At 73.6% G+C, this 56,547-nt stretch carries 54 protein-coding genes and 1 pseudogene (2 of these 55 cut by a window edge); 36 read left to right on the forward strand and 19 right to left on the reverse strand.

Translation table 11 applies throughout. The features are described 5' to 3' along the window. Window positions 1-368: the end of an aldo/keto reductase gene (locus tag ABZ923_RS00645; RefSeq protein ID WP_361464836.1), read on the forward strand. Its footprint begins 544 nt before the window's first position; 368 of the gene's 912 nt are visible here — the last part of the coding sequence; its start codon lies off the left edge, out of view; its stop codon occupies window positions 366-368. Window positions 369-513: 145 nt separating this feature from the next. Here the strand turns inward: ABZ923_RS00645 and ABZ923_RS00650 are convergent, their stop codons facing one another. After that, complete coding sequence (locus tag ABZ923_RS00650) at window positions 514-651, reverse strand: hypothetical protein (protein WP_361465251.1); 138 nt, start codon at window positions 649-651, stop codon at window positions 514-516. A gap of 11 nt (window positions 652-662) precedes the next feature. On the opposite strand from ABZ923_RS00650, the gene ABZ923_RS00655 reads away from it, so the two are divergent. Continuing rightward, a complete protein-coding gene (locus ABZ923_RS00655; protein WP_361464839.1) occupies window positions 663-1,565 on the forward strand; it encodes a LysR family transcriptional regulator in 903 nt (300 codons plus the stop codon). A gap of 65 nt (window positions 1,566-1,630) precedes the next feature. On the opposite strand, the gene ABZ923_RS00660 is transcribed toward ABZ923_RS00655, so the two are convergent. Further along, the gene (locus tag ABZ923_RS00660; protein ID WP_361464842.1) at window positions 1,631-2,725 is read right to left on the reverse strand and encodes a hypothetical protein; all 1,095 of its coding nucleotides are present in this window, start codon (window positions 2,723-2,725) and stop codon (window positions 1,631-1,633) included. A gap of 373 nt (window positions 2,726-3,098) precedes the next feature. On the opposite strand from ABZ923_RS00660, the gene ABZ923_RS00665 reads away from it, so the two are divergent. Continuing rightward, window positions 3,099-3,950 (forward strand): methyltransferase domain-containing protein, encoded by an 852-nt coding sequence (locus ABZ923_RS00665; RefSeq protein WP_361464845.1) that lies wholly within the window; start codon window positions 3,099-3,101, stop codon window positions 3,948-3,950. Further along, window positions 3,947-4,045, forward strand: a pseudogene (locus ABZ923_RS00670) (IS5/IS1182 family transposase); the annotation flags it as partial. The gene ABZ923_RS00665 and the pseudogene ABZ923_RS00670, both read left to right, overlap by 4 nt. A gap of 56 nt (window positions 4,046-4,101) precedes the next feature. Here the strand turns inward: ABZ923_RS00670 and ABZ923_RS00675 are convergent. From ABZ923_RS00675 to ABZ923_RS00695, 5 genes are all read right to left on the reverse strand, one after another. After that, window positions 4,102-4,593 (reverse strand): hypothetical protein, encoded by a 492-nt coding sequence (locus tag ABZ923_RS00675; protein ID WP_361464848.1) that lies wholly within the window; start codon window positions 4,591-4,593, stop codon window positions 4,102-4,104. Window positions 4,594-4,671: 78 nt separating this feature from the next. Then, window positions 4,672-5,184: a hypothetical protein gene (locus ABZ923_RS00680; RefSeq protein ID WP_361464850.1), complete on the reverse strand. Its 513-nt coding sequence runs from the start codon at window positions 5,182-5,184 to the stop codon at window positions 4,672-4,674. 59 nt (window positions 5,185-5,243) lie between these two features. Beyond that, the gene (locus ABZ923_RS00685) at window positions 5,244-6,575 is read right to left on the reverse strand and encodes a hypothetical protein (protein ID WP_361464853.1); all 1,332 of its coding nucleotides are present in this window, start codon (window positions 6,573-6,575) and stop codon (window positions 5,244-5,246) included. A 176-nt stretch (window positions 6,576-6,751) separates the two neighbouring features. Beyond that, complete coding sequence (locus ABZ923_RS00690) at window positions 6,752-7,258, reverse strand: STM3941 family protein (protein ID WP_361465254.1); 507 nt, start codon at window positions 7,256-7,258, stop codon at window positions 6,752-6,754. Between the two features lie 6 nt (window positions 7,259-7,264). Then, entirely contained in the window at window positions 7,265-7,675 is a 411-nt protein-coding gene (locus ABZ923_RS00695) for a DUF4345 domain-containing protein (RefSeq protein ID WP_361464856.1), read from the reverse strand. 88 nt (window positions 7,676-7,763) lie between these two features. Between ABZ923_RS00695 and ABZ923_RS00700 the strand changes: the two genes are divergently transcribed. Further along, complete coding sequence (locus ABZ923_RS00700) at window positions 7,764-8,438, forward strand: TetR/AcrR family transcriptional regulator (RefSeq protein WP_361464858.1); 675 nt, start codon at window positions 7,764-7,766, stop codon at window positions 8,436-8,438. Here the strand turns inward: ABZ923_RS00700 and ABZ923_RS00705 are convergent. Further along, on the reverse strand, window positions 8,417-9,256 hold the full coding sequence (locus tag ABZ923_RS00705; protein WP_361464861.1) for a hypothetical protein: 840 nt from the start codon (window positions 9,254-9,256) through the stop codon (window positions 8,417-8,419). The genes ABZ923_RS00700 and ABZ923_RS00705 overlap by 22 nt on opposite strands. A gap of 694 nt (window positions 9,257-9,950) precedes the next feature. Here ABZ923_RS00705 and ABZ923_RS00710 point away from each other — a divergent pair. The 13 genes from ABZ923_RS00710 to ABZ923_RS00770 all read left to right on the forward strand — a co-directional run bounded on the left by ABZ923_RS00710 (window position 9,951) and on the right by ABZ923_RS00770 (window position 23,706). Then, window positions 9,951-10,682: an alpha/beta fold hydrolase gene (locus ABZ923_RS00710; RefSeq protein ID WP_361464863.1), complete on the forward strand. Its 732-nt coding sequence runs from the start codon at window positions 9,951-9,953 to the stop codon at window positions 10,680-10,682. Window positions 10,683-10,748: 66 nt separating this feature from the next. After that, window positions 10,749-11,999, forward strand: coding sequence for an acyl carrier protein (locus tag ABZ923_RS00715; RefSeq protein WP_361464865.1), 1,251 nt, complete (start codon window positions 10,749-10,751; stop codon window positions 11,997-11,999). Then, on the forward strand, window positions 11,996-13,522 hold the full coding sequence (locus ABZ923_RS00720) for a class I adenylate-forming enzyme family protein (protein ID WP_361464868.1): 1,527 nt from the start codon (window positions 11,996-11,998) through the stop codon (window positions 13,520-13,522). Before ABZ923_RS00715 ends, ABZ923_RS00720 begins: the two co-directional genes overlap by 4 nt. Beyond that, the gene (locus ABZ923_RS00725) at window positions 13,512-14,774 is read left to right on the forward strand and encodes a type III PLP-dependent enzyme (protein WP_361464871.1); all 1,263 of its coding nucleotides are present in this window, start codon (window positions 13,512-13,514) and stop codon (window positions 14,772-14,774) included. The genes ABZ923_RS00720 and ABZ923_RS00725 overlap by 11 nt, the downstream gene beginning before the upstream one ends. A 10-nt stretch (window positions 14,775-14,784) precedes the next feature. Next, the gene (locus tag ABZ923_RS00730) at window positions 14,785-15,060 is read left to right on the forward strand and encodes an acyl carrier protein (RefSeq protein WP_361464873.1); all 276 of its coding nucleotides are present in this window, start codon (window positions 14,785-14,787) and stop codon (window positions 15,058-15,060) included. Next, the gene (locus tag ABZ923_RS00735; protein ID WP_361464876.1) at window positions 15,057-16,292 is read left to right on the forward strand and encodes an acyl-CoA dehydrogenase family protein; all 1,236 of its coding nucleotides are present in this window, start codon (window positions 15,057-15,059) and stop codon (window positions 16,290-16,292) included. Before ABZ923_RS00730 ends, ABZ923_RS00735 begins: the two co-directional genes overlap by 4 nt. Further along, window positions 16,285-17,460, forward strand: a complete 1,176-nt coding sequence (locus ABZ923_RS00740; RefSeq protein ID WP_361464879.1) for an acyl-CoA dehydrogenase — start codon at window positions 16,285-16,287, stop codon at window positions 17,458-17,460. Before ABZ923_RS00735 ends, ABZ923_RS00740 begins: the two co-directional genes overlap by 8 nt. Beyond that, entirely contained in the window at window positions 17,457-18,173 is a 717-nt protein-coding gene (locus tag ABZ923_RS00745) for a 4'-phosphopantetheinyl transferase superfamily protein (protein WP_361464882.1), read from the forward strand. Before ABZ923_RS00740 ends, ABZ923_RS00745 begins: the two co-directional genes overlap by 4 nt. Window positions 18,174-18,175: 2 nt before the next feature. After that, window positions 18,176-19,717 carry an amino acid adenylation domain-containing protein gene (locus tag ABZ923_RS00750; RefSeq protein ID WP_361464885.1) on the forward strand — a complete coding sequence of 514 codons (1,542 nt, stop codon included), beginning with the start codon at window positions 18,176-18,178 and terminating at the stop codon, window positions 19,715-19,717. Next, window positions 19,714-20,283, forward strand: coding sequence for a flavin reductase family protein (locus ABZ923_RS00755; protein WP_361464887.1), 570 nt, complete (start codon window positions 19,714-19,716; stop codon window positions 20,281-20,283). Before ABZ923_RS00750 ends, ABZ923_RS00755 begins: the two co-directional genes overlap by 4 nt. Continuing rightward, window positions 20,280-21,665, forward strand: coding sequence for an MFS transporter (locus ABZ923_RS00760; protein WP_361464890.1), 1,386 nt, complete (start codon window positions 20,280-20,282; stop codon window positions 21,663-21,665). Before ABZ923_RS00755 ends, ABZ923_RS00760 begins: the two co-directional genes overlap by 4 nt. Next, entirely contained in the window at window positions 21,662-22,852 is a 1,191-nt protein-coding gene (locus ABZ923_RS00765; protein WP_361464893.1) for a hypothetical protein, read from the forward strand. Before ABZ923_RS00760 ends, ABZ923_RS00765 begins: the two co-directional genes overlap by 4 nt. 134 nt (window positions 22,853-22,986) lie before the next feature. Further along, the gene (locus tag ABZ923_RS00770; RefSeq protein WP_361464895.1) at window positions 22,987-23,706 is read left to right on the forward strand and encodes an HAD family phosphatase; all 720 of its coding nucleotides are present in this window, start codon (window positions 22,987-22,989) and stop codon (window positions 23,704-23,706) included. A gap of 213 nt (window positions 23,707-23,919) precedes the next feature. Here ABZ923_RS00770 and ABZ923_RS00775 read toward each other — a convergent pair whose 3' ends face one another. Next, window positions 23,920-24,267, reverse strand: a complete 348-nt coding sequence (locus ABZ923_RS00775; protein ID WP_361465257.1) for a YbfB/YjiJ family MFS transporter — start codon at window positions 24,265-24,267, stop codon at window positions 23,920-23,922. A gap of 444 nt (window positions 24,268-24,711) precedes the next feature. On the opposite strand from ABZ923_RS00775, the gene ABZ923_RS00780 reads away from it, so the two are divergent. The 3 genes from ABZ923_RS00780 to ABZ923_RS00790 all read left to right on the forward strand — a co-directional run bounded on the left by ABZ923_RS00780 (window position 24,712) and on the right by ABZ923_RS00790 (window position 26,034). Further along, window positions 24,712-25,014 (forward strand): hypothetical protein, encoded by a 303-nt coding sequence (locus ABZ923_RS00780; protein ID WP_361464897.1) that lies wholly within the window; start codon window positions 24,712-24,714, stop codon window positions 25,012-25,014. Window positions 25,015-25,099: 85 nt separating this feature from the next. Then, window positions 25,100-25,558 (forward strand): hypothetical protein, encoded by a 459-nt coding sequence (locus ABZ923_RS00785; protein WP_361464900.1) that lies wholly within the window; start codon window positions 25,100-25,102, stop codon window positions 25,556-25,558. 98 nt (window positions 25,559-25,656) lie between these two features. Further along, the gene (locus tag ABZ923_RS00790; protein WP_361464902.1) at window positions 25,657-26,034 is read left to right on the forward strand and encodes a VOC family protein; all 378 of its coding nucleotides are present in this window, start codon (window positions 25,657-25,659) and stop codon (window positions 26,032-26,034) included. 77 nt (window positions 26,035-26,111) lie between these two features. Here the strand turns inward: ABZ923_RS00790 and ABZ923_RS00795 are convergent, their stop codons facing one another. Then, a complete protein-coding gene (locus tag ABZ923_RS00795) occupies window positions 26,112-26,441 on the reverse strand; it encodes a hypothetical protein (protein ID WP_361464904.1) in 330 nt (109 codons plus the stop codon). Window positions 26,442-27,686: 1,245 nt separating this feature from the next. Between ABZ923_RS00795 and ABZ923_RS00800 the strand changes: the two genes are divergently transcribed. Further along, on the forward strand, window positions 27,687-29,120 hold the full coding sequence (locus tag ABZ923_RS00800; protein WP_361464907.1) for a hypothetical protein: 1,434 nt from the start codon (window positions 27,687-27,689) through the stop codon (window positions 29,118-29,120). Window positions 29,121-29,132: 12 nt separating this feature from the next. On the opposite strand, the gene ABZ923_RS00805 is transcribed toward ABZ923_RS00800, so the two are convergent. The 5 genes from ABZ923_RS00805 to ABZ923_RS00825 form a co-directional block, all read right to left on the reverse strand. Further along, a complete protein-coding gene (locus tag ABZ923_RS00805; RefSeq protein WP_361464908.1) occupies window positions 29,133-29,906 on the reverse strand; it encodes an HAD family hydrolase in 774 nt (257 codons plus the stop codon). 443 nt (window positions 29,907-30,349) lie between these two features. After that, window positions 30,350-30,682, reverse strand: coding sequence for a DUF3140 domain-containing protein (locus tag ABZ923_RS00810; protein ID WP_361464910.1), 333 nt, complete (start codon window positions 30,680-30,682; stop codon window positions 30,350-30,352). A gap of 6 nt (window positions 30,683-30,688) precedes the next feature. Then, the gene (locus ABZ923_RS00815; RefSeq protein WP_361464912.1) at window positions 30,689-30,916 is read right to left on the reverse strand and encodes a DUF2945 domain-containing protein; all 228 of its coding nucleotides are present in this window, start codon (window positions 30,914-30,916) and stop codon (window positions 30,689-30,691) included. Between the two features lie 159 nt (window positions 30,917-31,075). Continuing rightward, the gene (locus ABZ923_RS00820; RefSeq protein ID WP_361464915.1) at window positions 31,076-31,969 is read right to left on the reverse strand and encodes an SDR family oxidoreductase; all 894 of its coding nucleotides are present in this window, start codon (window positions 31,967-31,969) and stop codon (window positions 31,076-31,078) included. Further along, a complete protein-coding gene (locus ABZ923_RS00825; RefSeq protein ID WP_361464917.1) occupies window positions 31,966-32,787 on the reverse strand; it encodes a DUF1990 domain-containing protein in 822 nt (273 codons plus the stop codon). Before ABZ923_RS00825 ends, ABZ923_RS00820 begins: the two co-directional genes overlap by 4 nt. A 143-nt stretch (window positions 32,788-32,930) precedes the next feature. Here ABZ923_RS00825 and ABZ923_RS00830 point away from each other — a divergent pair, with 143 nt between their 5' ends. The 3 genes from ABZ923_RS00830 to ABZ923_RS00840 all read left to right on the forward strand — a co-directional run bounded on the left by ABZ923_RS00830 (window position 32,931) and on the right by ABZ923_RS00840 (window position 34,366). Next, the gene (locus ABZ923_RS00830; RefSeq protein WP_361464919.1) at window positions 32,931-33,122 is read left to right on the forward strand and encodes a hypothetical protein; all 192 of its coding nucleotides are present in this window, start codon (window positions 32,931-32,933) and stop codon (window positions 33,120-33,122) included. After that, window positions 33,109-33,837 carry a DUF1990 family protein gene (locus tag ABZ923_RS00835; RefSeq protein ID WP_361464922.1) on the forward strand — a complete coding sequence of 243 codons (729 nt, stop codon included), beginning with the start codon at window positions 33,109-33,111 and terminating at the stop codon, window positions 33,835-33,837. Before ABZ923_RS00830 ends, ABZ923_RS00835 begins: the two co-directional genes overlap by 14 nt. Before the next feature lie 91 nt (window positions 33,838-33,928). Then, window positions 33,929-34,366 carry a hypothetical protein gene (locus ABZ923_RS00840; protein ID WP_361464924.1) on the forward strand — a complete coding sequence of 146 codons (438 nt, stop codon included), beginning with the start codon at window positions 33,929-33,931 and terminating at the stop codon, window positions 34,364-34,366. A 105-nt stretch (window positions 34,367-34,471) separates the two neighbouring features. Here ABZ923_RS00840 and ABZ923_RS00845 read toward each other — a convergent pair whose 3' ends face one another. Beyond that, window positions 34,472-34,729: a helix-turn-helix domain-containing protein gene (locus ABZ923_RS00845; protein ID WP_361464927.1), complete on the reverse strand. Its 258-nt coding sequence runs from the start codon at window positions 34,727-34,729 to the stop codon at window positions 34,472-34,474. 123 nt (window positions 34,730-34,852) lie between these two features. On the opposite strand from ABZ923_RS00845, the gene ABZ923_RS00850 reads away from it, so the two are divergent. Beyond that, window positions 34,853-35,806 (forward strand): aminoglycoside phosphotransferase family protein, encoded by a 954-nt coding sequence (locus ABZ923_RS00850; protein WP_361464929.1) that lies wholly within the window; start codon window positions 34,853-34,855, stop codon window positions 35,804-35,806. A gap of 25 nt (window positions 35,807-35,831) precedes the next feature. Here the strand turns inward: ABZ923_RS00850 and ABZ923_RS00855 are convergent, their stop codons facing one another. The 3 genes from ABZ923_RS00855 to ABZ923_RS00865 form a co-directional block, all read right to left on the reverse strand. Then, window positions 35,832-38,738: an AAA family ATPase gene (locus tag ABZ923_RS00855; RefSeq protein WP_361464932.1), complete on the reverse strand. Its 2,907-nt coding sequence runs from the start codon at window positions 38,736-38,738 to the stop codon at window positions 35,832-35,834. A 70-nt stretch (window positions 38,739-38,808) separates the two neighbouring features. Then, complete coding sequence (locus ABZ923_RS00860; RefSeq protein WP_361464934.1) at window positions 38,809-39,015, reverse strand: hypothetical protein; 207 nt, start codon at window positions 39,013-39,015, stop codon at window positions 38,809-38,811. 126 nt (window positions 39,016-39,141) lie between these two features. Beyond that, entirely contained in the window at window positions 39,142-42,291 is a 3,150-nt protein-coding gene (locus ABZ923_RS00865) for a type 2 lanthipeptide synthetase LanM family protein (protein WP_361464936.1), read from the reverse strand. Between the two features lie 346 nt (window positions 42,292-42,637). Between ABZ923_RS00865 and ABZ923_RS00870 the strand changes: the two genes are divergently transcribed. From ABZ923_RS00870 to ABZ923_RS00915, 10 genes are all read left to right on the forward strand, one after another. Further along, window positions 42,638-43,261 carry a response regulator transcription factor gene (locus tag ABZ923_RS00870; protein WP_361464938.1) on the forward strand — a complete coding sequence of 208 codons (624 nt, stop codon included), beginning with the start codon at window positions 42,638-42,640 and terminating at the stop codon, window positions 43,259-43,261. Continuing rightward, window positions 43,258-43,896 (forward strand): LuxR C-terminal-related transcriptional regulator, encoded by a 639-nt coding sequence (locus ABZ923_RS00875; RefSeq protein WP_361464941.1) that lies wholly within the window; start codon window positions 43,258-43,260, stop codon window positions 43,894-43,896. Before ABZ923_RS00870 ends, ABZ923_RS00875 begins: the two co-directional genes overlap by 4 nt. Window positions 43,897-44,057: 161 nt before the next feature. Continuing rightward, complete coding sequence (locus ABZ923_RS00880; protein WP_361464944.1) at window positions 44,058-47,249, forward strand: amino acid adenylation domain-containing protein; 3,192 nt, start codon at window positions 44,058-44,060, stop codon at window positions 47,247-47,249. 38 nt (window positions 47,250-47,287) lie between these two features. Beyond that, window positions 47,288-48,556, forward strand: a complete 1,269-nt coding sequence (locus ABZ923_RS00885; RefSeq protein ID WP_361464946.1) for an aspartate aminotransferase family protein — start codon at window positions 47,288-47,290, stop codon at window positions 48,554-48,556. Window positions 48,557-48,584: 28 nt separating this feature from the next. Then, on the forward strand, window positions 48,585-49,532 hold the full coding sequence (locus ABZ923_RS00890; RefSeq protein WP_361464949.1) for an ornithine carbamoyltransferase: 948 nt from the start codon (window positions 48,585-48,587) through the stop codon (window positions 49,530-49,532). Window positions 49,533-49,583: 51 nt separating this feature from the next. Further along, a complete protein-coding gene (locus ABZ923_RS00895) occupies window positions 49,584-51,914 on the forward strand; it encodes a lantibiotic dehydratase (protein ID WP_361464952.1) in 2,331 nt (776 codons plus the stop codon). After that, window positions 51,911-53,437, forward strand: coding sequence for an amino acid adenylation domain-containing protein (locus ABZ923_RS00900; RefSeq protein ID WP_361464955.1), 1,527 nt, complete (start codon window positions 51,911-51,913; stop codon window positions 53,435-53,437). Before ABZ923_RS00895 ends, ABZ923_RS00900 begins: the two co-directional genes overlap by 4 nt. Next, complete coding sequence (locus ABZ923_RS00905) at window positions 53,434-54,381, forward strand: pyridoxal-phosphate dependent enzyme (protein ID WP_361464957.1); 948 nt, start codon at window positions 53,434-53,436, stop codon at window positions 54,379-54,381. Before ABZ923_RS00900 ends, ABZ923_RS00905 begins: the two co-directional genes overlap by 4 nt. Before the next feature lie 65 nt (window positions 54,382-54,446). Beyond that, the gene (locus tag ABZ923_RS00910; RefSeq protein ID WP_361464960.1) at window positions 54,447-54,707 is read left to right on the forward strand and encodes an acyl carrier protein; all 261 of its coding nucleotides are present in this window, start codon (window positions 54,447-54,449) and stop codon (window positions 54,705-54,707) included. Between the two features lie 11 nt (window positions 54,708-54,718). Continuing rightward, window positions 54,719-56,547: the 5' portion of a lantibiotic dehydratase gene (locus ABZ923_RS00915; protein ID WP_361464963.1), read on the forward strand. It continues 469 nt past the right edge of the window; the window shows 1,829 of its 2,298 coding nt (coding positions 1-1,829); its start codon is at window positions 54,719-54,721; the stop codon falls past the right edge of the window.

The raw sequence follows: 56,547 nt of genomic DNA on the forward strand, positions 1-56,547 counted from the left end.
CCGTCGCCCCGGTCGTCTGCGTGCAGAACGCGTACGGGATCGGTGCGGCGAGCGAGGACCGGGCGCTCCTGCGACTCTGCGGCGAACTCGGCCTCGCCTACGTTCCGTTCTTCGCCATCGCCGGCCGCGGCCGTGAGGCCGGTCCGGTTCCCGGTGACAGCGAGGAGGTGTGCGCCGTCGCCCGCGCGCACGGTGTGTCCCTCGCGCAGGTCCGGCTGGCCTGGACCCTGCAGCAGGGGCCGCACGTGCTGGCCATCCCCGGGACCGGTGATCCGGGGCACCTCGAACAGAACGTGGCGGCCGGCGCGCTGCGGCTCTCGAAGGAGGAGATGGCACGCCTCGCCTCACTGCGGCCGGCCGAGGCATAGCGGGCCGTGCCCCGTCGCAAGCCGCTCCCCCAACTACGGCTCGGGAGTGGGAGATCTGCCGCTCGCTCCCGTCGCGGAGTCCCTCGACCGAGCATGACCGGGACCCGAATCCCGCCACCGACCTGGCACAAGGTTCTGACGTGAGTCAGCCCGGCAGTTGCTGGTCGAGCTGCGTCACCTCTTCCGCGCTCAGCGTGAGTTGCGCGGCCTGGGCCGAGTCGGTGATGGAGGCCGGGCGGCTGGCTCCCGGTACCGGGATGACGGCTGGGGAGCGGGTGAGCAGCCAGGCTACTGTTGATCGATGTGCAGCGGCTTCGCGTCCTTCGGGCGGTGGCGGACCACGGGAGCTTCAGCAAGGCGGCAGCGGCTCTCCGCCTCACCCCGTCCGCCGTCTCCCAGCACGTAGCGGTGCTGGAACGCAGTCTCGGTGCCCAGGTGGTGGCGCGCAGCACGCGCGGGGTCACGCTCACTGCGGCCGGCCAGATCATGGTCGGAGCCGCCGAGTCCGTCGCGGCGGAACTGGAACAGGCAAGGCAGCAGGTCGAACAGCTCAGCACGGGCCTGGTACAGCTCACCGTGGCCACCTTCACCAGCGGCGGCCGGCATCTGCTGCCGGGCGCGATCGCGCGGTTCATGGCGACGCGTCCTCGCGCTGTGCTCCATGTCAGGGAGGGCGAACCCGAGCACTCACTGCCCCTGGTTCGCCAAGGCGCTGTCGACCTCGCTCTCGCCTACCACTTCGACGGCCCGCTGCCCATGGGGTCCGGCCCGAGTTCCAGCCTGGAGTGGATCGCTCTCCTGGAAGATCCTCTGCACGCGGTCCTCCCGGAGGGGCATCGACTCGCCGACCGGGAGTCGCTCGCCCTCGCGGAGCTGGCAGCCGAGCCCTGGGTACTCGGATGCCTCAAGACCGAGGCGTACTTGCGCCGCTACGCCGAGCGTGCAGGCTTTGAACCGGACGTGCGCGGCACCACCACCGACTACTTCTTCGCCCGTTCGCTCGTCGCCGCGGGCATAGGGGTCTCGCTCATCCCTTCCATCGCGCTCATCCCGGCGGTTCCGGGAGTGCACACCGTCCCGGTCGAGCCACCGACTCCGAGTCGGCACATCGGCGTCGCCACGATCCGGGGTCGTCGCCACCAGCCACACGTCACGTCGTTCATCCACGCCCTTCGCGAGCAGGTGTTGGAGCACTGACGGGCTCGCGCATGGTGGGCAGTGAGGCGTCCGGGGTTTTGGTGTGGCTCCGTTCTGCACGTGCTTCAGGGCCGACCGTCGATCCTTCGGATTCCCTCCGCGGTCGTACGACGCTTCGCCGCCCGAGGCCACTTCTGGGGCGGTTCCTCGGCATCCGACCGGTAGGCCGCGAGCAGCAGCGGCCGGTAGGTGGATTCACTCACCTTGCTCTTCCTGCGCAGGATCAGGGACTTTCTGTCGACTCCCGTGCTGAAGCTGAACATCACGGGCCCGTCGTCCCGGTGCTGGAAGACACCGCCCTGGTTCTTGAAGAAGTGCACGCCCAGCGTCTTCTCCGGCAGGAGTTTCCGCGCGTAGTAGTCGACACGGTGGCTGTTGACGACGGGATCGGAGCCCTCGGCCAGGTGGACGAGGCACAGGGGATCCTCCACCACCGCAAGGAGCTTGCACAGCTCTCTCTTCGCCTGCGCGTGCCCGCTTCCCTTGTCGTCGTACGGGGGCAGGACCACGGTGAGCCGCTCCAGGCACTGGAGTTCCACGATCTTGCGGACCTCCCACCACGTGGACGTGCGGATCTCCTGGTGCGGCGGCAGGATCAGGACGATCGAGTGTGCGGCCTCGATGAGCCGGGCGACCGGTTCCTTCCACGCGGTGTGCTCGGCCCGCATGTAGACGAGGCCGCCGGGAGCCAGGGCGAGGCCGGGGTCGACCACCGCGTACGCCTGGGACGCGAAGGTGTCGGACCAGGCTCTGGAGACCACCTGCTCCATGGTCGAAGTGACCTTCATCCCACCCAGGGCCAGGGACCGCCGTCCCCTGCCGCTGCGCACGATGATGTGCCCGGCGGACCCGAACGGGCGCAGGATCAGGCAGAACCGCGCGCCGGACGCGACCAGCTCCGGTACGACGTCACCGATCTCCTTGATGCGGACGCGCAGGGTGAAGCGCACCAGCCACACCATCCTGAGCACGCCGACCGTGAAGAGCGTCAACACCAGTAACGGCAGGACGACGGGGCCGCCGTCGGCGACCAGCACACCGATGAACAGCAGCAGCGCGAAGTTGAAGAGCCCGAAGCAGCCGATGTTGCGCCACAGCCGCAGGGCGACGGCCCACGTTCCCGTTTCCCCCTGGAGATTGCGTGGCTTCGTTCCGGACATGGGGCCATCCCCTCCCCCGACGGGACGTGACGACCGCACCGGATGCCGCCCGGCGAGGTCCCGTTCGACACTACCCACCACGCGGTCACCAGCGCCGTGGAACGCCGATTGTGGCACCGGACGCGGTAGGAAAAAACGGGTGCGGCTCCGCCGATGCTCGTAGACTCGTGGCGTGGCATTCATGAGCACCCCGCACTGCTGCTTCCTGTGATCGGAAGGGCGTTGAGGGCGATGTCGGACGGCGTCGCCCTCCTTGGTGAGCCTGCTGCGTGAACCGCGTTGCCGACGCTGCCCGTTCCTTCCTGAGGCAGTGACGCCCTGACCGCGCGTGCAGGCACGGTCTCTTCCCTTCACCCCTCGCCAGGAGTGCCTTGTGCCTGTGTCACTTCCCCCTGCCCTCGAACTGTCCCTCGATCTGCTGCGCTGCCCGACGTGCCGCACGCACCGCCTGCGTCCCGACCTCGGCGCACTGCGCTGCCCGGCGGGTCACACCTTCGACATCGCCCGCCACGGCTACGCCGGCCTGCTGACGGGCAACCGCGCCACCAGCGGCGACGACGCGGCCATGGTCCGGGCGCGGGACCGGTTCCTGTCCACCGGCGCCTACGCGCCCATCCGCCGCGTCGGTGCCCGCCTGGCGGCCGGCACCGTGTCCGAGCGGGCCGCGGTCGTGGACGCGGGATGCGGCACCGGCTACTACCTGGCCGGCGTGCTCGACCAGCTGCCCGGCGCCCGCGGGCTGGGTCTGGACACTTCGGCGCGCGCGCTGCGCTCGGCAGCCCGTGCCCACGACCGAGCCGCCGCGGTGGCCTGGGACGTCTACCGTCCGTTCCCCTTGGCCGACGGGGTGGCCGATGTCGTGCTGGACGTGTTCGCACCGCGCAACCCGGCCGAGTTCCACCGCGTGCTGCGCCCGTCCGGCCGGCTGATCGTGGTACGTCCCACCGACCGGCACCTGGCCGAGCTGCGCGGCCGCGTGCCTGCGATGGTCACGATCGACCCGGCCAAGGAGCAGCGCCTGCACCGGGCACTGAACCCCTTCTTCGAGGCCGTCGTCACCGAACGGATCGAGTACTCCGCGACCCTGTCCAGGCAGGATGCCCTGGACCTGGTGGCGATGACGCCCAGCGCGCGTCACATAGGCCGTGCGGGCCTGGATGACGACGGTCTTCTGCCCGCTCAGGTCACCGTCTCCGTGCTGGCCACCGCCTACCGGTCTCGGTGACCACGAGCAGGCACACGCGCCTGCCGGCCGACGAGCGGTGGGCACGCCCGGCGCCCTGCCTTCCCCACCACACCGGGTGGGCAGGGCGGCCGTTCACCGGCCACAGTGCCGGTACGGACCGTCGCGGTATCGGAGGCTCCGGGGCCCGTGGTCAGCCGGTCCGACGGGCTCCGTCCGGCCACACCACGTCCACGGGCATTCCCTGCGCCCGTGCCCGGAGCACCACGTCCGCCGTGCCTCCGCCCTTTCCGCTGGGCGGCTCCCCGTTCCAGACGGCCACGAGCCGATCGGCGTGTTCCAGGAGGGCGGCGTTGGCGGCGTCGTAGGCAGCACGGTCCGCCGTCTCGTGCGGCATCACCAGGACCTCGTCGGCGGCTTCGACGAGCTGGTCGAAGAGGGGCGCGTGATGGGGGGCGACCACGGTGCGGCGGTAGTCGCGGGAGGGGATGATGGCGATCAGCCGTCCGCCGTTGGCCAGTACGGACTGGGCGAACACCGAGTCGGAACCCTCGGCGATGCACGAGACGCCGACGAGTGCGCTGTCGCGGGCGTACCGCCGGAGCAGCCCGTCGAGAGCGGTGCGGATCGCGGGGACGCCGTCCGCGGCCAGATCCATGTGCCCGGTCACCGCGATGGTTGTCATGGACCGTCCCCTTCATCTCGACAGGGTGATCCTATCCACCGCGGGCCCTGGCACCGCGCTTGCCGCTGGGCGGTGGGCTCACCTCGTCACCACGGCCCCGAAGGCCACGAGGTACGACAGCGCGAAGACGACCGGCACCCACTGCTCCACGTGCGTCAGCGGCATGTACGTGCGCCAGTCGCGGCCCTCGCCGAGCGCGCCCCACTCCGCCCGCGAGTACGCGTAGGCAGGGAGCTTCGCCTCGAAGGCACCGATCACCGCGTACTTGGCCGCGTTGAGCTGCCGGTAGGAACGCACGATCACATACCAGGCCATGCATTGGGCGAGGACGATCAGCAGCCCTGCCACCAGCACCCATGCGGAGGAGCGCGGCCAGCCCGCGCCGGACCCGGCGGCGAGGGCGCCGACGACCGCGGTGTTGAGCGTCAGGAAGAAGGTGTTGGTGAGATTGCGCCGGGAACTGACCCGGTCGGCCATCTCGACGCACAGCTTGTACTGCTCCAGTATCGCCGCCTGGTATGTGGCTGTGCCCTCGGAGAAGTCCGTCGGGCTGACGCCCTCGTTCCAGAGCCTGTCGTCGATGCCGGCCATGCGTTCATGATGGCCGAACACCCTTTGCGGCCGGATCGATTCCGCCAAACCGCCTCCCCTCAGACCCGGTGACCCCGTTGGCCGGGTGACGACTCTTCCGGGTGGTCCCAGGGCTCCCACGGCGGAAGCCGTTCGAGCACCGGGCCCAGTTTCCTCCTCACCGATCCCAGCACCCGGTCGCGGTGCCTGGTTCCTCCCCAGACCTTGTCGCTCCCGAAGAAGACGAAGTGCGGGCTGCCGCGGTCGTCGAAGTAGACCGCACCTTTCAGCGAGAGGTTGTCGGTCGGCTCACCTTCCGGATAGGGCGGCAGCGACGGAGGTGGCCAGGAGGCACGGACGCCATCTCCCGCGGGGCTTGCGGCCGCCTCGGCCAGGGCCGTGCCGGCAGCGGCGCGGAACCGCTCGTAGGTCTCCCGGTCGGGGACGAGCAGTACGAGACGCCGTGCGGGCAACAGCCGCACCGCCTGCGAGAACTCCCACTGCAGTCCGGCACCGGGGCCGACCGCGATGACCACCAGTCGGGCCCGGAGCATCAGGTCGCGCACCGTGTCCTGCCAGTCGTGGATCGGCAGGTACAACCGCCGGGCTCCCACCAGGGGGAGCCTCTCTCCGGGGCGACCCACGGCCACCATCGGTGCCACGGGCTCGAGCGCCTCGGCGAGTTGCTCTTCCTCCGTGAGGCCGGACAGACGGAAGTCCGGCAGCACGGCCCCCGGTCCGGGAGCCCGGTGCTCGGTCTGCTCCAGCATGGTGCGTGGAAGGTCGTCCTCGAAGGACCTCAAGTAGAGGGAGTAGGAACCGCTTTGCAGGTCCTGGGGCGAGTGGATGACCTCGGACAGGTGCTGCCGCCCGAGCACGGCGAGTTGCCGGGCACCGGACAGCAGTGTGTACCCGGACACCGAGGCCAGGGGGATCAGGAGGTCGAAATCCCACCAGGGCACCGAGAGGTCGTCCCGCCAGCTCCTGTTGATCGCGTTGAAGGCGGCGATCGCCAGGAACAGCCGCACGGGGACGAACGCCTTCCCGGTGGGGGGTCTGCGTAGAACGACCGCCCGGTAGCCGACGACCAGGACTGCTCCCGCGGCGACCGCGCCGGCCAGGGCCGCCGCCAGGTACCACCACTCCCGGTGTGCGTCGGTGAGTAAGGCTCCTTCCGGCAGCCTTGTCACCTGCCAGTGGTCTACGGCCACGAGTGCCAGGGCGGCGCCGACGGCACCGGTCGGCCACGCGCTGATGGTGAGGAACCTGCCCCAGGCGGCCGATTGCCGGAGCGCCGCGGGAAGTGCCGCGCGGGCCGATGCCTCGGGTGAGCTTGCTGCCTGTGCCGTACGGCCGCTGCCGCAGCCCTGGGCTTTCGCGCTGTCCGCGTCGTCCGTGTTCTGCTTCGACATACTGCCGCCCCCCGTCCCGGGCGATGGTCGATCGGGCCGGCCGGCCACTGCCCGCTCATGCGTCAGGATGCCAGACGGGGCGTCAAGTCAGCGTGGCGATTGTGTCGTTGTCCGGCTCCTTCCTGGCCCCGACCGGTCAGGCGGCACGGAACCAGCCCGTCGGCCAGCGGTCGCGCTCAGTGCTGAACTGCGAGTCCGGGGCGGTGGCGGCGCATCGCCTCCAGGACCGCCTCAGGTGGCACCGACAAGGTGTTCGTAGGCATGGTGGCCGGACCATAGCCGAGTCGTGCGTTCATGGACGCGGTGCCGCGGACGAGCTTGGGTGCCCGAGCCAGGTAGGCGTCCGGATCGTGCAGCACCAGCTCGATGAACCGCTGCGAGGTGTTGCGTACCCGCTGCTCGCGCATGCGCACGGCGGCTATCTCGGCCCAGCCGAACCGGCCCAGCGTCACATGGTCCACTCCCGCGTCGTTCAGCAACAACTCCGGCCGGTCGCGGATCAGGCGCTGCGTGATCATCACGGCGCAGGACCCGAAGAAGGGCACGGCCAGCGCTCCCGCCACGGTCATCTTCACGGAGCTGTGGGCGACCAGGAAAACAAGGCCAAGAGCGACGAACGATGACGCGCTTCTTACCGCAACGCGTGGTCGCCGTCCAAAGGTCGGTGCGGGACGAGCCGACAGTGTGCCTCAGCCGGCGGAGGCGGCCTCGGCGCCGTTTCGCACGGTCCGCTCCTCCGCATCCGCCAGCCAGAAGAAGACCGGCGGCAGGCCGAGCTCGATCACCGCCAGCGCGACCTGGAACGACTGTGGCCAACCGTGCACGGCGAGCGAGAGCAGCCGGCCCACGCCACCCAGCAGGAATACGCCGGCCAGCCACCGCACCTCCCGAGCCGGGATCGGACGCTGCTGCGCGGCCCAGAGCCACGCCAGCCCGTAGCCGACGAAGCAGGCCCCCATGAACCGGCCCCAGCTGTCGATCGTGGTACCGGCGGAACCGGCTCCTGGGATCGCCGCGTTGCCGAGTGCCACGTGGAACAGGCCGATCGCCACGCAAGCCCAGCCCATCAGCTGCGTGAGTACGCGCAGAGCCCTGGCCATGGTTCCCCCAAGCCGTCATGCGGAGCTTACTTGACATGTGTCTACTAGCTTGGTGCCCTAGTAGACGCATGTCAACTAGACTTCGCGTGTGCCTCCTCGCCAGCGCCTCTCCCCCGCCGATCGCCGCGCACAGCTCCTCGCCGTCGGCGCACGGCTCTTCGCCACGCACCCTTACGCCGACGTACTGATGGAGGACGTCGCGGAAGCGGCCGGCGTCTCCCGGGCCCTGCTCTACCGTCACTTCCCCAGCAAGCAGGCCCTCTTCGCGGCCGTTTACCAGCAGGCGGCGGACCAGCTGCTCGCCGAGACCCGGTTCGACCCCGCCGACTCCCTGGTGGAACAGCTCATCCAGGGTTTGGACGTGCACCTCGACTACTTCGTCGCGAACCGCAACGCCGTCCTCGCCGCCAACCGGGTCCTCGCGGGTGACCCGGTGATCCAGACGATCATGACGAACGAGCTGGACGCGCTCCGGGCCCGCCTGCTGGCCGTACTCCCCCTGGCCGACGAGAGCGCCCGCGAGGCCGTGTCAGGCGTCCTGAAGAGCTGGCTGGTCTTCGTCCAGGTCCTGTGCGTCGACTGGCTCACCCACGAGACCTGCACCCGCACCCAGTTGCGTGACGTCTGTATCGGCGCGGTGCTCGGTGCCCTCCGGCCGCTGCTCACGGAGGACCCCGCCCCCGACTGGCCTCGGCAGGGGTCGGGTGCGGGTGCCTCCGACGCCCGAGTCGGCGATCGCACTCAGAAGTCCAGCGGGCCATAACTCACGAAGAAATGCCCTGAGGCGTAGCTCATGGGGTACCCCAACTGGACATCCGTGAGCATGCGCAGGATGAACTCACCGGCTCCGCAATCGAAGTGCTGCTCGTCGCCGCCGTCGGACTGCGTGACCACGGTCCACTCGTCGGGTTCGGTCGCGCCCGTCGACCACATGAGTCCGAGCTCGTATTCCGACCAGCCCCAGGGCAGGCGTCCGCCGGAAACCAGGTCGGGGCCGTATCCCTTCCACGGGTTGCGGCCGGCGCCCGGGCCGCCGGGTACGGCAAGCTCGACGTACTCGTCAAAGCTGCCCGCGCCGAACAGGTCGACGATCTCCTTGTAGTCGCCGGGGAGCCGTGTGCCGAGCTCGGCCTCGATGCTGAGCCAGTCGACGCGAGGCCCGGGTATCGGCTCCCAGCCTGTGACGATGCGCAGCCTCTCGGCCCAGGACGCGTCCTCCGGGAAGCCTGCGGACGCGGGGTCCTCGCGGTGGGCGATCACGGCGACCGCCCGGGGGCCATGCGGGGTGGCAACCAGCCCGCACCCGAGCCAGCGGTTCCGGTAACCCCAGCCCCGCATCTCCAACAGCTCCGCCGCCCCGAAAGGTTCGACCAGCGGCAGTCCGGTGCGTTCGGTCAGCGACGGATCGACGAACCCGCCCATCGCCAGGTTCCGGTGTCGTCCCGCCCACGCACCGAAACCTGCGACAAGTTCATGCAGGTCCGCACCCTGCGGGGCCTCCATGACGACGGGATGACCCCGCTCAGGGGGATTCCCCTGGATGACACGCCAGACAGCCTCGACGAACGCACTGGTTTCCATGGCCGTAAGTCAAGCCCATGCCACTGACATCGGCGGCCATCCGGTGGTCCCGCTTCAGAGGCGTGGCGGCCTGACGGGGGGCTGCGACGCCGGAAAATGCGCCGTGATGTCGCCGGTTCGAGCCGCTCGGACAACTCCCGTACAACTTAAAGAAGGTTGGTTATTTAATTGACCATTAGGATAGGCGTTCTTTACCGAATCCTTTGATTTATGGTGTCGGTCACGAACGGGGTGGCCATTTCTACACCCCGACGACGTGTGACGCAAGTCACTCCGTCGAAGTGGCAAGGTGAGGGAAGCCGCGCGGTTGAGCTGCAAGGGTCGTTTTTCAAGGTGACCGGAGTCGGACGGGCAGAGTGCCGCCGCAAGAGGGCTCAATGTCTTGTTGCCGAGATCAAGCCACTCTCCGACAGTCGGGCTTGACTTGCCCGAGGTGGGGAAATCGGGACCGTTGGTCTGTGCATGAGGTTGATTGACAGAAGACAAGGTGGCCGTTGAAATGAACATCAACGGGCCCGCTTGCCGCGCCCGGCCGTTGCAAATCGGGGACAAGACCTGTGACTCGTCCGGCTTTCTGCCGCGAATGCCGCGAATGAAAAGTCCCCTCATTCATCAGCCCCAGTAACCGGCGAGCCGTCAGGAGTGAATGGTGACGGAAACAACGTGCCGACCCCTGCGCGCATCCACCCCCCTCATGTCCGCCTTCGGCCGCCGCCCCGGTCCCCTCAGAACCCTGCTCCTGCACCCGTCGGGCGGTGGGCTGGGACAGTACATGGCCGTGATCTCGCACCTGAGCCGTCGCGGACCCGTGCACGGGATCCGAGCGGCCGGCCTCCAGCCGGGTGAGACGCCCGACGACAGCGTCGAGGCCATGCTCCAGCGGTACCTGCCCCTGCTGCGCACGCTTCCCGGGCCGCCCGACCTGCTGCTGGGATGGTCGCTCGGCGGTGTGCTGGCCTGGGAGCTGGCCGTCGCGCTGGACGCCACCGGACACCGTCCCGCCGTGGTCATGGTGGACAGCTTCGCCGAGCCCTGGTCGGCCTGCCACACGAGTGCGGATGAGCTGCTGGGCCGGATCCTCTCGCAGTCCTCGTCACCGGAGCCCGGGGCCAAGGAGCGGCTGGCACGGACGGCGACGGCGCACCTGAAGGCCTCCGCCGAACACCACGCCTCCCGTCACTACGACGGCCCGGTACTCCTGATGCCCTGCGCCGGGAGCGAGCGGGAGGATCAAGTGGCCGCCTGGGCACGCAGGTCGCCGCGCCTGGTCACACGCGACCTGCCGTGCGGCCACTTCGACGTGTTCCAGCCGGGACACCACCGCCTGATGACGCATCACCTCGACGCCTTCCTCAGCGAACGGCCCCGCGAGGGCCGGCCGTCCGGCGGGAGCCGGCTGCCCGCCGTCGCGGGGAGGCACGGATGACCCCCCACCAGTCCGAGGAGTACTTATGACACGGCAACCCGACAGGACCCGTACGGGAGAACGCGGATGACCGCCTCCGCCGGGTACGCGTTCCCCGCCCACCTCTTCGACTGCCTGCAAGTGAACCTGGCCGAACGGGCCGACCACTGGCACGGCCCCGGTACCGCCCTCCGTCTGGGCGCGGTCCTCCGTTTCCGCCCGGCCCCCGCGGTCCCGTCCGCCGACGCCTCGGGACTGCCCACCGTCGAACGCACCGCTGTGCAACAGCTCGACGACGCCCGGCGGTATCTCGGCCTCGCCGTCCGCAGTGTCGACCGCGGCCGTCCGTTCGGCGCCGTCCCGCCCGGCGAAGGCCGTTACGTGGTGGCCGACGCCTTCTTGCTGCCCTGGGTGCCGTACCACCGGCGGCAGCACATGGACCACAGTTTCCTGCTGCTGCCCGGCGAGGGCGGGGGCGTGTGTGTGCGGGACGGCTACCTGAACGACACCCCCTGGGGCAACGCGCGGCCCGGGGTGTGGCGGCTCGACCGCGCCGACCTCGCGGACCTGGAGACGGTCGGGCTGAGCGTCGACCTCGCCCCGGCCGAGCCCTCCCCGCTCCCGCCGCCCGTGCCCGTGCTGGACCTCGCCGGCGAGGAGGAGACCGACGGGTACGTCACGGCCTACGAGCAGCACCCCGACCGGATCGCGGCACTGCGGCGGCTGACCCTGGAGACCTGGCTGCTCGGCCGGGGCCGGGAACTGCACGCGGCCTTCCTGGCTCGCTACGCGGTCGGCGGGGTCTCGGACCGGGTGCGGGAACACGTGACGGCGTGGAAGACGCTGACCGAGCAGGTCTACCTGGCCTACCGGCGGGTCGAGCGGGGCCGCGCGGAGCCCGTCGGGCCGCTCGGGCGGCTGCGGGAGTTGCTGCTCGCCGACCCACGCGTGTTCGCCCGCCCGGACAGCAACGTCGTAGCGGCGGCAGGGCCGGACGGCACGCCGACGGGGACCGGGCGTGGCCTGCCTGGGCGCGGAGCCGGTGACCCGCGTGCCGTCATCGCCTCGGTGGCCGCGGAAACGCTGGGCGCCGATCCGGCGGCCCTGCTCGCCGGTGCGTCGCTGAGCGAGCTTCCGGAATTCAACTCCTTCCGGATCGTGGAGCTGGTCGAGCGGCTGGAGGAACGATTCCGCATCGAGTTCCGCCCCGACGACCTGGTCCCGGAGAACCTGCACCGCGTCGAGGACCTGCACCGGGCCGTCGAACGGGCGACCCCGGCCTCCCCGATCCCGGCCTCCCCCACCCTGGCCACCGCACAAGCGGAGAGGACACGATGAGCCCCCAGTCACCGCCCCCCGCTCTGCTCCACGACCTCCTCGACCACACGGCCGAACGCCGGCCGCACGACCCCGCGTTCACCGTCGCGGAGCACACACTCGGTTACGCGGAGCTGGCCCGCGCCAGCAGGCACGCGGCGAACTGGCTCCGGTCGACAGGCCTGGACAGAGGCGACCGCTTCCTGCTGGACGCCCGGCTGAGCCCCCTGCTGCCCGTGCTGGTGTTCGCCGCCGCACGGATCGGCGCGGTGTTCTCCCTGATCCACGAGCAGGTGCGCGGGGTGCAGCTGGAGCACATCCTGGACGACAGCGAACCGGCACTCTTCTTCTCCGACGCGCCGCAGTCCCTGGACATCGCCGCACGCAAGGGCGTTCGCACCATCAGCAGCCCCGATGTCACCGCCCTGCTCGACTCGCGGCGCGGCGTGGAACCGGAGCGGGTCACCGCGCCCCTCGCGGTAGACCCGGTCTGCATGATCTACACCTCCGGCACCACCTCGCTGCCGAAGGCCGTGGTCAGCACCCACCAGCAGATGGTGTTCGCGGCCCAGGCCATTCAGCAGGTGCTGCGCTACGACGGGGACGACGTCGTCTACAGCCCCCTCCCGCTGTCCTTCGACTACGGGCTGTACCAGGTCTTCCTCAGCGTCCTGGGCGGATCGCACCTGCACCTGGCCGCGCCGGGCGACGCCGGACCGGCGCTGGTGACCCGGCTGACCGGCTGCGGCGCCACGATCCTCCCGGCCGTGCCGTCCCTGGCCGAGGGCCTGGCCGCGCTGCTGCGGCGCCGCCCGGGCCGCGCCCCGCGGACGCTGCGGATGCTCACCAACACCGGCGCGGCGATGCCCCAGCGGACGCTGGACGACCTGAGGGCGGCCCTGCCCCGGCTGCGGGTGCACCTGATGTTCGGGCTGACCGAGTGCAAACGCGCCACCATCATGCCCGCCGACGGGGATCTGCAGCGGCCCGGCTCCAGCGGCAGGGCCCTGCCCGGGACCGAGGTCTTCGTGATCGACGAGGAAGGGCGGCGCTGCCCTCCCGGAGAGACCGGCGAGATCGTCGTACGCGGCCCGCATGTGATGAGCGGCTACTGGCGCCGGCCGGAGGCGACCGCGCAGCGCTTCTTCCGCGTGGACGGGCTGTTCCCGCAGTTGCGCACCGGGGACTACGGCTGGCTCGACGACGAGGGCTACCTGTACTTCACCGGCCGCCGCGACGACCTGTACAAGGCGAACGGCTTCCGGGTCAGCGCCGGCGAGGTGGAAGCGGCGGCGAGGCGGACGGCCGGGGTGGAGAGCGCGGCGGTGCTGCCGCCGGCGCAGGACCGGCCCGCCACGCTCTTCGTCACCGGGGCCGTCCGGCCCGAGGACGTCCTCCTCGCGTTGCGCGAGGAGATCGAGGACTTCAAGATCCCCGCACGGTGCGTCGTCCTCGACGCGCTGCCACTGACCGGCAACGGCAAGGTCGACCGCGACGGCCTGGCCGCGGCCCTTCACGCGGAAGGGCACGCCCATGCCGGTTGAGGCCCCCGCCCCCGTGCTGCCGGCACAGGTGCTCACCGCCGCGCCCACCCCGGCCTACGTCTACGACCTGGCGGCCGTCCGCCGCAACCACGCCCTGCTGCGGGCCGCGTTGCCGCAGGACAGCGGCCTGTACTACTCGCTCAAGGCCAACCCGCACCCCCTGCTGCTGGCGGAGCTGCGCCGCTGCGGTGCCCGGGCGGAGGTCTGCTCTACCGGCGAGCTGCGCGCCGCCGTCGAGGCGGGATGGCCGGCAGCAGAGATCCTTTACACCGGTCCCGGCAAACGCGACGCGGAACTGGCCGAGGCCCTCGACCGGGGAGTCCTCCTGTTCTCGGTCGACACCCCGCACGCCCTGGACCAGCTGGACCGGCTCGCGGGGGAACGGGCGGTGCGCCCCCGGGCGTTGCTGCGGGTCAACGACGACCAGCCCGTCCCCGGGCAAGGGCTGGCGATGACCGGTGTGCCGTCCCAGTTCGGCGCGGACACCTCCTGGATCCTCGCCGAGCCGGAGCGCTTCGGCCGCCGCGCCCACACCGAGGTGGTGGGACTGCACCTGTACATGGGGACGAACCTGACGCGCGCCGACGACCTGCTGGGGCAGTTCACCCGGTCGGTGCGCACGGCCCGCCGCCTCACCGAGGCCCTGGCACCGCACGGCATGCGGCTCGACGTCCTCGACCTGGGCGGCGGCTTCGGCGCCCCGTTCGCCTCGGCCGGCGACACCGTGGACCTGTCGGCGCTACGGCCGCGGCTGACGGCCCTGCTCGACACGGAGGTGCCCGGCCGGCGCACCGGCGCGACGGAGGTGGTGTTCGAGTCCGGCCGCTATCTCGTCGGCACCGCCGGAACCCTGGTCACCTCGGTGCTCGACGTCAAGCGCTCGCACGGCCGGGACGTCGTCGTCCTGGAGTCCGGCATCAACCACCTGGGCGGGATGTCGGGACTGCGCCGGCTGCCGCCGCTGCAACCGCACCTCGTCGCCGACCCGGCGGCCGACCGCGGCGGCACGCTCAGCGCGCTCGTCACCGGACCTCTGTGCACCCCGCTGGACGTGTGGGCCCGCAGCGCCGAACTGCCCGCACTCCGGCCCGGAGACCGGGTCGCCGTACCCAACACCGGGGCCTACGGCCTGTACGCCAGCCTCGTCGCCTTCCTCGGGCATCCGCTGCCGGCGGAGGTCGTCCACGACAGCGAACGGCCCCGGCAGGCACCGCACATCAGCCACCTGACCCTGACCCGCACCGCCGACTGAGGAGCACAGCATGGACCAGCGTTTCATCGACGTACTCACCCCCTACCTCAGGTTCCACAACGGCGAGCCGATCGGCCCCGACTCCGACCTGCGGGCCCTGGGCCTCGACTCCATGCAGGCCATCGAGGTGCTGTTCGCCATCGAGGACGCCTTCGGGGTCGCCCTGCCGGACGACGCGATGAACGACACGACCTTCGCGACCGCCGGCAACCTCTGGAAGGAAGTGCAGGCAGCGCTCACCGCCCAGGACAACGGCTCCGGCGGGGTACCGGTGAGCGCCGCATGACCACCTCGCTGCTCACGGACCCCGGCATCGAGCCCGGCACCGGGACCGCCACGGACACGGCGTCCACGCCGGCCCGGCGCCGGCACCGCTTCGCCGAACCCGCCGCTCGCGTCGCGGCCGTAGCCGCCGAACACGCGGCACGGGCCGACACGGAGTCCGCCTTCCCCACGGAGGCGCTGGACGAGCTGCGCCGCACCGGGCTGCTCGGGCTGATGGTGCCCGCCGCCCACGGCGGACTCGGCGGGGACCTCGCCGACATGGTGCGGGTGAGCACGGACCTCGGCCGCGCCGACATGTCCGTCGCCATGATCTTCGCCATGCACTGCCAGCAGGTGGCCGCGCTCGTCCGGTACGCCCGCCCGGCCCTCCGCGACCGGCTGCTGCCGGAGATCGCCGCCGGCCGGCGCTACCTGGCGTCGGTGACCACCGAGGCGGCGACCGGCGGCCACCTGCTGAGCGCCCAGTCCCCCCTGGCGGCCTCGGACGGCGTGCTCGACGTCGACCGCTTCGCCCCGATCGTCACCGGCGGCGCCCACGCCGACGGCTTCCTGATCACCATGCTCGCCCCCGACGCGGCTTCCCCGGCGCAGGTCAGCCTCGTCTACGCCGACCGCGAGGAGCTGGACGTCGCCGCGCAGGGGGACTGGCAGGCCATGGGCATGCGCGCCAGCCACAGCCTGCCGCTGCGGCTGACGGGCCGCGTGCCCGAGGACCGGGTCGTCGGCGAGGCGGGCGACTTCAGGACGGTCATGACCTCCACCTTCGCCCCCATGGCCCACCTCGGCTGGTCCGCGGCCTGGCTCGGCACCGCCGCCGGCGCCCTGTCCCGGGTGCTGCACCTGCTGCGCTCGCCCGCCGGCCGGGCACGGACGGATCTGCGGTCGGAACTGCTGCTCGGCAGGCTGTCCCAGGCCCGCCGCCGGCTGGACCTGGTGCACGCGCTGCTGACCCGGACCCGCAGGACGGTCGAGCAGGCCGAGGACCTCAGCCGGCCCGCGGTGCAGTTGCAGCTGAACGCCCTGAAGATCACCGCGTCGGAGGAGTGCCGTCGGGCCGTGGACGACCTGATCGAAGCGGTCGGTATGCGCCACGGCTACCTGAAGAACTCACCCACACGGCTCGAACAGGCCCTGCGGGACCTGCGCTCGGCGACCCTGAACTACCACAACGACCGGCTGCACCTGGCCGACGGCAAACTCGCCCTGCTGGACCCGGAGGTGACCTTTGCCTGAGCAGGCCGTCCTCCGCCCGCCCGGCCGGCACCACGCGCGCCGCGATACCGGGGACGACGGATTCCGTACCGCCCTGGCCCGGGCCCTCGGCCAGGTCACCGAGGGCGGTGACGCCCGCACGGTGTGGCGGGCCCTCGGGGACCACGGCGTGCTGCGCGGCCTGTACCGGGACACCGACACGGGCGGCGCGAGCGTCGACCCGGCCCGACTCGGCGCGCTGCTGCACGCCGTGGACGAGCGGGGGGACAACGGTGTCACGCTGACCGTGCTCGTCCAGGCAGCCAGCGCACTGCCGTTGCTGTCCACGGGCATCACCGAGACCTGCACCGCGCTGCGTGAACGGGTGCTGGACGGGCGGGCGACGGTGGCGCTGGCCGCGACCGACTCCGCGGCCCCGGGTTCCGACCTCACCGCGCTGGGCACCGAGGTGCGGTGGGACGAACGGACCCTGCACCTGGACGGGGGCAAACGGTGGGTCTCCGGAGCGGGTTCGGCCGACCACCTCCTGGTCCTGGCCCGGCACCGGCCGGGACGGCACTTCACCAGCTTCACGTGGGTCCACGTACCGGCCACCGCCGCCGGCGTGCGGATCGAGCCCGCCGACACCGGAGGGCTGCTGGCCTCCGCGGCCCTCGGGCACGTCCGCCTGGACGACGTCCGGCTCGACCGGGACCACCTGATCGGCCGGCCGGGCCGGGCGATGGCCTCCTTCGCCCAGCACATGGCCACCGAGCGGCTCGCCGGCGCCCAGTGGGCGGTGGCCCTGCTGCGCCGCACCCTGACCGCCACCCGCCGGCACCTGACGACCCGTCCGGCCGGGGAGGGAACGCTGTGGCACAACGCCGCGATCCGGCAGGACTTCGCCGCCTGCCTGGTACGGACGGAACAGCTGCGCGCCCTGGTGGAGACGACCGTCAGGGCAGCCGGCGGCAGCCCCGGCATGAACGCCGCAGCGCTGCTGAAGGCGGCCGTGGGCCAGACCGCCGACGACGTCCTCAGCCGCTGCGCCCAACTGCAGGGCGCGGACGGGATGACCGCCGGCGGTGCGCACCACGTCCGGGCGGAGGCGGCGGTCCTGGGCCTCGGCGGCGGGGCCACCGAACTGATGCTGGCGCACGTCGCCGACGCCGCGGACGTCCTGCTCGACGACCCCCGGCCGGTCCCGTGACGGTACTCAGCCCCGCCCCGGACGTCTGGGTCCTCATCGGCCCCCGGCAGCGCTGGACCGGACTGCCACCGGCACCGGCGGACCGCGCGGCGGCGGACGGACTGCCGCCGGCGCGGGCCGCGGAACGGCTGGCCGGCCGGGCGGCCCTGCGCGAACTGCTGCGCCTGGCACGGCCGGAACTCGCCGACGACCCCGTGGTCACCGACCCGCGCGGCAAGCCCTGGCTGGCCGGCCACCCGGAGGCGGGCATCAGCGTCTCCCACGACGGCGGGACGGTCGCCGCGGCGCTCGCCCTGCGCGGACCGGTGGGCGTGGACGTCCAGCACGCCCCCGGCTCCGCGGCCCCCGGCATGGTGCGCCGCTGCCTGGGCCGGCACGCGCCCTCCCTGGACCGGCTGCGGCCCGCGCAGCGGGCCCGCGAACTGGCCTGGGTGTGGAGCGCGCAGGAAGCCTGCGTGAAGGCCGCCGGCAGCGGCCTGGCCGGCCGCCCCTGGACCATCGACGTGCCGGCCGGCCGCACTCGGGGCCGATGGCGCGCATACCGGTGGGTCAGCTTCCGCGGTCAGTCGGACACACCTCTCAGCTGTGCTTTCTTGGACCCGGCCGCCCCCGGCCCGACGGTACCCGCCCCGCTTCCCCCCGCCCCGGCCGTCCTCGCACCGCTCTCCCCCGGCCCGCCGCCGGCCGGCGCCCCCCACGTACCGAAAGGATGATCGTGCACGCAACGCTGTACGCCTGGTTCGAGGCGAGTGCGGCCCGATACGGCGACCACACCGCGCTGGAGGTGGGCAGCGACCACCTGACCTACCGGGAACTGCGGGATCTCGCCGGACGGATCGCCGGCTCCCTGGTCGCCGCGCAGGGCACCGTGCCCCGCACCGCCGGGCTCGCCGCGACCCGCAGTGTCCGCAGCTATGCCGCCTACCTCGCGCTGCAGCGGCTCGGGACGGCGGTCGTGCCCCTCGCGCCCGCCGCGCCGCACGAGCGCAACGCCCGCATCGCCGCGGCCGCGGGCCTCGACGTCCTGCTCACCGACGACCCCTCGGTGCGGGCCGGCGACGTCCCGTCCTTCCCGCTGGACCGGGTGAGCCCCGCCGCGGGTGCGGCCGAACCGCCCCGCGGCGACCCGCACCCGCGGGACACCGCCTACGTCCTGTTCACGTCCGGCTCGACCGGGGTCCCCAAGGGCGTCCCGATCACCCACCGCAACGTGTGCGCCTACCTCGCCCACGTACTGGAGCAGTACGACCCGCACCCGGGCAGCCGGCTGTCGCAGACGTTCGACCTCACCTTCGACCTGTCGGTGTTCGACATGTTCGCCGCCTGGGCCGGCGGCGCCACCCTGGTCGTACCGACGCAGCAGGACCTGTTCGCGCCCGTCCGCTGGGCGGCCGACCGTCGGCTCACCCACTGGTTCTCGGTGCCGTCCCTGGTCTCCTACGCCAAGCGCATGCGCAGTCTGCGCCCCGGGGCCCTGCCCGACCTGCGCTGGAGCCTGTTCTGCGGGGAGCCCCTCACCCTCCAGCAGGCCGAGGCGTGGGCCACCTCCGCCCCCGCCAGCACCCTGGCCAACCTGTACGGGCCCACCGAACTGACCATCAGCTGCACGGCCTACGTCCACCCCCGCGACCCGGCGGCCCGGCCGGCCACCGCCAACGGCACCGTGCCGATCGGCACCGTCCACCCGGCCCTCGAACACCTGGTGGTGGACGAGTCCGGCCGGCCGGCCACGACCGGCGAACTCCTCGTCCGCGGACCCCAGCGCTTTCCCGGCTACCTCGACCCCGCCGACAACACCGGCCGCTTCGCCTCCTTCACCGGTGACCGCGCCGTCCCCCTGGCCGCCGCGGAGCGCCCCGGCGAGGAGCACTGGTACCGCACGGGCGACCGGGTGACCCGGGCCGAGGGGAACCTCGTGCACCTCGGCCGGCTGGACCAGCAGGTCAAGGTGCGCGGTTACCGGGTGGAACTCGGCGAGGTGGAAGCCGCGCTGCGCGGACAGCCCGGGGTCCACGACGCCGTCGCGGTCACCGTGGAGGGGCCGGGCGGCGACCTCGTCATCGAAGCGGTGTGCACGGGCAGCACGTCCCCGGACGACCTCGTACGCGCCCTGCACGCGGAGCTGCCCGCCTACATGGTCCCCCGCGGCGTCACGCTCTGGGACGAGCTGCCGCTCAACGCCAACGGCAAGATCGACCGACGGGCGGTCACCTCCCGCCTCACCGCACGGCCCCAGCAGGAGGCGAGCCGCTCATGACCACCCGCACCACTCCGCCGGCCGCAGCGGAAGCGGCCCGCACCGCTCTGCGGTCGACGCCCGGTCCCGTGCCGGCCCGCACCGCGCCCGTCGCGCCCGTCGCGCCCGACGACTTCCGGGACGCCATCTCGCTCCTGCCCACGGGCGTCTCGGTCGTCACGGCCGTGCGGTCGGGCGCTCCGGCCGGCTGCACGGCGAACGCCGTGATGTCGCTGTCGCTGGATCCCCCCAGCCTGCTCGTCTCCCTGACCACCGGCAGCCGTACCCTCGCCGCGGTCACGGAGGCCGGGACCTTCGCCGTCAACGTGCTGGCCTGGCCCGACCGGCACCTCGCCCGGCGCTTCGCCACCGCCGCACCGCACGAACGCTTCGAGGGCGTCACCTGGTCCCTCGCCCACGGGGCCCCCGTGCTGACCCGGTCCAGCCTCACCGCGGTGTGCGAGGTCAGCGAGGCGGTCCCCCTCCTCGACCACACGATCGTGGCCGGGACCGTGACCTGGCTGCGCACCGAGGACACCGAGCCCACCGTGCTGTACCGCCACCGGCAGCACGTCCTGCGCCCATGACCGACGTCACCGCCTCCGCACCGCGCACGGGCGGCCTCCCGGCACTGCCCGTCTACCTCACCGCCGCCGCCCTGGCCCGCACGGCCGACGAGGGGGCCCGGGTCGCGCTCGTCATGCTGGCCGCGCAGCGTGCCGACAGCCCGGCGCTGGGCGGCGCGCTGGTGGCCGCGCTGATGGTGCCGCACGTGGCGGCGGCGCCGGTGGCCGGGGCCCTGGCCGACGCGGTGAGACGGCGCCGCCTCTTCCACGGCGGCGGGGTCGCCCTGTACGGCGTCGCCCTCGCCGCGCTGGCCGCCCTGGTGGGCAGGACCGGCGACCTCGTGGTCCTCGCACTGGCCGCCGCCGCGGGATGCGTCGCCCCCCTCCTCACCGGTGGACTGACCAGCCTGCTCGGGGAGTTGCTGCCCAAGGACCGGCTCACCCGGGCGTTCAGCGCCGACGCCGTCTCCTACAACCTGGCCGGCATCTGCGGGCCCGCTGCCGCCGCCGCCCTGGGTACGGCGACGAGTGCCGCCCTCGCCCTGGCCGTGCTGGGCGCCGCAGCGACGGTGGGCGGCCTGCTGCTGTTCTCGCTGCGGCTGCGCCCCAGGCCCGGGGTGCGGCCGCGCGGGGCCCGGCCCCGGCCCGCCGACCTGCTGAACGGGGCGGCCGTACTCGTCCGTGACCGCCCGCTCCGGTCGGTCACCTGGGCCAGCAGCGTGGGGCAGTTGGGCGTGGGGGCACTGCCCGTCGTGAGCGTGCTGCTCGCCCGGCGGTACGACGCCGCCTGGGCGACGGGCGGCCTGATGACCGCGTTCGCCGTGGGCGCCCTGGCCGGCTCGCTGGGCTACGCCTACCGCCCCGTGGGCGAGGAGCGGCCGGAACGGGTGGTGCTCTGGGGCCTTCTGGGTACGGCCCTGCCCCTCGCGGCCGTGCCCTGGTCGGGTCATGTCCTGGTGGCCACGGTCCTGTTCACCGCCGCCGGGTTCTGTACCGGCCCCCTGTTCAGCGCGCTGCTGGCCAGCCGCGAACGGTACGCGCCCGCGGCCGTCCGCACCCAGGTCTTCACTCTCGGCGCCGGGCTCAAGAGCACCTTCGCCGCCGCCGGGGCAGCCGCGGCCGGCGCGCTCAGCGGTCTGGGCGCCGCCCCCCTGGTGCTGGGCACCGCCGCCTGCCAGGTGGCCGCCGCGGCGGTGGGCCGTGTCCTGCTGACGGGCCGCCCTACCCGAGGGGCCCGCCCGGCACCCGCCCCGGCGCACAACGCTCCGTCCGGTCCCGCCGACACCGCCCCGTCGGGCACCGCCCCATGGGACACCACCGCGTCGGGCACCGCCTCTTCTGACGCCACGCCATCGGACACCCCCTCGGACCCTTCGGACTCCTCGGAGAAAGGCCACCCGTGAAGATCCTCTTCGAACCCCTCGGCGGCGCCCTCGGTATCGGAGCCATCACCCGATGCCTCGCCATGGCCCAGGCCGCCGTGATGCGCGGCCATCAGGTCGCCTTCCTCGCCCCCGAGGGCTACCCGCTGGTGGACGAGCTGGCGCTCGGTCCGCGGTTCCCGGCTCCGGCGCCCGTACGGCCCCCCGAGCTGGTGGGCACCGGGGAGGCCGACGGCTTCACCGAGGCCGTCCTCATCCGGGGCATGGCGCAGCCGGACTACGCGGAGCGGGCGATCGCCGCGGAGCTGGACGCCTACCGCACGTTCGCCCCGGACATCGTGGTCACCGAGATGCAGCCCACCGTGCCCATCGCCGCGCACCTGACCGGCATCCCCTTCGCCTGCACCATCTCCAGCCCCAACCTGTCCCTGTTCACCGGAGCCCCACGCTCTCCCGGCCGGTTGGAGGAAGTGGAGGCGACCTACGTGAGCCTGTGCGCGCGTCACGACGTGCCCCCGGCGCCGCTGGAGGAACTGCTGCACCACCGGGCCGCCCTCAACATCGCGCCGACCGCGGAGATCCTGGAACCGGCGCTGGGCGCGATACCGCGCACCCGTTACGTCGGGCCCGTCCTGTTCCCGTCCCTGGAGCTGGCACCGGCGCCTCCCTACCCGGCGGGCACCACGCGGATCCTGGTCTACCTCAGCTTCGGCGCGGTCAAGCTCGCCGAGTTCCTGCCGGTGGTCGGCAAGGCCTTCCCGGGACCGGAGTTCAGTGTCGTCGTCGCCGCGCGCGAGCCGAGCGTCGCCGGTCGGGCGGTCCCGTTCCAGCAGGACAACATCGTCGTCGCGCCGACGCCCGGGATGACCCGCCTGCTGAGCGACACCGACCTGCTGATCACCAGGGGCGGCCAGAACGCGCTGATGGCCGCGATGCTGGCGGGCGTGCCCGTCATCGGCACGCCGGGCCGCAGCCCGGAACCCGTCTACAACCTCGGAACGCTCCAGGCACACGGCGCGGCGCGGACGCTCCTCGACGAGCCCACCGCCGACGACCTGGCTCAGGCGGCGCACGCCCTGCTCGACGGGAAGGCTGCGCGGCGCGCGGCCCGTCTCGGGGACCTGCTCCGCCGGCACGGCGGGGCAACGGAAGCGGTGCAGGCGCTGGAGGAGACGGTCCTCCGGCGTACGCCCGCCGCGACCCCTTGACCCTCCCCGCTTCTCCGCGGGGCACGGGGGAACACGGCACCACGTACGAGAGCAAGCACCAGACCAGGCACCAGACCACGTTCGCAGCCGGCTCCGGGCCCCTCCCCGGAGCCGAAGACGGCCCAGGGAGCCCCATGTCCGCCCACGGTGACGCCGGCACACCCGTCACGGCGAGAGCCGCCCTCTTCGACCTCGACGGCACACTGATCGATTCCGAACCCAGGAGCCGGGCACTGTGGCGACGGCTTTTCGCCGGCCACGGCATCGAGTGCGGGGAGGACATGCTCGACGGCTTCAGCGGGCGGCGCAGCCGGGAGGTGATCGAGGAACATCTGGCACGGTTCGGCAGGCACGCCACGGCGGACAAGGTGAGACAGGAACTCACCGCGCTGAACGGCGAACCGGATCTGCCTCCCGTCCGGCTGGTCCCCGGCGCCGACCGGCTGCTGGAGCGCTTGCGTCGGCACGGAGTGGCGCTGGCCGTCGTCACGTCCGGTGGCCGAACCTACGCGGACGACCACCTGACGCGGTGCGGCATTGCCGGCCACTTCTCCACGGTGGTGAGCGCGGAGGACGTCACCCACGGCAAACCGGACCCCGAGGGCTATCTGCTCGCCTGCCGGCGGCTGGGCGTCGCGCCCGGCGACGCGGTGGTCTTCGAGGACTCCGCGGCGGGCCTCCAGGCGGGCCGGCGCGCGGGCGCCCGGTGTTTCGCCGTGGGCCGGGCCGCCAGCACGCCCGCCCTGTGCCGGCTGGCCGACCACGCGGTCGAGGACCTGGCCCGGGCGCCGGTCGTCGGCCCCGCCGACGCCGACGCGAGCCGGGGCCGCGCCGGTACCGGTGCGGCCGGGTAGCCGACGGCGGTCCCGTCACACCGGCCGGTCGGAACCCGGGTGCGTGCGCGCGTGGTTGTGCTGCGGTCTGCTTCCGGGCTGACCGTTGTCGCCGCTCGACGGAGACTCCCGGGAGCGGGGCCACAGTGCCTCCTCGCGCCCCCGGAAGCGGACCCAGGCAGTCTGCCGCGGGCGGATCCGGCGGCACGGCGCATGGCCGACAACCCCCGCTCCTCACGGTGACTTCGGCGTGAGGGGGTCGGCGAGGCGGTGGGGGAACCGGATGCAGCAGGCGGCGGCGAGCGCCAGGGCGGCGCCGAACAGGAGCGCGGAGTGGTAGCCGTGCCTGAACAGCGGTGCGGCAAGAAGGGGGCCGAGGATCTGGCCGAGGCTGTAGCCCGTGGTGAGCAGGGCGATGGCGCGCGGGATGCGCAGCTGGGTGCCGATGGCGAGGGTCATGGTGCTCACGCCCATGAAGGTGGCGCCGAAACGGACGGCGGCGGTGAGCGCGGGGACGCTGCCGGCGGACAGGGCGGGCAGGGCGATGCCGATGGCCCGCAGGGACAGTGAGGTGGTCGGCAGGGCCGGGCGGGAGGCGGCGGGCCAGGCGCATCCACGGGGCGCAGGATGGCAGCGCGGCCAGGCCGACCACGGTCCATGCCCCGCTGCCGACCAGCCGGGCGCACCCTGCTACAGGACGGCGAACAGGAAGGCACGGTCGCCGACGGGCACCACGATGTGCTCCGCGAAGCGATGGATTGCCGCTCGGCGAGCCAGGTCGTGCCGTCTGTCATGGCCGTCATCCGGCCCGCTGGCCTCTGACAACGCACACAGGGTGAGCGGCCATTACGGACGGTCAGGGGACGCGGACAGAACCTCGATGCCTGCGGTGGTCCGGGGAGTGTGCGAGCCATGAGGAGGGGTAGGCGCGCCGTCCGGCCGCGACCGCACCACTGCGGACCACGCGTCACGCGTCGTCCCGCCGAGACGGACAGGGCGTCGCGGCCCGGCAAGAAGGAGGAGATCATGCAGACGACTCGACGGATCGCGATCTTCGGCGCTTCCACGGTGCTCGCCGCGTGCGCCATGGCGATCGGCAGCGGTCCCGCGACGGCGAGCACGGCCCGGACGCCCGAGCCCCGTCCGGCCGCCGACACGGCAGGGATCACTCAGCACTCCACCGACCGACACCATGCCGCCCGGCAGCCCACGGACCCGTGGATCGAGGACCAGCTGGCCACGTTCTACCCGTCGTCCAAGCAGCGGCTCGCGGTCTTCGACCCGTGGGTCAAGGACCAGCTCGCGCTGTTCCAGAAGACCGGCCGGTGAGCGGGACGACGTCCGATGTCGAAGCCTCGCTCCGCCCGGCCCGGAGGGACGCTTCGGACCACCCCAGCGGGGAACCCGGCCTGACATGTTCCAGAGCATCGTGCGCGGCGGCGCGGCAGGCGCCGCCGGGACAACCGTCCTGAACGCTGTGACGTACGCGGACATGGCCGTGCGGGGCAGACCGTCGAGCGAGGCACCCGCCCAGGTCGTCGACAAGATCAGCCAAGACGTGGGACATCCGGTCCCCGGCTCCGAAGACACCCGGGCCAACCGGCTCTCCGGCCTGGGCGCGCTGTCGGGCATCGCCGTCGGCTGCGGTACCGGGGCGGCTGTCTCCCTGCTGCGGCGGGTGGGCATCCGTATGCCTTGGTGGCTCGGCGGCGTGGTCACCGGCGCCCTGGCCATGGCGGCAACCGATGTGCCCATGGCGCGGCTGGGCGTGAGCGATCCGACGGGCTGGTCCGTGAAGGACTGGGTATCGGACGTGGTGCCCCACCTGGCGTACGGGCTCGTCACCTACGGGATCGTGACCGCCTCCGACTAGGGCGGGTCTTTTCGATCATGCCCGTAGCCCGGTGAGGCGGTCGGCACCGAGGCCGGCCGCCTCTGGACGGTGGGAGGCATTCATGATCGGCTGGGGGCATGGGTTCTCTGATACGCCATGTCACCGTCGATGCCGCCGACCCGTTCGTTCTCGCGAGCTTCTGGGCCCAGGCCTTGGACGGCTCGCTGGCTGTTGACGACTTTCCCGGGGATCCGGAAGCCGTGGTCACGACTGCCGCTGCCACCTTGTTGTTCGTCAGGGTCGATGACCGCAAGGCGGTGAAGAACCGCGTGCACCTGGATCTCCAACCCCAGGATCGCACCCGGGACGAGGAGGTCGAGCGCCTGCTCTCGCTCGGTGCCACGCTTCAGGGCGACCACCGCAGGCCGGACGGAACCGGGTGGGTGACGCTGTACGACCCCGAGGGCAACGAGTTCTGTGTGGAACGCAGCGCGGCGGAGCTGGCGAACGGCTGAGCGGGGCATGAGCGGTTGCGCAGGCGCGGTCGTGGGGGGCGGCGCCGGAGGGCCGGTCCTGCGTCGTCTCGGTCGGGTCACCGGAACAGCGCCGTCACGCTCTGCTGGATCGACGCGACGTCCGCCGCGGTCGCGGCCGTCGCCTGGACGCCGGGGGCGATGAACCCCAGCCAGCGCAGCAGGATGTTGCGCCGGGGCTCCTCATGGGCGAGTTCCGCGTCGACGCGCTCCGCGGCCTCGACCAGCTCCGCGCCGTCCTCGTACTGGTCCTCGTTCTGCCGCAGCTGGTCCAGCAACAGACTTACTGCGGTGCGTAGTTCTGCTATGGCGGTCTCACGCTCGGGCGGCGTGGCCGGGCCGGTCACCGTGGAGTGCCCCACGGCGACCGCGCTGTGCTCGATCGACACGTCTCGGCCTGCCTGGATACCGCTGTCTGTGGCGCGGGCTGGGGACTCCACGCAGGGGGGTTCCGTTGGGCCCCGCCCCCGGCCCGGACGCTGGAGCGGCTGATCGAGATGTCGCGCCCTGCGAACAGGCCGGAGTTGTAGATCGTCGTCTGCCGCTGGATCAGCTCGCTGGTGTCGATGTTGTGGTCCTCCATGAACTCCACCAGGGCGTCGAGCACCCGGTGTTCGATCGTCTTGACGTACAACTCGCGGTCCAGCGACTGGAAGTAGCGGTGATCAGGGTGCCGAGCAGCACGAGCGTGAGCACGGCGTCCCTGTGCCGCTGCCGCCGGCGGGCGGCCAGGGCGTGCCGCAGGACGCAGCCGAGGTCCACGCCGGGCGAGGAGGCCGCGGCGCGGCGCGGCTCGTCCATGATCCACCGCACGGCCTTGCGGGCGAGCGCGGTGTCCGTGTAAATGGCCGCGCACAGGTATCGGGTGCCGTCGTAGGAGAGCCGGGGGAATGCCGCGGCCGGCGGTGGGACGCGAGCGGACCGTCCTGCCTGCTCGGGCGGGGCTGCCGGAGGCGGCGGCGAAGGGGGTGGTGGGACGGACGCCCCGCCGCGGGGCGGGTTGCGGCGCGGGTCCGGGAACGGGTTCATCGGGGTGCCGCCGTGTTCCGGGCAACTCCGGCGGAAATGCCCCGGAGGGGTCAGGAGACGCGCCTGGCGGCTTCGGCTGCTGCCACCGCAGACAGGTGCGGAGTGGTGGCAGGGGGGTGAGGGAGAGCCGTTCGGGCGATCCGGTGGTCCGAGGAGGCGAACGCGTGCGGTGAGCCATCGGCATCCCTCCCGTCCACGACGTGGGAACGAGTGGGCCAGGGGTCGGGGGATGCCCGCGGCGGGTCTCATTCTACTCGCCATCAGGTGGCATGCGGGTGCGCCGACCGGTGTCGGCCGGGTGTGCCGGCTCCCGCCGTGGAGCGGGTCGGGGCGATCGATGAGCCGGTGGCCGTACGCGGTTCACGCTCGTCCCGTCACCCGTCCGGCCGCCATGTCACGAAGCCTGCCCTGGGGCAGTGTGCACCGGCCGGGGCCGTGGACAAGCGCCTGTTCGGCCGTCACGGCCACCGACGGGAGGGTCCCGGCCGTCCTGTTCGAATTGACGCCGGGCTGCCGCGGCGTCGTACTGAACACGACGGGCTCCTGGCAGAAGTTTCCCCGTCAACTTCCATCATCTGCAACCTCTCCCCTCTCAGGGAGCCACCATGACGGTGCAGCAACAGACAGCGACGGTCCCGACGGTACTGGTGTACGAGGACGACCCCGGTTTCCCTCCCCGGGTCAACATGCCCGTACCGCATCCCGTTCCCCAGCTCGATACACAGCCGTTCCCGACGGCCATCGCGGACACCGCGCCGCAACCGGACGGTGCCGGGCCCGGCACCGAGGCGTTCCGCTACTGGGTGGCGGCCGATGCCCTCAGCAGGGCCGCCCAGACCTGGGGACCGCTGGTTCCCGCCGGAACCCAGTGGCACTCGAGGGTCGGCCGCGCGCTCACCGCGCACCTCAACGCCGGAGTCGACCTCAACGCCTACTACGACCGCAAGGGCCTGTGGTTCTTCCGCAGCACGGTGGCCGGGGTCACCGTCGCCGCCTGCGAGAGCCCTGAGGTCGTCGCGCACGAGACGGGGCACGCGGTCCTCGACGCCCTGCGCCCCCAGCTGTTCAGCGCCGCGAGCGCGGAGACGGCCGCCCTGCACGAAGCCTTCGGCGACATCAGCGCACTGCTGACCTCGCTGCGGCTGGAACAGCTGCGGATCGCGGTACTGGCCGAGACACAGAGCGACCTGGAGCTGTCCTCGCGGGTGTCGCGGATGGCCGAGCAGCTGGGCGCCGCGATCCGGCAGGGCCACCCGAACGCGGTCGACCCGGACTGCCTGCGCAACATGTCGAACAGCTTCTTCTACCGCGACCCGGTCCACCTGCCGCCCAGCGGGCCCGCGAACACGCTGTCCAGCGAGCCGCACTCGTTCTCCCGGGTGTTCAGCGGCGCGTTCCTGAAGATCGTCGCCGGGATCTTCCGGCTGCAGGACCTGCAGGACCAGGCCGGCCTGGCCGGGGCGGCCGAGATCGCGGGACAGCTGCTGGTGGACGCCGTCGTGGCCGCGCCCGTGGTGTCCGCGTACTACGCGCAGGTCGCCGGTCACATGATCGCCGCGGACCAGCGCCGCAACGGCGGCAGATACGGCCCGGCCCTGCGCTCGGCGTTCATCCGCCACGGCATCCTCTCCCTGGAGGCCGCCACGGCCATCACCGAGCCGGAGGTGGCTCGGCGCGGCGCCGGCATGGCGGAGGCGACACCGGGCGGCAGCGAGGAGGAGGGCCTGACGGCCGTCACGGTCCACGGCGCGATGTACGGCATCACCCAGCCGCTCACCCTGTCCGCCCCCGCACAGGAACGACGCTTCGGCATCGCGAGCTCCGACCCCGCGGGTGGCTCGGTGCGGCCCGCCGACCCCGAGCAGGTCGCCACGGCCTTCCTCGAGGACCTGTTCCGGCGGGGACGTGTCCAGGTGCCCGAGGAGCACCGGACCGCCGCGGCGATCGTCGACGACAGCCCCTCCCGGCTGAAGACCCACGAGATCACCCGCAGCACGACCGGTGAGGGTCTCGCCCTGGTCCGGCGGTGCTTCGACTGAGTGGCGGCCGGGTCAACGGAAGCGCAGGCGGCGGACGGTGAGCCGTCCGTCGTCCTCGCAGGTGACGATGTGCGTGGTCCGCGGCGTCGGCTGCTCGCCCTCGTACACCGCCTCGCCCCGCGCCAGCAGATCACCGATGAACTTCTCGGACGCCCGGCGCTCGGCGTCGTCCACCGGCTCGCCGTCCACCGGTTCTTGCAGGTCCACCGGGAAACCGGCGCGTTCGAGCGCTTCGGTGCCCTGCGTGGTCACCATCGCGAGCACGACCCGTTCGGAGACGGTGCGCACGACAACGGCCTCCGTGCCGTTCACGGTTGCGGTCAGTTCGGGCAGGCCCCGTCCGTCCGGCAGCTCGATCCACGCCCGGTGCACGGGACGGTTCTCCGTCGCGGCGCGCGCGAACACCGGGTCGGCCGCCGTGCGCATCCCCGCCTCACGGGCGAACGCGCGCTCCCGGGCGTCCTCGCCCACGAAGACGCAGTCGCCGGCCGTGGCCTCCCCCGCGGCGGCGACCGCCCGGTCGAAGATCCCGCGACCGTCCTTCGGCCCCCAGTGCACCAGCGCCTCGTTGGTGAACCGGCCGGGGAACGCCTCACGCAGTGCGGCCGCGGCACGTGACGCTGCGTCGTCGCCCGGTCCGGGGTTGGAGATGATGCCGGTGCGTACGTCGCTGAGGGCGTCCAGCACGGCCATGACGCGCGGTCGGGGGCGCAGTGTCAGTGAGCCGTCGGGTCCCACACGGGCATCCGCCAGGGTCGCCCCGATGTCGAAGAAGATCACAGGCATGGAGGGTGCCTCCCCACGACGAACGCCTCCGAGTCTGGTCCATCCGGGTGAGGCGTCCCGGGTCGTGTCCGACAGACGCGCTCTGCGAAGCTTCGGTGTCGGAGGCAGAGGGAGGGGTCATGGGCATCGAGCTGGAACTGCACTCGGGGCGACCGGCGCGGAAGAGGGCGTCGCGGGACACCCTGCTGCGGGGCTCGTACGAGCACGGTGAAGCGCTGGCGACGGCGCTGGCCACCCTCGGCCGGCATGGCTCCGGCAAGCTCGGCTGGGTGGATCCGTACGGCGACACGCTGTTCGGCGAACAGGAGGCTCGCGTCGCCCGCCAGGAAGTCGACTCCCTGGTCCAGGGATGTACCGACGCTCGACAGATCGACCAGGGTCAGTTGAGGGGTATGGCAGCCGGACCCGCGGCTGCGCCGAGGAGCCGGGGCGGTAGGTGGCCGTCAGGCCAGTGGGTCGTGGCCCCAGTTCATCAGCGAGTGCCGCCATCTGGTGTCCCGTACGTCGCCCTGGGGCCGTTGGGCGAGGTGCCGGCGGATGTAGCCGACGACCTTGCGCATGTGCAGGTAGTCGTCGTCCGAGAGGTCGCCCTTCTTCGCCCGCAGGATCTCCGCGATCCGGCGGCCGGAGGCGTGCCCGGTGGACTCGCCCCCGTCCTGGTGCTGCCCGGCACTGCGTGACTCGTCGGAGGCGAGCCACTTGTCCAGCTCGGCCGGTGTCATGTTCACCAGTTCACGGAACGCTTCGTCGACCTCTGTGCGTTCGTCGCCGTTCACGTCGGCTCACTTCTTCTTCAGCGCGGACGGCTTGTGCACCGCCGACCTGCCGGACTTCTCGCTGCGTACCTGATACTGCGGGTCGTCCGGCGAGGCGTCCACCGTGCGGCCCGCGGCCTCGGTCCGTTCGGTGATCTTCTCCTCCACCTCGCCTTCGGTCTGGCTTCCGTGACTGCGCCAGGCGACGTGATCACCCTTCTTCAGTTCCTTCTTCGCATCGCGTTTCTTCGCCATGCCGCGACTCTCCTTGCCACCTGTGTGGGGGGCTGCTTCCGCCCTTCCAGCGTGGGGGCTCCGGGCCGATTCCGCGACGCAGGGCCCGCCCCGCCCGGTGCGGTCGCGCGGCGCCACCGCGGAGCGCTTCCGCTGCCGTTCGGTGTTGTGGGCGGGGGATCAGCCCGGCCGGCCGTCGTCGGGTGTGGTCGCGGCGCGGTCGGCCCGTCCGCCGGCGCCCAGGCTGCCCGTGGCACGCAGCGGACGCCCGGCGTCCCAGCGGGGCAGCTCGCGGCGGGCCAGCCGGAGGACCAGGGGCGGCAGGGCCCAGCGCAGGGGCTGGACGAGCCGCAGCCACGCCGGGAAGTACACCGTGGTGCTGCGGCGTTCGACGGCGCGCGCCAGGCGGGCGGCGACCACCTCGGGCGGATGGATGGTGCGGACGCCGGGGGGCATGTGCACGCGCAGTTGGTGCAGGGCCGCGAAGCCCTCGGCTTCGCGGATCATGTCGGTGTCCGCCCAGGCGGGGTAGGCGATGCCCACCGCGACGCCTTCGTGCGCCACCTCGGCCTGCAGGGTGTGCGCGAAGGCCTCCACACCCGCCTTGGAGGCGCAGTAGGCGCTCATCATCGGGGTGGCTCCGAGTGACGCGAGCGACGCCACCTGCAGGAAGTAGCCCGCCGTCGCCGTCAGATCGGGCAGGAACGCCCGGGCCGTGTGGGCGCTGCCCGTCACGTTCACGTCGATGACACGGCGCCATGTGGCGGGGTCCGACGTCGCGAAAGGGCCTCCCTCGGCGATTCCCGCGTTCGCCACGACCGCCGACGGCCGACCGAGGTGTCCGCGGACCTCGCCTGCCGCATCGTCCAGCGCGCGGTAGTCGGTGACGTCGACTTCGAGCGCCAGCGCCGCGGTGGGCAGGGAGGCCGCCAAGGCCTCCAGTTCGGGCCCCTCATGGCCGAGAAGGGCCAGGCGCGCCCCGCGGCGGGCCAGTTCGTGCGCCAGTGCCGCTCCCAGCCCGCGCGCGGCTCCGGTGACCACGACGGTCCGGTCCTGGAGCGGGCCGGCCGTCACCCGCTGTCCCTTCGGCGGTGCTCCTGGCTCGCGTCCGGCTCGCCGAGCCTACCCGCAGGCGGTGCCCCGCCCGAAGCGCTCCTCCCGGCCGAGGACAGCGGGCGTACCGGTGTCCCTTCCGGCGATGCGAGCCAGCGGGTGGAGATGTGCACACCGTCGAGTGGCCGGCCCCCCGACATCGCGGCGGCGGCCAGGCAGAACCGGACCCACATGTTGAGCTGGATCTCCTTCGCCAGGCGCAGGTGCGAGTACAGGAGGTGCACCAGGCGGTTGGCGGCGCACGCCCAGAGCTCGATCTCGAACACCAGCAGGCCGTCCTCCTCCCGCGCCCGGAACTGCACCTGACCGGCCTCCATGTGACCGCGCAGGGTCACCAGGTGCAGTCGACCGGCGTCGCGGTGAACGACCTTGACGGGTCCGTTCCAGGGGCCCGGCATCTCGACCAGCAGCTCGTCCGCGACGTCCAGACCGTGGTCGCGGAGCTCACCGGTGTGGATGTCGACCACCTCGGAGGGCACGAAGCGCTTGAAGTCGCAGCAGACCCATTCGACGAGCCGGTCCGGACCGACGTCGGCATCGGTGATGCGCACGCGGAAGAGCCGGTGGAACAGGGGGCCGCTGCCGTCCTGCGCCAGTTGCACCCGGGCGTCGACCGCCTCGGGCGGCAGCCGCGGTGGAAGGTCCGTCTCGTCACCCCGGCACTCGCCGCCTCGGTGCAGGGGCGTCGTCTCCCACAGATAGCGCCACGTGACCAGCCCTGTGCCCAGAAGCCACCGCGCGAGCACGGCGAGGGTCCGAGAACCGTTCGGTCGCAGCATCCGTGCCCCTCAGAGTGATAAAAGCGTACGAAATAACAGCAAAAGGTGTGTACCCCTGCGATGGGGTACACAAAAGGAAATGGCGGCACAAGCTACCGACTCCGGAGGCCCCCATGGTGGTCCGGCTCCTGCACCGTGCGGGTGTGCGGAGTGCTCATCTGCACCTCCTCTCACTGGCCTCCGTCGGCCTGTGCGTGACGCTGTGGGTACGCGCGAAGACCGTCGACCAGGAGCAGCGGGGGAACGCCGAGCGGCGCGCGCTCTTCGTGGGCCTGTGGCCGCCGATGCTGTGGCTGATCGGCGACTCGCTCGAAAGCCCGAGTGGCCTTGCGTGACTGGGTCTTCGGACGGCTCGACGCCGCACAGGCGTGGCGGGACCTCGCGGACGCGCGCGTCAACTACTCGCTCGACGAGGTACGCCGGCCGGCCTGGAACATCGACGTCCACCGCACCGCGCTGCCCGCCGAGCGACCCGGTCCGCCGGAGCCGGGAGGCTCGTGGGAGCAGGCCTGCCGCCTGGTCCGCGACTACGAGTTCTCGCCGCCGGAGATCGTGCGAGCGCTCTACGACCCGGCCGCACCGCTGCTCGGCCGGGACATGCTGCTGGAGGCGCGGTTCCACGGCATGCACTTCTACTGCGGTGTGCGCGTCACCAAGGTGGTGGACGAGACCCGCGACGGCACCGACCGCGTCTGGGGATGGGCCTACGAGACCCTGGAGGGCCACCTGGAACGCGGCCGGGTCACCTACGAGGTCGTGAAGCGGCAGGACACCGGCGAGGTGCTGTTCGTGGCCTCATCCCATTCGCAGGGCGCCCCGACTCTGGACCGGATCACCTTCCTCGGATGGCGCCTGTTCGGCCGCCGCACCCAGCTGCGGTTCTACCGCAGGTGTGCCGAACGGCTGCGCCTGTTCGTCGAGGCCGCGCTGCGCGGCGAGCACCCGCTGACCGGCCCTCCCTCCGCCGTCGGGCGACTGGTGTGCGCGCCCTCCGACGCGAGGATGCACCGCTGGGACGCGCTGGCGATCCACCGTGTCGCACCGGCGTGAGGCGCAGACGACGAAGAGGGCGAGCACCGTCTCCCCCGTCGGCGGCCCGGGACGTTCGCGCGCCGCAGATCACGATCGCTAGTCTTCTGGCATGTCATCGCCAACATCACCCGCCGGCGCACCCGCCCCTGTCGCCCCGGCTGGCGGGCTGCGCTTCGCGCCGGCCGCCGCCCTCGTCCTGGGGCTCGTGCTCGGCGCGGGCGGGGTCGGCGTCGCCTGGGCGCTCGGCGGCGGTGACGGCGCTGGCTACAGCGGCGCGGCCGGCGACGCCCGCCACGCCTGTGACGCCCTGGAGGGCTTTCACGAGACGGACGACACGGCCAAGGGTGCCAAGCGGGACATCGCCTTCAACCGCCTCGCCGCCGCCGGCGTGCTGTCCGACGCGGCGGCCGCCGGCGATCCCGAGTTCAAGCCGTTGGCCGAGGCCGTGCGCCGGGTGCTGAACCAGCAGATGCGCTTCGCCGACTTCAGCGAACCCGAGGCGAAGAAGGAACTGAAGGCCGCCCGGTCCGTGTGCGCCGGTCTGTGACCGGCGTCCGGGAGTCGCCGCCCGGCCGCCCGGGCCCGACCCGGGCGTCGAGCCGGCGGGCCGCTCAACGGCCGGCGGGCGAGCCGGGCCCGTCGGCGACGCCTGCTATCGGCCGGCAGGCAGGCGCTGCTCCGTGCCCTCCGCGGACGTCCCGGAGCTTCGGCCGGCAGCGCCGGTGCGGGGATCGCCGCCCCGTGCCCTGAAGGGCACATGGGCTTCGCTCAGCACGCGATGCACGAATCCGTACGACCGGCCGTGAGCCTCGGCTATGGCGCGGATCGACCGCCCCTCGCGATACTCCTTGACGAAGGCTTCGGCCAGCTCCTTGCGTGCACTGCCTGTTATCCACTTGCCCTTGTGCACGGACATCTCCTCTCGCATCGTCGAGTGATCACCGGTTTCCCGCGTCGACGCGACCCATGTGCGTGAGCTGTGCAGCACGAAAACGCCGGGTGCGGTCGGGGTGGCTGTTGGTCTAATACGCGGATGGAGAACATCCCGGACGCGGAAGCCGCACTCTCCGACCCGTGGCTCGCGTACTTCGACGACCGCGGGCACACGGGTGTCCGCCGTGTCGGCGCCGGTGTCGAGGGCGTCGTCTACCGGCTGGGCGGGGGCCGGGTCGCCAAGGTGTGGAGTGGTCGTTCGCCGGCCGACGTGGATCTCACCCGGCAGGTGTACGCGGACATCGCGCGCCACCCGCTGCCGTTCTCCACCCCGGAGATCCTCGACGTCGAGGACCACGGGGGCGTCCTGGTGACGTACGAGCGTGAGCTGCCCGGAGGCTCGTTGCGGCCCGACTCCGCGCACCTGGCCTATGAGCGCGAACTGTCCACCCGGCACAGCGACGTGCTGCTCGCCGTTCTGCGTGGCCTGGCGTCCGTACCCGGCACCGACGCCATGCGCCGGTTGACCGTCCGTGGTGACGACCGTCCGCTGTGGCGGGATCACGACTGCTTCCGCGACGCGCTCGTGGCCCTGGTCGCCCGGGCCGCAGCCCGGAACGGCGCTGCCCTGGCCGCCTGCGTGCCGGACTTCGACGCGGGAGTCGAACGCACGCTGGAGGCACTGCGGTCGCTCCCCGACGCCCCGGTGACAGCGATCCACGGCGACCTCGTCCCACCCAACATCCACGTCGACGCGGCCGGCCGGCCGGTCGCGGTGCTCGACTTCGGCTTCTACACGACCGCGGGCGACCCGGCCTTCGAGGCCGCCGTCACCGCTGCCGTCTGGGACATGTACGGGCCGCACGCCGAGGAGCACACAGCGGTCCTCACCAGGCTCTTCGCACACGAACTCGGATACGCGCCAGCGACGCTGACCACCTATCAGGCCGCGTACGCCCTCACCACCTACGACCTCTTCGGCCTGGACGACCGCGACGGACACTTCCGGTGGTGCGCGCAACAGCTGCGCCGCAACGCCGTGTTCAGTGCCTGACGCCGCTGCCGTCACCGCTCGGCCGTCAGCACTGCTCCGCCGCGAGCGCGCAGAGTTGTGAGCGGTTGGGCAGGCCGGTCTTGGCGATGAGGCTGGCGACGTGTTTCTCGACGGTGCGCGGCGATATGTAGAGCCGGGCGGCGATGTCCTTGTTGCTGGGGCGGTCGGCCAGCAAGCGGAAGATCTCGTACTCGCGGACCGTCATGCCCTTCAGGCGCAGCTCCGGCGGTATCCGGTCGCTGCCGGTGCGGTGCTGGCGCACCGGCGCGCCGATCGCGCGCAGGAGGGTCCGGCAGGCGCCGACCACCGCGGTGGCGGAGGTCCCGCGGAAGTGGTGCTCGGCCTCCCGCAGCCATCTTTCCGGCTCGCCCCAGTTGAGCGCGTGGGCCTCCTCCGCGATCAGCCGCTGCCCGAGGTGGCGGGCGGTGGGGTAGGGCGCGCCCGCCTGCTGGGCGAGGAGTGCCGTGCGTCCGGCCGCCTCGGGCCGGCCCTCCCGGCCGAGCAGGACGGCCTCGGCGAGCAGGACGAAGTGGTGGTTCCACCGCATCCTGCCCGCGGCGCTGCCGGCCAGCCGGTCGAGGTGGCCGCGGTCGGCCCGGCCGTCCAATAGGTCGAGCAGCAGACCGAGGCCGTGCCGTCCGCTCAGGTGGAAGGTGGTCGGGTTCTCGGCCTCCAGCGCCTCCAGGTCGGCCATGGTCCGGGCCGCCTGGTCCCGGTTCTCCTCCAGGAGGGCGCAGAAGACCCCGGCCAGACCGAGGGCCAGCGGCTCCTCGGGCGAGCGGCTGCCGCCCCAGCGTCCGAAGTCGGTCAGGGCCTCCTCCATGGCGGCGCGGTCGCCCTGGTGGGCGGCGAGTACCGCGCGGGCCATCAGCAGGTACCGGGCCACCGACGTGAGTTTCAGGCGGGTCGCCATGGTCAGCGTCTCGTCGCCCAGCGCCCGGGCCTCGGTGAACCGGCCGCGCAGCACGTCGTGCAGGGTGAGGATGCCGTCGATGCCGTAGACGACGGTGACCGCGCCGAGCCGCTGTGCCTCCGTGCGGGCCTCGTCGAGGGTGGCGGTGCTGCCGTCGTCCAGCCATCGGATGCCGCCGAGCCGGGTGAGCGCGTACATCCGCTGGAGCCACAGGCCGTGCCGCTCGGCGGTGTTCATCGCCTGTTCCAGGTAGGTACTGGCCTCCACCAGGTCGCGTTCGCGGGCGACCACGCCGAGGAGTTCCCACGCCTGGCAGGCGACCAGGGGCAGGCTCTGCCGCTCGGCGGTGCCGAGGGCCGCCCGGGCGAGCCGCTCGGCCCGCTGGGTGCGGTCCGGGCCCGGTGTGACGAGGCACAGGTACGCCTCCACCACGTCGGTCAGCGCGGTGTGCGCCTCGTCGGGCGCCGTCGCCAGCAGGCCGCGGGCCCGTTCGATCTGGTTGTTGCCGTCGGCCCAGCGGCCCGCCATGTACGCCACGTGGGCGAGGCGGGTGTGCAGGGCCGCCAGGCGGGCCGCGCCCAGTCCGGCTCCGGCGAGTTCGCGCAGGCTGCCGGCGAGGCTGAGCGCACGGGTCAGGTCCCCGGTCTCGGCGAGCGCGGGCAGCAGCGCCTCCAGGGCCTCGGCGCGGGCGGCGGAGTCGCCGCCCTCCGCCAGCAGCCGTTCGGCGCGGTCGAGCAACGCGACCGCGGATCCGACCGCGCCGTCGGCGAGGGCGCGGCGCCCGGCCTCGGTGAACAGCCGGCCGGCCCGGACGGGGTCGCCGGCGTCGGCGCGCAGGGTGGCCGCCAGGGGGCACCAATCGCCCGGCAGACCGGGGTTGAGGGTCTCGATCGCGTTCGCGGCCCGCTCGGACAGGGCGACCCGGGCGGTCGGGGTGAGCTGCGCGAGCAGTGCCTCCGCGGTCAGCGGGTGCTGGAAGGCGTACCAGTCGGGGGCGGGTTCGTCGGCCGCGACCAGCCGGGCCACCACGCTCGCGTGGAGGTGGCTGAGCAAGGTGCGGTCGTCGACGCCGGTCATCGACTGGAGCACCGATAAGGGGAAGCGCCGGCCGAGTACGGCGGCGGCGCTCAGCAGGGTCCGTCCCTGCGGCCCGAGTTGGTCGATGCGGTGGCTGGCGCTCTCCAGCAGCGCCCTGGGCATGTTGCGGCGGAGGTCGCCGACCACCCGCCAGGCGGCGCCCTCGCGGACGAGCGAGCCGCCGGCGACCGCGCCCTGGAGGAGTTCCTCGACGAGGAACGGGATGCCCGCGCTGTCCTGCCACATCTGGACGAGCACCTCGGCGGGCATCAGGCCGGGGTCGGTGTCCAGGCAGGAGGCGATCACCCGGCCGACCTCGTCGGCGTCCAGCGGTGCCAGCCGGAACACCGTCGCGCTGCCGCGGCGCCCGGCGGACTCGGCGAGGTTCAGCGCCTCGCCGGGATCGCACCGGAGGGTCGCCACCAGCATGAGCGGCTGCTGTTCGAGGTTGTCCACCAGGTACTCGACGATGGCGAGGGTCTCGGTGTCGGCGTCGTGCAGGTCCTCCAGCACCAGCAGGCAGCCGCTTTCGCGGCCGGCGTGGGCGAGCACCCGCAGGACCGCTTCCGCGAGCACCACCGTCGACCCCTGGTCGGGGGCGCCGGTGCTCCAGCCAGGGACGAGCCGGCCGAGCACCGGGCGGTACGGTCCGAGGCTCGCCTCGTCCGGTGTCACCCCGCCGCGGGAGAGCGGCATCAGGGCCTCGGTGAGGGGCCGGAGCGGCACCATCGGCCCGATGGTGCTGCTCCGGCCCTTCAGGACCCGGACGCCGGCGTCCAGCGCCGCTCCGATCAACTCGGCGACCAGCCGCGACTTGCCGATTCCCCCCTCTCCGACCAGGAACGCCGTGCCTCCGCGTGACCGGTTCAGATGCCGTAACGATTCGCCGAGCTCGGTGACTTCGGCCTCACGACCAATGAGATGAGCTGCCCGCAGACGCATACCTCCGGATAGTAGCCACTCGCTCACGAAGGTCACACGGTCGCGCGGACGGGGCGCGCGTGACGGTGGGTCAGGACGGGACCGACACGGTGGTGATGGTGGCGGAGCCGAGGCCGACGACCACGCCGCTGCCGAGGGTCATTCCGGCCAGCGCCCGGGTCCGGGCGCACGCCCCGTTCCAGCGGACCAGCCGGATCTCGCCGGCCGGGTCGGTGTCCGCCGCGGACGCGCCCGTGGCCTCGGCGTGGACGGTGCCGTTCTGCAGGAATCCGGACATGGGTGTTCCTTCCATGGACGTCGATCCGGCTGTGGATCGCTCTGTTTGCCGACTGTTCGTCTTGCGGAAAGGGTCGTCGTGGTGCCCGGGTCGCGGGCGCCGGACCGGACGGCGGTGCCGGGGCGTTCAGCCCCCACCGCCCGGGGCGGGGTCGAGCAGCAGGACCGAGGGCACGGTGTCGGCGAAGCCCAGCCGGAGCAGGGCGTAGCCGATGCCCGACAGTCCGGTGAGCAGGCCGGGGGTCGGTACGCGCCCGGGTGTCCCGCAGCGCGGCCCCCAGGCGTGGAGCAGGCCGAGGACCAGGCCGATCCGGCCGGTGAGGCTGCTCCGTGCCTCGGTGTGGCCGCGCGCGGCGAGAGCGGCCACCGCTTCCGCGATGCCCAGTTCGCCGTGGCAGAGGCTGAGGTCGGCCACCGGCGGGTGCTCGGTGAGCCGGCGGCTCACGTCCCCGGCCGGGCCGCTCCGCGGGCAGAGGCCGGCGTCGGCCGCCGCCAGGACGACGCCGCTCGTGCCGGAGCACCAGCCCGCGTCGAGCCGGTCCGCCGCCGCGAGGGCGGTGGTCAGCCTGGCCCGGCCGGCCGTCTCGGCCCGCGCGCCCGGCGGGCCGCCGGCGAACCGGGCGTGCCGGGAGAGCGCCCAGCCGATCCCCGCCTCGCCGAAGGCGAAGCCGAGGCTCTGCGGCGCCCCGTCGCGGGTCCGGCCGGCCGGCGCGAGCGCCAGCAGCCGGTCGGCGACGCGGTCGGCGAGGTCGGCGGCCTGCGGCAGACCGCGCTCGCGGTGCACCGCGTGCAGGGCGGCGAGCGCTCCGGCCAGGCCGGCCGACACGTCCGGCGGGGTGTCCTCGCCGAGCGCTGCCAGCGCCAGGGCGTCCAGCGCCGTCGGCAGGCACCCGGCGAGGTCGTCGTCGACCAGGGTGGCCACCCGGGCGAGGGCGTAGCAGACCCCGCCGAGGCCTTCGAAGCCGCCGGGGCCCACGGCCCGGCTGAGCGCCGGGTCGGCGGCCATCGCGGTGACGAGTTCGGGCACGGGGGCGAGCGCCGCCCGGGCCAGTTCGGTGTGCCGGGCGGAGCCGGTGAGCGCGCCGAGCTGGGCCAGGAAGAGGGCCACCCCGCTGTACCCCTGGGCCAGTCCGGCGCCCATGGGCAGCACCGTCCAGCGGTCGTCGACCGCCTCCAGGCCGATCCAGTTGGCCCGACCGTGCCCGTGCAGGGCCCGGCCGGCGATCTCGTCGGCGATCCCGGAGGCGGCGGCCAGCAGCGCGGAGGGTTCCGGCAGGGCGGCGGGAGCGGGGCGGGCGCGGCGGCTCACCCGGTGGTGGTGTCCGGCGGCGTCCGGCTCGACGGACGCCAGGGTGGCCGAGATGACCCACTCCTGGGCGCGGCGGTCGACGGTGCTCATGGCGGCGAGCTTCGCCCGTGCGGAGGCGAGGCCGGAGGTGTCCAGGACGCCGCCGACCACGCTTCCGTCCGAGGCGAGGACCTCCGGTGAGCCGGGCCGGTGGAAGAAGACGGGGACGTCGCCGTCCCACAGGTCGGCGATCTCGTACTCGATCAGGGCCTGGCGGGCCGGGTCGCCGTCCGAATCGGCCCACAGCACCGCGAACATGGCGTCCCGGTCGAGCCCGTCGCGCAGCACCTGCGGATGGGTCGCCTCCTCCAGCAGGGTGGCGTACAGCCTCGTCGGGCGGAGCACGAGCCGGCCGACCGCGTCCGCGCCGGCGGCCAGCGGCCCGGCGGGGCCGGACAGTTCGTCGCGGTGCCGGACGACGGCGTCGTACCCGGAGCGGAATCCCGCCAGTACGGCGGCCTGCCGGTCGGCGCTCCCCGGGCCGGCCCCGGCGCTGTAGGGCCGGTTCAGCGCGCCGGTGAACGGCGCCGGGCGGCGCACCAGGCGCATCTCGTCCGTGCCGGCGTCCTCCCAGACCATCCGGGTGTCGGGGGACTGCCCGCCGGGTGCGCCGCCCAGCGCGGAGACGTCGACCGCGCCCAGCTCGCCCATCAGGAGCTGCGGCAGCAGGCAGGTGCGGTGCACCGAGGAGGAGTGCGCCGCGGCGGCCGGGTCCGGCAGGGTGGTGCCGCCCTCGGGCAGGACGGGGTGCAGCAGCGTCTCGACGTCGACGAGCACGGGCTGGTCGCCGTGCGCGAGGACGTTCTCGTAGTGCAGGTCCACCCCTTCGAGGGTGTAGGCCAGCGCGATCAGCGCGCCCTGCCGGCGGTGGAACCGGTCGATCTCGGCCAGCGAACGGCACGTCCGGTGGTCGATGAACTCCAGCCACCCGTAGCCGTTCCCGGCCACCCAGCGCGGGGTGCGCAGCCCCAGGCCCGGTACTTTGCCGTCGAGCCAGCCGGCCATCCGGTCCAGCAGGGCGTGCTGGTCGACCGGGCGCGGCTTGTAGACCGCGCTGCCGCCGCCGGCGAACCGGAGCACCGCCACCGATCTGCCCCGCTGGTGCAGGTCCCCGAGTCCCAGCTCGACGGTGGCCAGCGGGCCCGGGTCGCGTCCGTCGAACAGTTCGTCGGTGAGCCGCCGCCGGTCGGCGGCGAGCCGCACCAGCAGTTCGGCGCCGGACCGGGCGGTGTGCCGGCAGGTCCGGGCCAGCAGCCGGGCGAGGACGGGGTATCCGGCGAACAGGCGGGCGAGACCGGCCCGGGTGCCCGTCCGGGCGGCGAAGTCGGCGAACCGGGCCGCCGCGGTGGCTCCGGACAGGTCGCCCGCGGTCCGCGCGGCGGCCAGCTCGACGACCAGGGTCCGGGCGGCCGCCTTGGTCAGCCGCCGGGTCAGCCAGTGCCCGTAGACCCCGGCGAACACCTTCGCGTCGTCGGGTTCGGCGCCGCCCGCCCCGGCCTGTTCGACCAGGTCGGCGACGGCCGCCGTGACCAACGGGCGCAGCACCGGTGCGAACACCGCCGCTCCGTCCGCCGGGTCGGCGGGCGCGGTCACCGCGGCCCCGCGGACCTCCGCGGGTTCCCCGGGGGCCGCGGCGAGCGCGTCTTCGACGAACGCCGCCCACTGCGGCTTGGCGAGCCGGCCGGCCAGCCGGGCCGCGGGTTCGGCGGCGAGCGCCGCCACCAGCCGGTCGTCGGCGCCGAGTCGGGCCGATCGCACGGACTCGCAGGCCAGCTCGACCGGCGAGCGGTGGCGCAGCCGGGCGGCCGGGCCCGCCGTCGGCGCCGCGGGCGGGTGCGGGGCCGACAGCCGTTCGCGGAGTGTCGCGGCCGGCGCCCACCAGGCGGGCGTCGCCCCCGTGGTGGGACAGGCGGTGTCGGTTGGGGTCACGTCCGTCACCCTTCCAGCGGTGTCACCCGCCCGTACAGGGAGTGGCACCCCCACATTCCGCGGCGGACTACCCAGTCGACGCCGCCGCCGGACCCCCCATACACGCCACCGGGCGGCCCGGCGGGGGCGACGGGCGGCCGCGACGGCACCGCGTCCGGGCGGGCGGGCCCCGGCAGGAGGTGCCGTCCGGCGGCGCCCGGCCGTGTGCGGTACGGCCGCCGGTGCACGGCCCGGGGGCGGTCCGGCGGGTACGGGAATGCGGGTAATCGCGCCCCATGCGGCGCGGCCCGCGGGTTGCCGAGACTCCTCGCCGAGAGGTTCGCCCCACGCTGACCGAGGAGTACACATGGGCAATCCCCTGTCGCTGTGCGTCGTGGCACTGGACCCGCTGCTCGAAGCCGGCGCCGTCAGCGCCCTGTCCGGCGATCCGGACATCACTCTGGTGCAGCCGGAGGAGCGGGCCGACGTGGCCGTGGTGATCTTCGACCGGGTGGACCGCCGGGAACTCGACCTGGTGGCCGCGACCGGCACCGGCCCGCACCGGCCCGCCGTCGTCGTGGTCGCCTCCGACCTGTCCCCGGCCGAGGCCGCCGAGGCCATCAACGCCGGAGCCCGGGGACTCCTGCGCCGGCACGAGGTCGACGCCGACCGGCTGGCGCGGACCGTGCGGACCGTGGCCGGCGGCGACTGCACCGTGCCGCCCGACCTGATCGACGGTCTCCTCGACCAGGGCACCGAGGTCGACCCGTATCCCGGTGTGCGGGGGCGCGGACCGGACTGGGGCCTGGACGAGCGGGAGCGCGCGGTCCTGCGGATGGTGGCCGACGGCCGGGAGACCGACGAGATCGCCAAGGAACTCTGCTACTCCCCGCGGACGGTGACCACCGTCGTACGCGACATCACCCAGCGGTTCCGGCTGCGCAACCGCGCCCACGCGGTGGCCTACGCGCTGCGGACGGGCCTGCTGTGACCGGCCTCGTCCTCGAAGCACCGCCGGAGTCCGTGCGGGGCGACGGCGTGCTGCGCGTGCACCTCGGCCCGGCGGGCGGAACGGCCCGCGACACGGTGGCCGCCGGTCTGCGCCGGGCCGGCGTCGAGCTGGCGGCCGGACGCTGCGAGGGGGCCGTCCGGGTGGCCGTCGGACGGACGCCCGGTGCGGCGCTCGACGGCTGGCCGGAACCCGGCGGCGGGCCCCTCCTGCTGGTCGCCGACACCTTCACGGCGGCGGGGGTGCGGCTGGCCGTACGGGCCGGGGCGGTGGCCATGCTGCAGTCCGCCGAGGCCACTCCGGAGCGCCTGCTCACCGCCGTCCGCGCCGCCCGGTACGGCGAGGGCCGGATGTCCTACGACGTCCTGGTCCGCCTCCTCGACCGGGCGGGCGGCGAAGCGGAACGCCCGCGCCCCGGCCGGGACTCGCCGCTGACGGCCCGGCAGCAGACGGTGCTGGCGCTGGTCGCCGAGGGGCACGGCAACGCGGCCATCGCCCGTGAGCTTCGCTGCTCCCAGCACACCGTGAAGAACGTCATGTACGACCTGATGACGCGCCTCCACGTCCGCAACCGGGCCCACGCGGTGGCGTACGGCGTCCGCACCGGGCTGATCTGACCCGGTCGCGGCCCCGGCCAGAGACATTGACGCAGCAAAAGCCGCGAGGGGCGCTGCCGCTCCTTCCCTACTGCGCCGCCGTACCCGGGCGGCAAGCTCCGGACGTGCCCCGGCCACCCGAGGCGCGCGACGACCTACCCGACTTCCTTGGAGGTGAGCCGGTGGACCGCGGTGACGGCCGGACGACATCCTTCTCGCAGCAACGGCTGTGGTTCCTCGACCAACTGCGACCCGGCACGGCGGACCATCTGCTGCCGCTGGCGCTGCGCCTGCGCGGCGGCCTCGACACCGAGGCCCTCGCCGCCGCCCTGACCGCCGTGGCCGACCGGCACGAGGTGCTGCGCACCCGGTACGCGGCCGCCGACGGCGACCCGGTGGCCCACGTGGTCCCGCGGGTCGAGGTCGCGCTGGAGACGGTCGAGGCGCCCGCCGCCGACGCGGCCGGCATCGCCGCGGTCCTCGACCGCGCGGTGCGCCGGCCGGTCGACCTGTCGACGGCGCCGCCGCTGCGGGTCACCCTGGCGCGGCTCGCGCCCGACGACCACCTGCTGGTCGTCGTGGTGCACCACATCGCCTTCGACTTCTCCTCCTGGAACATCCTCACCCGCGACCTGGCCGCGGCCTACCGCGCCAGGACCACCGGCGTCCCCCACGGGCTGCCGGAGCTTCCCCTGCAGTACGCCGACCTCGCGGCCCGGCAGCGCGAGCGGTCGGCGGGCCCCCGGCTCGCCCGCGGCCTCGGCCACTGGCGGTCGCGGCTGGCGGGCCTGCCGCCGCTGGACCTGCCGACCGACCGGCCGCGCCCCGCCGAGTTCGACGGCACCGCCGCCGTGGCCCGGTTCACCCTCCCGGCCGACCTGGTGGCAGCGGCCGACCGGCTGGCCCGGGCCCACCGCGCCACCCGGTTCATGGTGCTGCTCGCGGCCTTCCAGGCCCAACTGGGCCGCTACAGCGGGCAGAGCGACTTCGCCGTCGGCACCCCGGTCGCCGGCCGCGGCCACGCCGCCGCCAGGGATCTCATCGGCCCCTTCGTCAACACCGTGGTCCTGCGCGCCGACCTGTCCGGCCGGCCGAGTTTCGGCGCCCTGGTGGACCGGGTCCGCAACGCGTCCCTGACCGACCTCACCCACGCCGACACCCCGTTCGAGCGGGTGGTGGGCGAGCTGGCACCGCCCCGCGACCTCAGCCGCAACCCCCTCTTCCAGGTCTCGTTCCTGACCCTCGACTCCCAGGCCGAACCACCCGACCTGCCCGGCCTGTCGGTCGAGGTGGTGCCCACCCCGGTCGCCGGGACACCGTTCGACCTGGCGCTCGACCTGCTCGGCCGCCCCGACGGGAGCCTCGGGCTGCGCCTGCAGTACGCGACCGCGCTGTTCACGCCCGAGACGGCCGCCCGCATCACCGAGGACTACGTCCGGCTGCTGCGCGCGCTGCTCGCCGCCCCGGACGAGCCGCTGGCCCACGCCACCGCCGCACTCCGACCGCTGCCCGGCGGCGAGCGCCGCCGCCGGCTGGCGCTCGGCCTCGGCAGCGCCCGCACCGTACCCCCGCGGACCGTCACCGACCTGTTCGAGCAGCAGGCGCGCCGCACCCCGCACGCCACCGCCGTCCGCTCCCACGACGGCGAGCTGAGCTACGCCGGACTCGACGAGCGGGCCGACGAGCTGGCGCACCGGCTGCGCGGCCTCGGTGTCGGCCGCGGCGCCCGGGTGGGTGTCCTGCTGGAGCGCGGCACCGGGCTCCTCGTCGCCCTGCTCGGCGTCCTCAAGGCGGACGCCGCCTATGTCCCGCTCGACCCCCTGCACCCCGCGCGGCGTATCGGCGGGCTGGTCGCGGGCACCGAGGCCGCCGTGGTCGTCACCACCGGCCCGCTGGCCGGACGGGTGGCCGGCACGCAGGCGAGGACCCTCCTGCTCGACGGCGCCCCGCCGCCGGCCGGCCCGGCGCACCGGCTCGACCGGACCACCGGCCCGCACGACCTGGCGTACGTCTTCCACACCTCCGGCTCGACCGGCGCTCCCAAGGGCGTGCAGATCCCGCACGGCGCCCTGACCAACTTCCTGCACGCGATGGCGGCCCGGCTGGCACCGCGGCCAGGGGACACCGTCCTCGGCGTCACCACCGCCTCGTTCGACCCCTCGATGCTGGAGCTGTGCCTGCCGCTGCTGGCCGGCGCCCGGCTGGTGCTGGCCGACGCCGAACAGGCCCGCGACCCCGAGCGCCTGATCCGGCTGATCGGCGAGACCCGCCCGGACCTGCTCCAGGCCACCCCGTCGATGTTGCGGATGCTGGTCGACACCGGCTGGACCCCCGGCCCCGGCCTCACCGTGCTGTCCGGCGGCGAGAAGCTGCATACCGACCTGGCCGCGGCGCTCGCCGCCGGCGGCGCCCAGGTCCTGGACCTGTACGGACCGACCGAGGCCACGATCTGGACCAGTGTGGCCGAGCACGCCGTCGACGGGCGGGTACGGCAGTGGGCCGCGGTGGACAACACCACCGTCCGGGTGCTCGACGACCGGCTGGAGCCGGTGGCCGAGGGCGTCACCGGGCACGTCTGCATCGGGGGCGACGGCCTCGCCTGGGGCTACCGGGGGCGGCCCGCGCAGACCGCCGGCGTCTTCCTCCCGGACCCGCACGCCACCGCGCCCGGCGGCCGGCTCTACGCCACCGGCGACCTCGGCCGGGTCCGCCCGGACGGCTCGCTGGAGATCCTCGGCCGCAGCGACCACCAGGTGAAGATCCGCGGCCACCGGATCGAACCGGGCGAGATCGAGGCCGCGCTGCTGGCCCTCGACAGCATCCGCGCCGCCGTGGTGCACCCGACGCCGGACGCCGACGGCGGCCGGCAGCTCACCGCCTACCTGGTCGCCGAGGACGCCCGCACCCCTCCCGCGCCCGACGCCCTGCGCGCCGAACTGCTCGACTCCCTGCCCCACCACCTGGTCCCGGCCACGTTCGTCCTGCTGGACGCCATCCCGACCGCGGTGAGCGGGAAGGTCGACCGCCACGCGCTGCCGGTGCCGTCGCCGCAGGCGGCCGGTCCGGCCGCCGCTCCCCGCACCCCGCGGGAACGGTCCGTGGTCAGGGTCTGGGAGGAGGTCCTCGGCGCCACCGGGATCGGCGCCCACGACGACTTCTTCCTGCTCGGCGGACACTCGCTGCTCGCCACCCGGGTGTCCGTGCGCCTGCGCGCCGCCCTCGGGGTGGACGTCCCCGTACGGGCGCTGTTCGACCACCCCACCGTCGCCGCCCTCGCCACGGCCCTGGAGGGCTACCCGCTCCTGGCCGCGGACGGCCCGCTGCCGCGGCTGACCGCCCGCCCGCGCGGCGAGCGCACGACCGCGGGCCGCTGACCGAAACCGCCTCCTCTCCTCCTCGCCCAAGGACCGCCATGACCCTCGTTGCGACCACCGACACCTCCGTCTTCGAGAAGATCGAGTCCGAGGTGCGGATGTACTGCCGTACTTTCCCCGTGGTGTTCGAGCGCGCCAAGGGCGCGCTGCTGCACACCGACGACGGCCGGGCCTTCATCGACTTCTTCTGCGGCGCCGGCAGCCTCAACTACGGGCACAACCACGACGCCGTCAAGCGGCGGATCCTCGACTACCTCGCCGACGACGGCCTCATGCACGGCCTCGACATGCACACCGTCGCCAAGCGTGACTTCCTCACCCGCTTCACCGAGGTCGTGCTGCAGCCGCGCGGGCTCGACTTCAAGGTGCAGTTCACCGGCCCGACCGGGACGGACGCGGTGGAGGCCGCCCTCAAGCTGGCCCGCCGGGCGACCGGTCGCACCGGGCTGACGGCGTTCACCGGCGCCTACCACGGGATGTCGCGCGGTGCGCTGGAGGTCACCGGCAGCCGCCGTGCCCGCCGCGCGGGCACGGTCGCCGGCGGGGACGTGACCTTCGTCCCCTTCGAGGACGGCCCGCTCGGCCCGTTCGACTCGATCGGCCTGATCGAGCGGCTGTGGGCGGACCCGTCCTCCGGCACCGAACCGCCCGCGGCGGTCGTCGTCGAGGCGGTGCAGATGGAGGGCGGCGTCCACCCGGCGAGCCGGGAGTGGCTGCGCCGGCTGCGCGAGGTGACCGAACGGTACGGGGTGCTGCTGGTCCTGGACGAGATCCAGACCGGGTGCGGCCGCACCGGCGCGTTCTTCGGCTTCGAGGAGTCCGGGATCGTGCCGGACATCGTCACCGTCTCCAAGTCCCTGAGCGGCTACGGGCTGCCCCTGTCGCTCACGCTGTTCCGCCGCGAGCTGGACCTGTGGCAGCCCGGCGAGCACACCGGCACGTTCCGCGGCAACCAGCTCGCCTTCGTCGCGGCGACCGCGGCGTGCGAACTGTGGCAGCAGGACGACTTCCTGACCGGTCTTCAGCGGGGTGCGGAGCGCCTCGCCCGGTTCCGGGCCGACGCGGCCGCGCTGGACCCCGGCCTCGTGCTGCGCGGCCGGGGCATGGTGCTCGGCGTCGACACCGCCCGGGCCGGCGGCGCGGAGCGGGCCGAGCGCGTCCAGCGCCACGCCTTCGAGCACGGCCTGATCGTCGAGCGCTGCGGCCGCTACGACGAGGTCCTCAAGGTGATGCCCCCGCTGACCATCGCCCCCGACCTGCTCGACGAGGGGCTCGGCATCCTGCTCGACGCCCTGCAAGCGAACTGACGGCCAGTTACCCGAGGAGGGACTCCAGATGCCTCGCCCCCACCGCCGCCACCTGATCTCCGTCGACGACCTGACCGACCGGGAGCTGCGCTGGCTCGTGCACCGCGGCGCCCAGTACGCCGCCGGCGAGTGCGACGGCGCCCGGCCGCTCGCCGACGCCGTCGTCGGCGTCCTGTTCCGCAAGACGTCCACCCGGACCCGGACCGCGTTCTCGGCCGGCGCGCTCCGGCTCGGCGGGCGGCTGATCACCTACGGTCCCGGCGACCTCCAGGAGAACACCGGGGAGAGCTCCGAGGACACCGGTGACGTGCTCTCCCGCATGCTCGACGTGCTGGTGGCCCGGACCGCGGGCAGCACCGAGGAGCTGCGCGCCTACGCCGCCCAGCGGCGGATGGCCGTGGTCAACGCGATGAGCGCCGCCGAGCACCCCACCCAGGCCCTCACCGACCTCACCACGATGCTCGGCCGCTTCGGCCGGATCGAGGGGCTGCGGGTGCTGTACGCCGGCGAGGGCAACAACACCGCCTCCGCGCTCGCGCTGGCCCTCAGCCGGTTCCCCGGCACCGAGCTGCACCTGCGGACCCCGCCCGGCTACGGACTCGACCCGTCCTTCCTGGACCGGGCGGGCATCCACGCCAAGGAGTCGGGCGCGCTGGTCGAGGAACTGCACCACATGGCCGACCTGCCCGAGGTCGACGTCGTCTACACCACGCGCTGGCAGACGACCGGCACGACCAAGGCCGACCCCGACTGGCGGCGCGTCTTCGCCCCGTTCCAGGTGAACGCCGCCGTGATGGCGGCCTGTCCCGGCGCCGACTTCATGCACGACCTGCCCGCGCACCGCGGCGACGAGGTGACCGGCGAGGTGCTGGACGGCCCCGCGAGCATCGCGTTCCAGCAGGCCGAGAACAAGTACCACAGCGCCCGCGCCGTTCTGGAGTGGTGCCTCGGCGGCATCCCGGCAGAGCCGGCCTGACGACCGGCCGGCCGCCGGCCCGGCGCACTCTTCCCAGGAGGTAGCACAGCAATGTCCGACACCATACGCATGCCCGGCGGCGGGTGGCGCCTGTGGCCGCACTTCGCGCTCCGCGGGCCCGGCTTCCCCGCCACGGGGGTACTCCGGCTGGCCCCGGAGGGCCTGGCCTCGGCCGCGGACAAGTTCGCCCCCGGGGAGGTGCCGGCGGGGGCGGACTGGGAGGCGTTCGAGGAGGCCTTCTCCGCGGCCGCCGTGCGCACCGCGCGCGACCTCCAGGAGATCGCCGCCTCGGCGCCGTTCCGGGCCGCGGTCGCCTGGCAGAACCGTGCGGTGCTGCGCACCGGCATCAAGCCGTTCCTCGACTGGACGCCGTCCGCCGAGGGCCGCACCAGCATGCCCCGCCAGCGCGAGGAGCTGGTCGCCCACTACTGGCAGCGGTTCTGCGTCAAGAACGACACCATCGGCTTCTTCGGACCGGTCGGCTGGGGCACCTTCGACACCGCCCGGCGCGGCGTCGAGGTGCATCCCGGCACCGGCCTGGTCGCCGAGTCCCGGGTCTACTTCTCCAGCTGGTCGATGGACGCCCTCGCCAAGGCGATCGACCGCGACCCACGGGTGCGCGCCTGGACGCCGCCGCGCCAGGTCCCGTACGTCCGGGTGGTCGACGGCACGGTGCGCCTGCCCGGCCGTCCACCGCAGCCCGCCCCCGAACCCGCGCTCACCGTCCTGCGCCTGTGCGACGGGCGCCGGACGCCCGCCGAGATCACCGCCCTGGCCGCCCGGGAGCTGGGCCGGGACCTGCCGGCCCGGGAGGTGACCGGGGCCCTGGAATGGCTGGTCGCACGCCGCCTGATCGGCTGGAAGCTGGAGGTGCCCGCCGGCACCTACCCCGAACGGGAACTTCGCGCCCTGCTGGAACGCATCGGCGACCCGGCGGTACGGGAGCCCGCCCTGGCCAGGCTGGCCGTGCTGGAGGACGGGCGCGACCGGGTCGGGCGGGCCGGCACCGACACCGAGGAGCTGACCGCCGCGCTCGCCGCCCTGGAGGCGGACTTCGCCGAGATCACCGCGGTCAGCGCGGTCCGCGAGAAGGGGGCCAGGACCGCGCCCAACCGCGCCCTCGTGTACTCCGACTGCCGCCGGTCCGCCACGGCCACCGTGGGCACCGCCGTCCTGGAACGGCTCGCGCCGCTGGAGCTGTGCCTGACCGCGGCCCGCTGGATGACCAACCGGTACGCCGAGGCCGTCGGGGCGCGCATCCACCAGGCCTACCTGGAACTGCGGGAGCGGCACCAGCAGGTCGACCTCGGCTCGCTCTGGTTCGCCTGCCTGCCCGCCCCGCACCCGGAGTCCTTCACCGACATCGAGCGCATCCAGGCCGAACTGCGCGAGCGCTGGGGGCGGATCATCGACGCCCCGGCCGGCGCCCGGCGGGTCTCGCTGTCCAGCGCCGCCATCGCCGGCCAGGTGCGCGAGGCGTTCCCCGAGGGCGGGCGCGGCTGGTCGCTCAGCAGGTACATCAGCCCCGACCTGCTGATCGTCGCCGACGATCCGGGCGCCGTGGAACGCGGCGAGTTCCAGCTCGTCATCGGCGAGTTGCACGTCGCCATGAACACCATCGGCCAGTCGCTCTTCGTCCACCAGCACCCCGACCGCGGGCAGTTGACCGAGGAGACCACCCGCGACTTCCCCGGCCCGCGGCTGCTGCCCATGCTGCCCAAGGAGCTGCCGCTCAAGTGGTCCGCGCGCAGCCGGCAGTCCCTGGACCGCCCGGAGGACCACTACGTCGCCCTCGCCGACCACAGCGCCGACCCGCACCGCCCGCGTACCGTGCGCTCCGGCGACGTGCGGGTGGAGGAGCGCGAGGGCCGGCTCGCCGCCGTACTGCCCGACGGTTCCGTCTTCGACCTGCTCGACGTGTTCTGCCACGCGCTCACCAACCGTGTGATGGACCGCTTCACCCTGCGCCAGGACGGCGACCACTCGCCCCGGATCACCATCGACTCCACCGTCGTCGCCCGGGAGAGCTGGCGGTTCACCGGCTCCTCGCTGGCCTTCGCCGACGACAAGAGCGAGGCGCGGCGGTTCGTCCGGGCCCGGCAGTGGCGCGACGGCCACGAACTGCCCCGCTTCGTCTTCGTGGTCTCCCCCACCGAACCCCGGCCGTTCTTCGTCGACTTCGACAGCCCCGTCTACGTCAACATCCTCGCCAAGGCCGCCCGCCGGCTCGCCCGCAAGGACCCCGACGCCCGGCTCACCGTCACCGAGATGCTGCCCACCCCCGAACAGGCCTGGCTCACCGACGACCGAGGCCGGCGCTACACCTCCGAACTCCGCCTCGTCGCCGTCGACCGGAGCACCGCCCCCGGGGAGCCGGCATGACCGGCACCGCACGGACGACCTTCGTCGAGGACATCCGCGCGCACGCCGACCGCGCCCCGCACTCCCCCGCCCTGCTGACCGCCGACGGCCCGACCGGCTACGGCGCACTCGCCGCCCGGATCGACCGGCTCGCCGCCCGTCTCCTCGCCCACGGCGTGGGGCCGGAACGGGTCTGCGCGGTGGCCCTGCCGCCCGGCGCCGACGCCGTGGTCGCGACCGCCGCGGTCGTCCGGGCCGGCGGGGCGGTCCTCACCCTGGACACCGGCCTGCCCGACCGGCGGCTCGCCGCGCTCGCCGCCGGCGGCGGCGCGGCCCACCTGATCACCTGCGCCGCCCTCGCCGACCGCCTGGGACCACTGGTCGACGCGCCCGCCGTCCTGCTCGACCGGCTTCCCGCCGCAGGGCCGCCGCCGGCCGCCTTCAGCACCCCGCACCCGCACTCGCTCGCCTACGTCAGCCACACCTCGGGCTCGACCGGCGCGCCCAACCCCGTCCTGATCGAGCACGGCGGTCTGGACACCTATCTCCGCGCCGTCGTCCGCGACAACGCCCTCGGCCCCGGCACCGTCACCCTCCAGCTCGCCCCGCCCGGCTATGACGCGTCCATCCGGGACACCTTCGCACCGCTCGCCGCGGGCGGGTGCGTCGTCCTGGTCGACCGCTCGCGGCTGCTGCGCGCCGAGGCCTTCGCCGACACCGTCGCCGAGTACGGCGTCGACACCCTCCTCAGCACCACTCCGTCCTTCCTGGGCTTCCTCGCCCAGTCACCCCGCGCGGCCGAGGGGCTGCGCTCCCTGCGCCTGGTCTGCTCCAGCGGTGAGTCGCTGCGCCCCTTCCTCGCCGCCGGCGGGCGTGCTCTGGTCGGCGGCCGGCTGGTGAACCAGTACGGGCCCAGCGAGTGCACCATGACCTCCACCCGCTACGAGGTGCCGGCCGACCCCGACACCTCCGCCGACACCGTCGGCACCGCCATCCACGGCACCGTCGTACGGCTGCTCGACCCGCGGGGCCGCGAAGTCCCGGACGGGCGGACCGGCGAGGTGCACATCGGCGGCGCGGGCGTGGCCCGCGGCTACGGCGGGCTGCCCGCTCTGACGGCCGACCGGTTCCCGCCCGATCCGTACGGGCCGCCCGGCGCACGGCTGTACCGGACCGGCGACCTCGCCCGGCGTGCCCCCGACGGCACCCTCACGTACCTCGGCCGGGCCGACCGCCAGATCAAGATCCGCGGCCACCGCGTGGACCCGGCCGAGGTCGAGGGCGCCCTGCTCGCCCATCCCGAGGTCACCGGCGCCGTGGTGACCGCGGAGACCGACGACCGGGGTCGTACCTGGCTCGCCGCGCATGTCACCGGCCCGCTCGGGAGCACCACCGACGCCCGGTTGCGCGCGCACCTGGCCCGCACCCTGCCGCCGCACATGATGCCCAGGCGGTTCACCCGGCTGGAGCGGCTGCCCGTCACCCACAGCGGCAAGGCCGACCGGCGGGCCCTGCGCGCCCCCGTGCCGGAGCCCCTGTCATGACGGCCGCGGACACCCGGATCGCACCGGCCGCCGTCCCGGCCGCCGCCGACCGGATCGCGCCCCATGTGCGGCACACCCCGCTGCTGCGCCGCGACGTTCTGCCCGGACTGCTGGTCAAGGCCGAACACCTCCAGCACAGCGGGTCGTTCAAGCTCCGCGGCGCGGCCAACGCGATGCTCGCGCTCGGCGCCGACGAGGTGGTCGCCGGCTCCTCCGGCAATCACGGCATCGCGGTGGCCACCCTCGGCCGCACGTTCGGCGTCCGGGTCACGGTGGTGATGGCGGCCGGCGCGGCCGAGGCGAAGGAGTCGGCCATCCGGGCGCTCGGCGGCCGGGTCGTCCGGGTGCCCGGCGGGGTGGCCGACCGCGACCGGTACGCCAAGGACCTCGCCGCCCGCACCGGCGCCGTACTGGTGCCCTCGTCCGACCACGAACTCGTGGTGGCCGGACAGGGCACCGTCGGTCTGGAGGTGTTGCGGGACGCCCCCGACCTCGACGCGGTCTTCGTGCCGGTGGGCGGCGGCGGCCTGCTGGCCGGCGTCTGCCTCGCCGCCGCCCACCTGCGCAGCGCGGTCCGGATCATCGGCGTGGAACCCGACCGGGCCCGGCGCTACGCCCGCTCCCTCGCCGCCGGCCGCCCGGTCGAAGTGCCGCCCAGCGACTCCGTGGCGGACGGGCTGCGCGGCCAACGGCCCGGCGAGGTGATCCTCCCGATCGTCCGGCAGCGGGTGGACGAGCTGATCGGTGTCGGCGACCGGGCCGTGCTCCGCGCGATGGCCCTGCTGCACCGCGCCGGCATCCCGGCCGAGCCGAGCGGCGCCGCCGCCCTGGCCGGCGCCCTCCGGCTCGGGCTGCCCGGCCGCAGCGCCGTCGTCGTCTCCGGCGGCAACAGCGCCGCGGCCCTGGGCGCCGCCCGGTCCGCGCACGCGGGCACCGGCCGCTGACCGGCCGCGCCGCGTCTTTCCGTCTCCCTTGTCCGCATCCACACCACTTCGAAGAAGGACGGGCCATGAACCCCATCGACACCGCCGAACTCACCCGGCTGATCACCGGCTACTACCGCGAGACGCTCGGCGACGACACCCTCGACGCCACGAGCGACTTCTTCGAGGCGGGCGGCGACTCGCTCGCCGCCTTCCAGATCGTCCACCGTCTCCAGGAACTGCTGGACGCCGAGATCGCCGTCGCCCTGGTCTTCACCTACCCGTCCCCGGCCGAGCTGGCGGACGTCGTCGTCGACGACCTGTCCCTCGCTCCCGCGTCGGCCTAGGAGGCACCGGGATGCACGAGGGATCCGTCTCTCTGAGCGGCCGCTGGCGGCTGTGGGACCAGGTCGCGGTGCGCGGCGCGGGGTTCCCGGCGGACGGGGTGCTCCGGCTCGCGCCGGAGGGCCTGGCCACGGCAGCGGACAAGTTCGGGCCGCGGGACGCCCTGTCCGGCGCGGCCTGGAATGCCTTCGAGACAGAGTTCGCGCAGGCCGCCGTCCGGGCGGCCGTGAGCGCGCAGGAGATCGCCGCCTCCGGGCCGTTCCGGGCCGCGGTCGCCTGGCAGAACCGGGGGGTGCTCGACTCGGCTCTCCGGCCGTTCCTCAACTGGTCGCCGGCGACCGCGGGCCGCACCTTCAAGCACCGCCAGCGCGAGGAGCTGGTCGCCCACTACTGGCAGCGGTTCTGCGTCAAGAACGACACCATCGGCTTCTTCGGACCGGTCGGCTGGGGCACCTTCGACACCGCCCGGACCGGCCTGGCCGTCGAGCCGGGCACCGGGCTGACCGCGTCCTCGGAGGTGTTCTGGTCCAGTTGGTCGGTCGACGCCCTGGCCCGGGAGATCGACGCCGACCCGGCGGTGCGCCCTTGGACGGCGCCCCGCCGGGTGCCGTTCGTACGGCTGGAGGAGAACGCCGTACGGCTCCCCGCCAGGCCGCCGCGACCGGTGCCGCCGCAGACGCTCCGGCTGCTGCGCCTGTGTGACGGCACCCGCTCCGTCCCGGCCCTCCAGCGGGAGCTCGGCCCGGGAACGGACGTACCCGCCCTGCTCGACGAACTGGTCCGGCTGCGCTGGATCACCTGGCGGCTGGACGTGCCCGCCGACATCCGGCCCGACCGCCGGCTGCGCGCCTGCCTGGAACGGATCGGCGAGCCCGCACTGCGCGCCGCGGCGCTCGCCCGGATGGACGAACTGCACAGCGCGGTCGAGGCCGTCCGGGCGGCGGCCGAGGACCCCGAGCGCCTGGTCGCGGCCCTCACCTCCGTCGAGCAGACGTTCCAACGAGTGACCGACGCGGCCGCCAAACGCGAGAAGAGCACCACGACGGCGCCCGGCCGCGCCGTGGTCTACTCGGACAGCCGCCGCGCCGCCCGGGTGACGCTCGGCAGCCACGTACTGGCCGCGCTCGCCCCACTCGACCTGCTGATGTCCGCGGCGGCCTGGCTCTGCGCCGCCCTGGCCGCCCGCGTGACGGAGCGCGTCACCGAGGTCTACGAGCGGCTGCGCGCCGACGCCGGGCCCGGACAGACGGTGGACCTCGCCGCCTTCTGGTTCGCCTGCATGCCGGTCCTGCACGGGGCCGCTGCCGCCGACGCCGCCGGCCTCCAGGCGGAGTTCGAGCGCCGCTGGCAGCGGATCCTCGCGCCCTCGGCGGGGGTGCGGCGCGTCACGGTCTCCGGCGCGGACATCGCCGGCCGGGTGGCGGAGGCCTTCGGGCCGGCCACCGCGCCGGGCTGGACCGCGGCGCGGTACATCAGCCCGGACGTGATGATCGCGGCGGAGGACGCCGACGCCGTCGAGCGCGACGAGTTCCACCTCACCCTCGGCGAACTCCACCTGGCGGCCAACACGCTGGGGAACGAGCTGTTCGTCAACCAGCACCGCGATCCCCGCGAGCTGTTCGACCGCACCGACCGGGACCACCCGGCGCCACGGCTGATGCCGCTGCTGCCGAAGGAGCACAAGTCCCGGCTCTCCGCCCGCATCCGGCACGCGCTGGTACGGCCACGGGACTACCAGGTCGCCCTCCTCGACAACACGGCGGACCCGTTCCGCGGCCGCACGGTGCCGAGCGCCGACGCCGTGGTGGAGCACCGCGACGGCCGGCTCTGCGTGGTGCTTCC

The organism is Streptomyces sp. NPDC046881 (genome assembly GCF_040645015.1).
In the GTDB taxonomy this organism is placed as follows: Bacteria; Actinomycetota; Actinomycetes; order Streptomycetales; family Streptomycetaceae; genus Streptomyces.

Coding starts and splice junctions, on each gene's coding strand:
- ABZ923_RS00660 (WP_361464842.1), bottom strand. CDS start 2,725: ATGTCCGGAACGAAGCCACGCAATCTCCAGGGGGAAACGGGAACGTGG.
- ABZ923_RS00675 (WP_361464848.1), bottom strand. CDS start 4,593: ATGACAACCATCGCGGTGACCGGGCACATGGATCTGGCCGCGGACGGC.
- ABZ923_RS00680 (WP_361464850.1), bottom strand. CDS start 5,184: ATGGCCGGCATCGACGACAGGCTCTGGAACGAGGGCGTCAGCCCGACG.
- ABZ923_RS00685 (WP_361464853.1), bottom strand. CDS start 6,575: ATGTCGAAGCAGAACACGGACGACGCGGACAGCGCGAAAGCCCAGGGC.
- ABZ923_RS00695 (WP_361464856.1), bottom strand. CDS start 7,675: ATGGCCAGGGCTCTGCGCGTACTCACGCAGCTGATGGGCTGGGCTTGC.
- ABZ923_RS00705 (WP_361464861.1), bottom strand. CDS start 9,256: ATGGAAACCAGTGCGTTCGTCGAGGCTGTCTGGCGTGTCATCCAGGGG.
- ABZ923_RS00710 (WP_361464863.1), top strand. CDS start 9,951: ATGTCCGCCTTCGGCCGCCGCCCCGGTCCCCTCAGAACCCTGCTCCTG.
- ABZ923_RS00715 (WP_361464865.1), top strand. CDS start 10,749: ATGACCGCCTCCGCCGGGTACGCGTTCCCCGCCCACCTCTTCGACTGC.
- ABZ923_RS00720 (WP_361464868.1), top strand. CDS start 11,996: ATGAGCCCCCAGTCACCGCCCCCCGCTCTGCTCCACGACCTCCTCGAC.
- ABZ923_RS00725 (WP_361464871.1), top strand. CDS start 13,512: ATGCCGGTTGAGGCCCCCGCCCCCGTGCTGCCGGCACAGGTGCTCACC.
- ABZ923_RS00730 (WP_361464873.1), top strand. CDS start 14,785: ATGGACCAGCGTTTCATCGACGTACTCACCCCCTACCTCAGGTTCCAC.
- ABZ923_RS00735 (WP_361464876.1), top strand. CDS start 15,057: ATGACCACCTCGCTGCTCACGGACCCCGGCATCGAGCCCGGCACCGGG.
- ABZ923_RS00755 (WP_361464887.1), top strand. CDS start 19,714: ATGACCACCCGCACCACTCCGCCGGCCGCAGCGGAAGCGGCCCGCACC.
- ABZ923_RS00760 (WP_361464890.1), top strand. CDS start 20,280: ATGACCGACGTCACCGCCTCCGCACCGCGCACGGGCGGCCTCCCGGCA.
- ABZ923_RS00770 (WP_361464895.1), top strand. CDS start 22,987: ATGTCCGCCCACGGTGACGCCGGCACACCCGTCACGGCGAGAGCCGCC.
- ABZ923_RS00780 (WP_361464897.1), top strand. CDS start 24,712: ATGCAGACGACTCGACGGATCGCGATCTTCGGCGCTTCCACGGTGCTC.
- ABZ923_RS00785 (WP_361464900.1), top strand. CDS start 25,100: ATGTTCCAGAGCATCGTGCGCGGCGGCGCGGCAGGCGCCGCCGGGACA.
- ABZ923_RS00790 (WP_361464902.1), top strand. CDS start 25,657: ATGGGTTCTCTGATACGCCATGTCACCGTCGATGCCGCCGACCCGTTC.
- ABZ923_RS00800 (WP_361464907.1), top strand. CDS start 27,687: ATGACGGTGCAGCAACAGACAGCGACGGTCCCGACGGTACTGGTGTAC.
- ABZ923_RS00805 (WP_361464908.1), bottom strand. CDS start 29,906: ATGCCTGTGATCTTCTTCGACATCGGGGCGACCCTGGCGGATGCCCGT.
- ABZ923_RS00815 (WP_361464912.1), bottom strand. CDS start 30,916: ATGGCGAAGAAACGCGATGCGAAGAAGGAACTGAAGAAGGGTGATCAC.
- ABZ923_RS00825 (WP_361464917.1), bottom strand. CDS start 32,787: ATGCTGCGACCGAACGGTTCTCGGACCCTCGCCGTGCTCGCGCGGTGG.
- ABZ923_RS00840 (WP_361464924.1), top strand. CDS start 33,929: ATGTCATCGCCAACATCACCCGCCGGCGCACCCGCCCCTGTCGCCCCG.
- ABZ923_RS00850 (WP_361464929.1), top strand. CDS start 34,853: ATGGAGAACATCCCGGACGCGGAAGCCGCACTCTCCGACCCGTGGCTC.
- ABZ923_RS00855 (WP_361464932.1), bottom strand. CDS start 38,738: ATGCGTCTGCGGGCAGCTCATCTCATTGGTCGTGAGGCCGAAGTCACC.
- ABZ923_RS00860 (WP_361464934.1), bottom strand. CDS start 39,015: ATGTCCGGATTCCTGCAGAACGGCACCGTCCACGCCGAGGCCACGGGC.
- ABZ923_RS00870 (WP_361464938.1), top strand. CDS start 42,638: ATGGGCAATCCCCTGTCGCTGTGCGTCGTGGCACTGGACCCGCTGCTC.
- ABZ923_RS00885 (WP_361464946.1), top strand. CDS start 47,288: ATGACCCTCGTTGCGACCACCGACACCTCCGTCTTCGAGAAGATCGAG.
- ABZ923_RS00890 (WP_361464949.1), top strand. CDS start 48,585: ATGCCTCGCCCCCACCGCCGCCACCTGATCTCCGTCGACGACCTGACC.
- ABZ923_RS00895 (WP_361464952.1), top strand. CDS start 49,584: ATGTCCGACACCATACGCATGCCCGGCGGCGGGTGGCGCCTGTGGCCG.
- ABZ923_RS00900 (WP_361464955.1), top strand. CDS start 51,911: ATGACCGGCACCGCACGGACGACCTTCGTCGAGGACATCCGCGCGCAC.
- ABZ923_RS00905 (WP_361464957.1), top strand. CDS start 53,434: ATGACGGCCGCGGACACCCGGATCGCACCGGCCGCCGTCCCGGCCGCC.
- ABZ923_RS00910 (WP_361464960.1), top strand. CDS start 54,447: ATGAACCCCATCGACACCGCCGAACTCACCCGGCTGATCACCGGCTAC.